Annotated in this window: 60 protein-coding genes and 1 tRNA gene (1 of these 61 running past the window's edge); 10 read left to right on the plus strand and 51 right to left on the minus strand. The window is 40.1% G+C overall.

Annotated elements, in window-relative coordinates; translation table 11 throughout:
• Positions 1-313 precede the first annotated feature (313 nt).
• The 10 genes from eno to MLOOGBEN_RS01615 all read right to left on the minus strand — a co-directional run bounded on the left by eno (position 314) and on the right by MLOOGBEN_RS01615 (position 10,568).
• The gene (gene eno, locus MLOOGBEN_RS01570) at positions 314-1,612 is read right to left on the minus strand and encodes a phosphopyruvate hydratase (protein ID WP_179156498.1); all 1,299 of its coding nucleotides are present in this window, start codon (positions 1,610-1,612) and stop codon (positions 314-316) included.
• Between the two features lie 27 nt (positions 1,613-1,639).
• Positions 1,640-3,172 (minus strand): 2,3-bisphosphoglycerate-independent phosphoglycerate mutase, encoded by a 1,533-nt coding sequence (gene gpmI / locus MLOOGBEN_RS01575; RefSeq protein WP_179156499.1) that lies wholly within the window; start codon positions 3,170-3,172, stop codon positions 1,640-1,642.
• Positions 3,165-3,926, minus strand: a complete 762-nt coding sequence (tpiA, locus tag MLOOGBEN_RS01580; protein ID WP_179156500.1) for a triose-phosphate isomerase — start codon at positions 3,924-3,926, stop codon at positions 3,165-3,167. The genes gpmI and tpiA overlap by 8 nt, the downstream gene beginning before the upstream one ends.
• 53 nt (positions 3,927-3,979) lie before the next feature.
• Positions 3,980-5,164 (minus strand): phosphoglycerate kinase, encoded by a 1,185-nt coding sequence (locus MLOOGBEN_RS01585; RefSeq protein WP_179156501.1) that lies wholly within the window; start codon positions 5,162-5,164, stop codon positions 3,980-3,982.
• A gap of 133 nt (positions 5,165-5,297) precedes the next feature.
• The gene (gap, locus tag MLOOGBEN_RS01590) at positions 5,298-6,305 is read right to left on the minus strand and encodes a type I glyceraldehyde-3-phosphate dehydrogenase (RefSeq protein WP_179156502.1); all 1,008 of its coding nucleotides are present in this window, start codon (positions 6,303-6,305) and stop codon (positions 5,298-5,300) included.
• A 154-nt stretch (positions 6,306-6,459) separates the two neighbouring features.
• Positions 6,460-7,482 (minus strand): sugar-binding transcriptional regulator, encoded by a 1,023-nt coding sequence (locus tag MLOOGBEN_RS01595; RefSeq protein WP_179156503.1) that lies wholly within the window; start codon positions 7,480-7,482, stop codon positions 6,460-6,462.
• Positions 7,483-7,616: 134 nt separating this feature from the next.
• Complete coding sequence (locus MLOOGBEN_RS01600; protein ID WP_179156504.1) at positions 7,617-7,874, minus strand: glutaredoxin family protein; 258 nt, start codon at positions 7,872-7,874, stop codon at positions 7,617-7,619.
• Between the two features lie 13 nt (positions 7,875-7,887).
• Positions 7,888-9,213, minus strand: coding sequence for an RNA polymerase factor sigma-54 (gene rpoN, locus MLOOGBEN_RS01605; protein ID WP_179156505.1), 1,326 nt, complete (start codon positions 9,211-9,213; stop codon positions 7,888-7,890).
• A 146-nt stretch (positions 9,214-9,359) separates the two neighbouring features.
• On the minus strand, positions 9,360-10,361 hold the full coding sequence (locus MLOOGBEN_RS01610) for a DUF3231 family protein (RefSeq protein ID WP_179156506.1): 1,002 nt from the start codon (positions 10,359-10,361) through the stop codon (positions 9,360-9,362).
• Positions 10,362-10,496: 135 nt separating this feature from the next.
• A tRNA-Arg gene (locus MLOOGBEN_RS01615) sits at positions 10,497-10,568 on the minus strand.
• Positions 10,569-10,765: 197 nt separating this feature from the next.
• On the opposite strand from MLOOGBEN_RS01615, the gene clpP reads away from it, so the two are divergent.
• Positions 10,766-11,371: an ATP-dependent Clp endopeptidase proteolytic subunit ClpP gene (clpP, locus tag MLOOGBEN_RS01620; protein ID WP_179156507.1), complete on the plus strand. Its 606-nt coding sequence runs from the start codon at positions 10,766-10,768 to the stop codon at positions 11,369-11,371.
• 40 nt (positions 11,372-11,411) lie between these two features.
• On the opposite strand, the gene MLOOGBEN_RS01625 is transcribed toward clpP, so the two are convergent.
• From MLOOGBEN_RS01625 to hprK, 20 genes are all read right to left on the minus strand, one after another.
• Positions 11,412-11,669 carry an HPr family phosphocarrier protein gene (locus MLOOGBEN_RS01625; RefSeq protein ID WP_179156508.1) on the minus strand — a complete coding sequence of 86 codons (258 nt, stop codon included), beginning with the start codon at positions 11,667-11,669 and terminating at the stop codon, positions 11,412-11,414.
• A gap of 25 nt (positions 11,670-11,694) precedes the next feature.
• On the minus strand, positions 11,695-12,645 hold the full coding sequence (gene whiA, locus MLOOGBEN_RS01630; RefSeq protein ID WP_179156509.1) for a DNA-binding protein WhiA: 951 nt from the start codon (positions 12,643-12,645) through the stop codon (positions 11,695-11,697).
• Between the two features lie 41 nt (positions 12,646-12,686).
• Positions 12,687-13,673 carry a gluconeogenesis factor YvcK family protein gene (locus MLOOGBEN_RS01635; RefSeq protein WP_179156510.1) on the minus strand — a complete coding sequence of 329 codons (987 nt, stop codon included), beginning with the start codon at positions 13,671-13,673 and terminating at the stop codon, positions 12,687-12,689.
• Positions 13,670-14,563 (minus strand): RNase adapter RapZ, encoded by an 894-nt coding sequence (rapZ, locus tag MLOOGBEN_RS01640; protein WP_179156511.1) that lies wholly within the window; start codon positions 14,561-14,563, stop codon positions 13,670-13,672. Before rapZ ends, MLOOGBEN_RS01635 begins: the two co-directional genes overlap by 4 nt.
• Positions 14,564-14,583: 20 nt before the next feature.
• The gene (locus MLOOGBEN_RS01645; RefSeq protein WP_179156512.1) at positions 14,584-15,042 is read right to left on the minus strand and encodes an NUDIX hydrolase; all 459 of its coding nucleotides are present in this window, start codon (positions 15,040-15,042) and stop codon (positions 14,584-14,586) included.
• Between the two features lie 274 nt (positions 15,043-15,316).
• On the minus strand, positions 15,317-16,267 hold the full coding sequence (gene trxB / locus MLOOGBEN_RS01650) for a thioredoxin-disulfide reductase (protein WP_179156513.1): 951 nt from the start codon (positions 16,265-16,267) through the stop codon (positions 15,317-15,319).
• Between the two features lie 95 nt (positions 16,268-16,362).
• Positions 16,363-17,856 carry a tetratricopeptide repeat protein gene (locus MLOOGBEN_RS01655; RefSeq protein WP_179156514.1) on the minus strand — a complete coding sequence of 498 codons (1,494 nt, stop codon included), beginning with the start codon at positions 17,854-17,856 and terminating at the stop codon, positions 16,363-16,365.
• Positions 17,857-18,028: 172 nt separating this feature from the next.
• Complete coding sequence (gene hisIE, locus MLOOGBEN_RS01660) at positions 18,029-18,643, minus strand: bifunctional phosphoribosyl-AMP cyclohydrolase/phosphoribosyl-ATP diphosphatase HisIE (RefSeq protein ID WP_179156515.1); 615 nt, start codon at positions 18,641-18,643, stop codon at positions 18,029-18,031.
• Positions 18,640-19,401, minus strand: a complete 762-nt coding sequence (gene hisF / locus MLOOGBEN_RS01665; protein WP_179156516.1) for an imidazole glycerol phosphate synthase subunit HisF — start codon at positions 19,399-19,401, stop codon at positions 18,640-18,642. The genes hisIE and hisF overlap by 4 nt, the downstream gene beginning before the upstream one ends.
• Positions 19,398-20,126 carry a 1-(5-phosphoribosyl)-5-[(5-phosphoribosylamino)methylideneamino]imidazole-4-carboxamide isomerase gene (gene hisA, locus MLOOGBEN_RS01670; RefSeq protein WP_179156517.1) on the minus strand — a complete coding sequence of 243 codons (729 nt, stop codon included), beginning with the start codon at positions 20,124-20,126 and terminating at the stop codon, positions 19,398-19,400. Before hisA ends, hisF begins: the two co-directional genes overlap by 4 nt.
• Positions 20,123-20,749, minus strand: a complete 627-nt coding sequence (gene hisH, locus MLOOGBEN_RS01675; protein ID WP_179156518.1) for an imidazole glycerol phosphate synthase subunit HisH — start codon at positions 20,747-20,749, stop codon at positions 20,123-20,125. The genes hisA and hisH overlap by 4 nt, the downstream gene beginning before the upstream one ends.
• The gene (hisB, locus tag MLOOGBEN_RS01680; protein WP_179156519.1) at positions 20,750-21,337 is read right to left on the minus strand and encodes an imidazoleglycerol-phosphate dehydratase HisB; all 588 of its coding nucleotides are present in this window, start codon (positions 21,335-21,337) and stop codon (positions 20,750-20,752) included.
• Positions 21,338-21,359: 22 nt separating this feature from the next.
• The gene (gene hisD, locus MLOOGBEN_RS01685; protein WP_179156520.1) at positions 21,360-22,631 is read right to left on the minus strand and encodes a histidinol dehydrogenase; all 1,272 of its coding nucleotides are present in this window, start codon (positions 22,629-22,631) and stop codon (positions 21,360-21,362) included.
• 1 nt (position 22,632) lies between these two features.
• Entirely contained in the window at positions 22,633-23,271 is a 639-nt protein-coding gene (hisG, locus tag MLOOGBEN_RS01690; protein ID WP_179156521.1) for an ATP phosphoribosyltransferase, read from the minus strand.
• 1 nt (position 23,272) lies between these two features.
• Positions 23,273-24,436 (minus strand): ATP phosphoribosyltransferase regulatory subunit, encoded by a 1,164-nt coding sequence (locus MLOOGBEN_RS01695; protein ID WP_179156522.1) that lies wholly within the window; start codon positions 24,434-24,436, stop codon positions 23,273-23,275.
• A 157-nt stretch (positions 24,437-24,593) separates the two neighbouring features.
• Positions 24,594-25,133: an acyltransferase gene (locus MLOOGBEN_RS01700; protein ID WP_179156523.1), complete on the minus strand. Its 540-nt coding sequence runs from the start codon at positions 25,131-25,133 to the stop codon at positions 24,594-24,596.
• Positions 25,134-25,135: 2 nt separating this feature from the next.
• Positions 25,136-25,783: a pyrophosphatase PpaX gene (ppaX, locus tag MLOOGBEN_RS01705; protein ID WP_179156524.1), complete on the minus strand. Its 648-nt coding sequence runs from the start codon at positions 25,781-25,783 to the stop codon at positions 25,136-25,138.
• Positions 25,773-26,726, minus strand: a complete 954-nt coding sequence (locus tag MLOOGBEN_RS01710) for a nucleoside recognition domain-containing protein (protein WP_179156525.1) — start codon at positions 26,724-26,726, stop codon at positions 25,773-25,775. Before MLOOGBEN_RS01710 ends, ppaX begins: the two co-directional genes overlap by 11 nt.
• A gap of 18 nt (positions 26,727-26,744) precedes the next feature.
• A complete protein-coding gene (gene lgt, locus MLOOGBEN_RS01715; protein WP_179156526.1) occupies positions 26,745-27,575 on the minus strand; it encodes a prolipoprotein diacylglyceryl transferase in 831 nt (276 codons plus the stop codon).
• A gap of 20 nt (positions 27,576-27,595) precedes the next feature.
• Positions 27,596-28,528: an HPr(Ser) kinase/phosphatase gene (gene hprK / locus MLOOGBEN_RS01720; RefSeq protein ID WP_179156527.1), complete on the minus strand. Its 933-nt coding sequence runs from the start codon at positions 28,526-28,528 to the stop codon at positions 27,596-27,598.
• Positions 28,529-28,792: 264 nt separating this feature from the next.
• Here hprK and nagA point away from each other — a divergent pair, with 264 nt between their 5' ends.
• The 4 genes from nagA to MLOOGBEN_RS01740 all read left to right on the plus strand — a co-directional run bounded on the left by nagA (position 28,793) and on the right by MLOOGBEN_RS01740 (position 32,763).
• Entirely contained in the window at positions 28,793-29,971 is a 1,179-nt protein-coding gene (nagA, locus tag MLOOGBEN_RS01725) for an N-acetylglucosamine-6-phosphate deacetylase (protein ID WP_256988793.1), read from the plus strand.
• A gap of 4 nt (positions 29,972-29,975) precedes the next feature.
• A complete protein-coding gene (gene nagB / locus MLOOGBEN_RS01730) occupies positions 29,976-30,701 on the plus strand; it encodes a glucosamine-6-phosphate deaminase (protein ID WP_179156528.1) in 726 nt (241 codons plus the stop codon).
• A gap of 27 nt (positions 30,702-30,728) precedes the next feature.
• Positions 30,729-31,451 carry a GntR family transcriptional regulator gene (locus tag MLOOGBEN_RS01735; RefSeq protein WP_179156529.1) on the plus strand — a complete coding sequence of 241 codons (723 nt, stop codon included), beginning with the start codon at positions 30,729-30,731 and terminating at the stop codon, positions 31,449-31,451.
• A gap of 487 nt (positions 31,452-31,938) precedes the next feature.
• Positions 31,939-32,763 carry an N-acetylmuramoyl-L-alanine amidase gene (locus MLOOGBEN_RS01740; protein ID WP_179156530.1) on the plus strand — a complete coding sequence of 275 codons (825 nt, stop codon included), beginning with the start codon at positions 31,939-31,941 and terminating at the stop codon, positions 32,761-32,763.
• 29 nt (positions 32,764-32,792) lie between these two features.
• Here MLOOGBEN_RS01740 and MLOOGBEN_RS01745 read toward each other — a convergent pair whose 3' ends face one another.
• The 9 genes from MLOOGBEN_RS01745 to MLOOGBEN_RS01785 form a co-directional block, all read right to left on the minus strand.
• On the minus strand, positions 32,793-33,152 hold the full coding sequence (locus MLOOGBEN_RS01745) for a phage holin family protein (RefSeq protein ID WP_179156531.1): 360 nt from the start codon (positions 33,150-33,152) through the stop codon (positions 32,793-32,795).
• A 15-nt stretch (positions 33,153-33,167) separates the two neighbouring features.
• Entirely contained in the window at positions 33,168-34,283 is a 1,116-nt protein-coding gene (locus tag MLOOGBEN_RS01750; RefSeq protein ID WP_179156532.1) for a DUF4097 family beta strand repeat-containing protein, read from the minus strand.
• Positions 34,284-34,317: 34 nt separating this feature from the next.
• Entirely contained in the window at positions 34,318-34,635 is a 318-nt protein-coding gene (locus MLOOGBEN_RS01755) for a magnetosome magnetite crystal formation protein family (RefSeq protein ID WP_179156533.1), read from the minus strand.
• A gap of 87 nt (positions 34,636-34,722) precedes the next feature.
• On the minus strand, positions 34,723-37,599 hold the full coding sequence (uvrA, locus tag MLOOGBEN_RS01760; protein WP_179156534.1) for an excinuclease ABC subunit UvrA: 2,877 nt from the start codon (positions 37,597-37,599) through the stop codon (positions 34,723-34,725).
• 7 nt (positions 37,600-37,606) lie between these two features.
• Positions 37,607-39,586 (minus strand): excinuclease ABC subunit UvrB, encoded by a 1,980-nt coding sequence (gene uvrB, locus MLOOGBEN_RS01765; RefSeq protein ID WP_179156535.1) that lies wholly within the window; start codon positions 39,584-39,586, stop codon positions 37,607-37,609.
• Between the two features lie 217 nt (positions 39,587-39,803).
• Positions 39,804-40,037 (minus strand): DUF2198 family protein, encoded by a 234-nt coding sequence (locus MLOOGBEN_RS01770; protein WP_179156858.1) that lies wholly within the window; start codon positions 40,035-40,037, stop codon positions 39,804-39,806.
• Positions 40,038-40,149: 112 nt separating this feature from the next.
• Positions 40,150-40,791, minus strand: a complete 642-nt coding sequence (locus tag MLOOGBEN_RS01775) for a YcnI family copper-binding membrane protein (RefSeq protein ID WP_179156536.1) — start codon at positions 40,789-40,791, stop codon at positions 40,150-40,152.
• Between the two features lie 249 nt (positions 40,792-41,040).
• Positions 41,041-41,190 carry a 50S ribosomal protein L33 gene (gene rpmG, locus MLOOGBEN_RS01780; protein ID WP_117325841.1) on the minus strand — a complete coding sequence of 50 codons (150 nt, stop codon included), beginning with the start codon at positions 41,188-41,190 and terminating at the stop codon, positions 41,041-41,043.
• A gap of 19 nt (positions 41,191-41,209) precedes the next feature.
• Positions 41,210-42,406 (minus strand): GTP-binding protein, encoded by a 1,197-nt coding sequence (locus MLOOGBEN_RS01785; RefSeq protein ID WP_179156537.1) that lies wholly within the window; start codon positions 42,404-42,406, stop codon positions 41,210-41,212.
• A 270-nt stretch (positions 42,407-42,676) separates the two neighbouring features.
• Between MLOOGBEN_RS01785 and MLOOGBEN_RS01790 the strand changes: the two genes are divergently transcribed.
• The 3 genes from MLOOGBEN_RS01790 to MLOOGBEN_RS01800 all read left to right on the plus strand — a co-directional run bounded on the left by MLOOGBEN_RS01790 (position 42,677) and on the right by MLOOGBEN_RS01800 (position 45,788).
• On the plus strand, positions 42,677-43,705 hold the full coding sequence (locus MLOOGBEN_RS01790; RefSeq protein WP_179156538.1) for a metal ABC transporter solute-binding protein, Zn/Mn family: 1,029 nt from the start codon (positions 42,677-42,679) through the stop codon (positions 43,703-43,705).
• 142 nt (positions 43,706-43,847) lie between these two features.
• Entirely contained in the window at positions 43,848-44,846 is a 999-nt protein-coding gene (locus MLOOGBEN_RS01795; RefSeq protein ID WP_179156539.1) for a permease, read from the plus strand.
• A 12-nt stretch (positions 44,847-44,858) separates the two neighbouring features.
• A complete protein-coding gene (locus MLOOGBEN_RS01800; RefSeq protein WP_179156540.1) occupies positions 44,859-45,788 on the plus strand; it encodes a TIGR03943 family putative permease subunit in 930 nt (309 codons plus the stop codon).
• A 41-nt stretch (positions 45,789-45,829) separates the two neighbouring features.
• Here MLOOGBEN_RS01800 and MLOOGBEN_RS01805 read toward each other — a convergent pair whose 3' ends face one another.
• The 7 genes from MLOOGBEN_RS01805 to MLOOGBEN_RS01835 form a co-directional block, all read right to left on the minus strand.
• Positions 45,830-46,771 carry a cation diffusion facilitator family transporter gene (locus MLOOGBEN_RS01805; protein ID WP_179156541.1) on the minus strand — a complete coding sequence of 314 codons (942 nt, stop codon included), beginning with the start codon at positions 46,769-46,771 and terminating at the stop codon, positions 45,830-45,832.
• A gap of 63 nt (positions 46,772-46,834) precedes the next feature.
• Positions 46,835-47,203 (minus strand): ArsR/SmtB family transcription factor, encoded by a 369-nt coding sequence (locus MLOOGBEN_RS01810; protein ID WP_179156542.1) that lies wholly within the window; start codon positions 47,201-47,203, stop codon positions 46,835-46,837.
• 109 nt (positions 47,204-47,312) lie between these two features.
• Positions 47,313-47,639, minus strand: a complete 327-nt coding sequence (locus tag MLOOGBEN_RS01815) for a hypothetical protein (RefSeq protein WP_179156543.1) — start codon at positions 47,637-47,639, stop codon at positions 47,313-47,315.
• Positions 47,640-47,774: 135 nt separating this feature from the next.
• Positions 47,775-49,139: a 4Fe-4S binding protein gene (locus MLOOGBEN_RS01820; RefSeq protein ID WP_179156544.1), complete on the minus strand. Its 1,365-nt coding sequence runs from the start codon at positions 49,137-49,139 to the stop codon at positions 47,775-47,777.
• A complete protein-coding gene (locus tag MLOOGBEN_RS01825; protein WP_179156545.1) occupies positions 49,139-49,690 on the minus strand; it encodes a hypothetical protein in 552 nt (183 codons plus the stop codon). The genes MLOOGBEN_RS01820 and MLOOGBEN_RS01825 overlap by 1 nt, the downstream gene beginning before the upstream one ends.
• A 246-nt stretch (positions 49,691-49,936) precedes the next feature.
• Positions 49,937-50,551, minus strand: a complete 615-nt coding sequence (locus tag MLOOGBEN_RS01830) for a nitrite reductase (protein WP_179156546.1) — start codon at positions 50,549-50,551, stop codon at positions 49,937-49,939.
• Between the two features lie 109 nt (positions 50,552-50,660).
• Entirely contained in the window at positions 50,661-51,194 is a 534-nt protein-coding gene (locus tag MLOOGBEN_RS01835; protein WP_179156547.1) for a YdhK family protein, read from the minus strand.
• 186 nt (positions 51,195-51,380) lie between these two features.
• On the opposite strand from MLOOGBEN_RS01835, the gene MLOOGBEN_RS01840 reads away from it, so the two are divergent.
• Complete coding sequence (locus MLOOGBEN_RS01840; protein ID WP_179156548.1) at positions 51,381-52,076, plus strand: response regulator transcription factor; 696 nt, start codon at positions 51,381-51,383, stop codon at positions 52,074-52,076.
• A gap of 18 nt (positions 52,077-52,094) precedes the next feature.
• A complete protein-coding gene (locus MLOOGBEN_RS01845) occupies positions 52,095-53,480 on the plus strand; it encodes a sensor histidine kinase (RefSeq protein ID WP_256988794.1) in 1,386 nt (461 codons plus the stop codon).
• A gap of 29 nt (positions 53,481-53,509) precedes the next feature.
• Here the strand turns inward: MLOOGBEN_RS01845 and dgoD are convergent, their stop codons facing one another.
• The 5 genes in view from dgoD to MLOOGBEN_RS01870 are tightly spaced (at most 34 nt apart) and all read right to left on the minus strand, a layout consistent with a single transcriptional unit that may run on beyond the window.
• Positions 53,510-54,658 (minus strand): galactonate dehydratase, encoded by a 1,149-nt coding sequence (gene dgoD / locus MLOOGBEN_RS01850; protein ID WP_179156549.1) that lies wholly within the window; start codon positions 54,656-54,658, stop codon positions 53,510-53,512.
• 34 nt (positions 54,659-54,692) lie between these two features.
• Positions 54,693-55,730, minus strand: coding sequence for a 2-dehydro-3-deoxygalactonokinase (locus MLOOGBEN_RS01855; protein WP_218780991.1), 1,038 nt, complete (start codon positions 55,728-55,730; stop codon positions 54,693-54,695).
• A 12-nt stretch (positions 55,731-55,742) separates the two neighbouring features.
• A complete protein-coding gene (locus MLOOGBEN_RS01860; RefSeq protein WP_179156551.1) occupies positions 55,743-56,375 on the minus strand; it encodes a bifunctional 4-hydroxy-2-oxoglutarate aldolase/2-dehydro-3-deoxy-phosphogluconate aldolase in 633 nt (210 codons plus the stop codon).
• A 25-nt stretch (positions 56,376-56,400) separates the two neighbouring features.
• Positions 56,401-57,225, minus strand: coding sequence for a carbohydrate ABC transporter permease (locus MLOOGBEN_RS01865; protein ID WP_179156552.1), 825 nt, complete (start codon positions 57,223-57,225; stop codon positions 56,401-56,403).
• On the minus strand, positions 57,222-57,671 hold the 3' portion of the coding sequence (locus MLOOGBEN_RS01870) for a carbohydrate ABC transporter permease (RefSeq protein WP_179156553.1). It continues 429 nt past the right edge of the window; only the last 450 of its 879 coding nucleotides appear in the window; the start codon falls outside the window, past its right edge — the gene reads right to left on this strand; its stop codon occupies positions 57,222-57,224. Before MLOOGBEN_RS01870 ends, MLOOGBEN_RS01865 begins: the two co-directional genes overlap by 4 nt.

Genomic DNA, 57,671 nt, shown 5'->3' on the forward strand with positions numbered 1-57,671 from the left:
ACTCCAGCCCCTCTGCATTGACCGAAACCTCTAATCTACTCATACTTCGGTCACTCCAGCCCCTCTGCATTGACCGAAACCTCTTTTCTTCTCACGCTTCGGTCACTCCAGCCCCTCTGCATTGACCGAAACCTCTAATCTACTCATACTTCGGTCACTCCAGCCCCTCTGCATTGACCGAAACCTCTTTTCTGCTCATGCTTCGGTCACTCCAGCCCCTCTTCATTGACCGAAACCTCTTTTCTTCCCACGCTTCGGCTACTCCAGACAAAGAAAGGCACTCATTCGTCAATGAGCACCTTCGCTAAGATGATTATTTTCTTAGGTTATAGAAAGATTTTAATCCGTTGTATTGTGCTGTTTCACCTAATTGGTCTTCGATACGAAGCAACTGGTTGTATTTCGCTACACGGTCTGTACGTGAAGGAGCACCTGTTTTGATTTGACCAGCATTTGTTGCAACAGCGATGTCAGCGATTGTATTATCTTCTGTTTCTCCAGAACGGTGGGAAATAACAGCAGTATAGCCTGCACGCTTCGCCATTTCAATTGCATCAAAAGTTTCAGTCAATGTACCGATTTGGTTTACTTTGATTAGGATTGAATTACCGATACCATTTGTGATACCTTCAGAAAGCTTCTTAGTATTTGTAACAAATAAGTCATCACCAACTAATTGAACTCTGTTTCCAATACGTTCAGTTAAAAGCTTGTGACCTTCCCAATCGTTTTCATCTAAACCATCTTCAATAGAGATAATTGGATATTTATTTGAAAGCTCTTCATACCAATCAACCATTTCAGCAGAAGTTTTAACAACGCCTTCACCAGCAAGGTGGTATTTTCCATCTTCTTTGTTATAGAACTCAGAAGACGCAGCGTCCATTGCCAAGAATACTTCTTCACCAGGCTTATAGCCAGCTTTTTCGATTGCTTGTACAATCGTTTGAAGTGCTTCTTCGTTTGATCCTAGGTTTGGAGCAAATCCGCCTTCATCTCCAACTGCTGTGTTAAGTCCTTTTTCTTTAAGAACTGATTTTAAGCTGTGGAAAATTTCAGTACCCATCCGAAGGGCTTCTCTGAAGTTTGGAGCTCCTACAGGCATTACCATGAATTCTTGAATATCAACGTTGTTATCCGCATGCTCTCCGCCGTTTACGATGTTCATCATTGGTACAGGAAGCTGCTTCGCGTTGAAACCGCCAAGGTATTGATATAAAGGAATATCTAAGTAGTTTGCAGCAGCATGAGCTACGGCCATAGATACACCTAGAATTGCATTAGCACCTAATTTACCTTTATTTTCAGTTCCATCAAGCTCGATTAAAGCATGGTCAACAGACACTTGATCTAAAACACTAAATTCTTCGCCAACAAGGTGTGGAGCAATAATTTCATTAACATTAGCTACAGCTTTTAATACACCTTTGCCAAGGTAACGTTCTTTATCGCCATCGCGAAGTTCTACTGCTTCATATTCACCAGTTGAAGCACCGCTTGGTACTAACGCTCGGCCAAAGGCTCCTGATTCTGTAAAAACTTCAACTTCTACTGTTGGGTTACCGCGGGAATCTAATACTTCACGTGCATATACATCTGCTATAAATGGCATTTTATTCTCTCCTTTTTATATAAAAAATTATTTAATTAATGTTTTTCCTGTCATTTCAGCTGGTTGCTGTACTCCCAGAAGATCGAGAATCGTAGGAGCTAAATCACCTAATATACCGCCGTCACGCAGCTCTACACCATTTTTCGTAACAATTACAGGCACAGGACTGGTTGTATGAGCGGTCATTGGATCACCTTCAAGCGTGATTACTTCATCGGCATTACCATGGTCAGCTGTGATAATAGCTGTACCACCTTTTTCAAGAATTAAATCAACAATTTTCCCTAAGCATTCATCAACCGTTTCAATTGCCTTAACCGTTGGTTCAAGCATTCCAGAATGTCCAACCATATCTGGATTTGCAAAATTTAAAAGAATGGCGTCAAACTTATCTGCCTGTATTTCCGCAAGTAGCGCGTCTGTCACTTCATAGGCGCTCATTTCAGGCTGCAGATCATAGGTTGCAACCTTTGGTGAGTTGATTAAAATTCGCTCTTCACCTGGAAACTTATCCTCACGGCCGCCGCTCATAAAGAAAGTAACATGCGGATATTTCTCGGTCTCGGCAATTCTTAATTGCTTCAATCCATTTTGCGCTAAAACCTCTCCTAATGTGTTATCCAGATTAGACGGTTTAAACGCAACATACCCGTTTACCGATTCACTGAAATGGGTTAAACATACAAAAAATAAGTCTCTTGGATGTTTTTCTCCACGGTCAAAAGCTCGGAAATCTTCGTTTGTAAATACGTTAGAAATTTGAATCGCTCGGTCAGGACGGAAATTATAGAAAATGACTGCATCATTTTCCTGAATGGTTGCAACAGGCTCTCCGTCTTCCTTTGTGATTACGGAAGGAATGACGAATTCATCAAAAATACCATGCTGGTAGGAATCCTCTACTACTTCTAACGGATTACTGTAAGTTGGTCCATCACCATAAACCATGGAGCAGTAAGATTTTTCAACACGCTCCCAGCGGTTGTCACGGTCCATTGAATAATAGCGTCCAGAAATGGTAGCAAATTCTCCAACGCCATACTCATTCATTTTATCCAGAGTTTGTTGAATATATGTTGCAGCTGTTTTCTGGCCAACATCACGTCCATCAAGGAAGCCATGAATGTAAACATTCTCTATTCCTTCTTCTTTTGCCAGCTTTAAGAGTGCAAACATATGGTTAATATGGCTGTGTACACCGCCATCCGATAATAAACCGAATAAGTGGAGGTTTGTTCCATTTTTCTTTACATGGTCCATCGCACTGCAGATGGTTTCATTTTTATCAAATTCACCTTCGCGAATCGCAATATTCACACGTGTTAAGCTTTGGTAAACAATACGGCCGGCACCGATATTTAAATGGCCCACTTCGGAGTTACCCATTTGGCCCTCAGGAAGCCCTACTGCCTCGCCCGAAGCCGTTAAATGCGAGTGGGGAAAATGACTCCAATACCGATCGAAGTTTGGTTTTTTTGCATGAAAGACTGCATTCCCTTTTTGTTCATCCCTGCATCCAAATCCATCTAGAATGATGAGGGCAACGGGAGACTTACTCATAGCTTCCTGCCTCCAATAGCTGCAAGAATGAGCGAGCTTCAAGGCTGGCTCCGCCTACAAGTGCACCATCGATATCTGGCTGTCCCATATATTCTTTAATATTTTCTGGTTTCACACTGCCGCCATATTGAATTCTGACAGCATTAGCAACATCTTCACTGAACTGCCCGGCAACTACCTGACGAATATGTGCACATACATCATTCGCATCTTGTGAAGTAGATGATTTACCAGTTCCAATTGCCCAAATAGGTTCATAGGCAATAACAGTTTGTTTCACTTGGTCATCCGTTAAACCGGCCAGCGCTTTTTGAATTTGAGATCCTACAAAATCCATCGTTTCGCCATTTTCACGCTGTTCTAGTGTTTCCCCACAGCAAACAATTGGTGTTAAATCATATTTAAAGGCTGCAAGTGTCTTTAAGTTTACAGACTCATCGGTTTCATTGAACATTTCTCTGCGCTCAGAATGACCAATAATCACATATTGAACGCCAATTTCAGAAAGAGGTTTTGGGCTGATTTCACCGGTAAACGCTCCGCTCTCTTCAAAATGCATATTTTGAGCGCCAATTTTTACTTCTGTGCCTTCCGTAATTTCTACAAGAGTTTGTAAAAATAACGCTGGTGCACAGATGACAGAATCAATTTTGTCCGCTTGAGGTACAAGCCCTTTTACTTCTTCCGTAAAGCTCTTTGCCTCAGCTAGTGTTTTATTCATTTTCCAGTTACCTGCAATAATCGGTTTACGCATAGGGCACTTCCTTTCAATATGTCCAGTTCCAGCGCCTAGGCGCTGGAACTTTTCTACTTATCGTTTAAAGCTACTACTCCTGGAAGCTCTTTGCCTTCCATGAATTCAAGTGAAGCACCGCCGCCTGTTGAAATATGACTCATTTTTTCTGCTAAATCAAATTTCTCAACTGCTGCTGCAGAGTCTCCGCCGCCAATCACTGAATATGTACCTTCTGCTTCTGCAAGGGCTTCAGCAACTGCCTTCGTACCACCAGCAAATTTATCGATTTCAAACACGCCCATTGGTCCGTTCCAAATGACTAATTTTGATTTTTGTATCACATCACGATAAATTTCAGCTGTTTTTGGTCCAATATCAAGAGCTTCCCAGTCTGCAGGAATCTCATTAATAGCAACTTCCTTAGTATTCGCATCTGCAGAGAAATCATCTGCAACGATAGCGTCCACAGGCATATAGAAATTAACACCTTTTTCTTTTGCCTTTTCCATGAACGTTTTGGCTAAATCAATCTTGTCTTCTTCAAGAAGTGATTTTCCAATTTCATGACCGTTTGCTTTTACGAATGTATACGCCAGTCCGCCGCCAATAATTAAGTTATCAACGTTCTCTAATAGGTTTTCAATAACACCAATTTTGTCCCTTACCTTCGCACCGCCAATAATCGCCGTAAATGGACGCTCAGGATTTGATAGAGCTTTTCCAAGAACATCTAGCTCTTTTTCCATTAAAAGACCAGATACAGCAGGAAGATGGTGTGCAATACCTTCTGTAGAAGCATGGGCTCTGTGAGCAGCACCAAATGCGTCATTTACATAAATATCAGCAAGTTCAGCAAAGGATTTCGCGAGCTCTGGATCATTCTTTTCTTCACCAGGATAAAAACGTACGTTTTCAAGAAGAAGAACATCGCCTTCATTCATTGTTTCTATTAAAGATTTAACAGAATCACCGTAAGCTTCATCCGCTTTTTGAACGTTTTTACCAAGTAGTTCAGAAAGTCTAACACCAACTGGGGTTAAGCGCATTTCTTCTACAACTTTACCCTTTGGACGGCCAAAATGGCTTGCCAAAATGACCTTTGCACCTTGATCGATTAAGTTCTGAATGGTTGGTAATGCAGCGCGAATTCTTGTTTCATCCGTAATTTTCCCATCGTGCATCGGTACGTTAAAATCCACACGGCAGAATACGCGTTTTCCTTTAACATCAACATCTTTTAATGTTTTCTTGTTCATGCGAAAAGCCTCCTATGTATTGACTCATTTCCCATAAAAAAAGGGAGGGGGAATGTTCCCCGCTCCCCTTTGAAATACCCTAAATCATTATAGCCTTTTGATGAAAAAATTTCCAACCTCAGCCAACTAAAGATTATAGACCTTTTTGAGCGATATATCCAATAAGGTCAACAACACGGCTTGAGTAACCAACTTCGTTGTCATACCAAGATAATACTTTAACCATATTGCCTTCAAGAACCATTGTTGATAATGAATCGATCGATGAAGAAGCAGGGCTGCCATTATAGTCAGTAGAAACTAATGGAAGTTCGCTATAGTGTAGAATTCCTTTTAATGGACCTTCAGCTGCTGCTTTTAATGCTGCATTCACTTCATCAGCTGTTACATCCTTTTCTAGCTCTGCAACTAAGTCAACGATAGAAACGTTTGGAGTTGGTACACGAACTGCCATACCGTTTAATTTACCTTTAAGTTCTGGTAGAACTAAAGAAACTGCTTTTGCTGCACCAGTTGAAGTAGGAATCATGTTCTCAGCTGCTGCACGTGCACGACGGTAGTCCTTATGTGGTAAATCAAGGATTTGCTGGTCATTTGTATAAGAGTGGATAGTAGTCATCATTCCACGTTTAATTCCGAATTGATCATTTAATACCTTCGCAAAAGGAGCTAGACAGTTAGTTGTACAAGATGCATTTGATAATACATGGTGGTTAGCAGCATCGTATTTGTCTTCGTTAACACCCATTACAATTGTAATATCTTCGTTTGATGCTGGAGCTGAAATAATAACCTTCTTCGCACCTGCTTCAAGGTGTTTCGCAGCATCTTCACGCTTAGTGAAACGTCCTGTTGATTCAACCACTACTTCAACGCCAAGCTCTCCCCAGCCTAATTGAGCAGGATCGCGTTCAGCAAGTACTTTTACCTTTTGGTTGCCAACAACTAGGTATTGACCGTCAACGGTAACATCTTGTTGAAGTGTTCCATGGACTGTATCGTATTTTAAAAGATGCGCAAGCATATTTGCATCAGTTAAATCGTTAATTGCTACGATTTCCATCTCTGAATTATTTAATGCCGCACGGAATACGTTACGGCCGATACGACCAAATCCATTAATACCAACTTTTACTGTCATTGTAAATTCCTCCTAGAAAAGGTTTTATTTAGGCTCTTTTCTTAGAAAAGAGCTAGAAAACTAAATTCTAAAGCCAAAATGACTATTTTCACGTTAAAATCGGCTTTAAGATTTTAACAACTTTCTTACGAAAACAGCCTTATTTAAAAAGGGATTAACCTTTTAATAACTTTCTTGCTGCACCTTCATCTGTGATTAATATCGTCGAAGGTGGTGCTTTTTTCATATATGCCTTTATTGCTTTTGCCTTTGAAGCTCCGCCTGCAACAGCAATCACATTTGGAATCTGTGCGAGGTCTTCTAGTTGAAGTCCAATTGTTAAAACCTTATGGACTATTTCACCTTTTTCATTAAAATAGTAGCCGAATGCTTCCCCGACTGCCGCTTGATTCTCTAGCTTTTGCTTAACCTCAGGTTTTGACTTTCTTCTTTCAGCCATTGTGATAGCGTCCCCTATACCATGAAGAACCATGCTTGCCGATTTAATTAAATTTAACACTTCATGGATTTCTGGCTCTTTAATAAGGGATTCATAAATTTCGTTACTAACTTGGTCAGGTACATAGAATACACGATGTTTTGAACTTGTATTTTTTGACATAATCGAGCTAATTGTATTTGCCTGGTTTTGAACATCCTCACCAATGCCGCCACGAGCAGGAACAAAAAGAAGATCCTTTTTACCAAGCTCTGGTGTAAGTACATTTGCGACAGCTGCCATGGTTGAGCCGCCAGTTACAGCGATAATATTTTTTCCTGTTAAATAGTTTTTCATGCAAATTGCACTGGCCTTACCCAGGTCATCCTTCACCAATAAGGACTCATCACTGTTACCTGGAACAATCACGACCTTACGAATTTTAAGGCGGTGCTTCAACTCCAGTTCCATTACGTCAATACCGATTAATTCGCGTATCATTTCTTCTAAGTCTTCTAGCAAATTTTTCCCTTCAAGGGTCAAACTCATTCCAATATTGTTAATGGAAACGAGATTTTGTTCCTTAAGAAAATCAACTTCACTGCGAAGGACTCGTTCTGTGTAGCCAAGATTGATAGCAAGACTTCGTCTTCCAACGGGCTGCATAAAACCAATATGCCTAAGGATAGAATATCGTTTATGTAGCACCTGAAGGAGGTCAGGTAATAATCTTTTTTGGATATCGATGAGTGATTGCATAACACCTTGCTCCTTACATAATATGTAGTTGGTCGTAAAATGTCCACCATAGACAAATTATGTCCCACTCTACCGAAAAAAAATCACCCCTGCTAACAAATTACATTCTAACAGGAGTGAAAACCTTTTTCAACTTAAAAGTTTTTAGATTTTTCTTGCAAACGGTTACTTATGTCGATTTTGTTAATGATTCCAAAAGCAGCTTCTTCTCCATTAATATGAACCACAGGAATCATTATTCCATACAGCTCCGTTAATTCATCACTTTCATCAATATCCATTTCCTCTAATGTAAAGTTCCATTCTTCCTTTAATTCAAGGATTATTTTTTTTGCTTTCTCACAAAGTGGACAGCCTTGTCTTGTATAGAAGGTAATCACTGTTTGCGTCATTGTTCTATTCCTTTCAATCAAACCTTTTTCTTTTGGATGAGGAATGAATTCCCAATTGATCTCGATACTTAGCGATCGTTCGCCTTGAAACCACGATACCTTGGGTACTTTTTAGTCTTTCCACTATTTCTTGATCGGATAAGGGTTTCTGTTTGTTTTCTTTTTCAACCATAGCAGCTATAGCGTTTTTCACTTGACTAGAGGAAGTATTATCGTTTGAAACCGTTTGAATTGTGCTTGTAAAAAAGGATTTCAACGAAAAGGTTCCAGCTGGGGTCTGAACGAATTTATCCTTAACTGCTCGGCTTACAGTTGATTCATGAATATCCAGCTCTACCGCAATTTCCTTCATGGTCATCGGAACGAGATATTCTCGCCCTTTTTCAAAAAAAAGGGTCTGCTTTTCAACAATTTTCCCAGCCACTCTTGTTAAGGTTTCTTTTCGCTGCTCAATACTTCTCAGTATCCACTGATAATCCTGCAGCTTTTCCTGCAAAAATCGACCTACCTGTGGATCATGGTTTGCATTAAATTTTTGGTAATAGTGATCGTTAAAGCTTAATTTGGGGATAATGTCATCACACAATCGTACGGAAAACTGATCGCCAAACTTTTCAACGATAACATCCGGGATTATATAAGATGCATTTTCCTGCTCTAAAAGTGCTCCAGGTCGTGGATTCAGCTTCTGTATGGTATCAAATACTTCTTGTATCCGTTGCATGGGAATTTCCAGTTCTTTTGCAATTTGCTTCCATTTCTTTTCAGCAAACGGTACGAAGTAGTCCGTTAGAATACTTAGCGCTAAATCATCTTTAAGATTTTCCCGTTCTACCTGAATTAATAAACATTCCTGGAGGTTCCTAGCCCCGATTCCAGCAGGCTCCAAGGCTTGAATCACAATAATGCTCTCTTCAACTAGTTCCAAATCGACCCCAAATTTATCTGCAATTTCCTCTGGTCCGGAGATTAAGTATCCGTTTACATCAAGATTATGAATCAAATGTTTAATTATTTTTAATTGAATACTAGAGTATTTATGAAGATTGAGCTGATTTAGCAATTGGTCTTCCATCGATGATGACTTTGCTGCAATTTGTTCAATCCACTCGTTTTCCGTATTTTTCGTATGTTTCCGCCGATTGCGGTCTATTAATGGGTTAATAGGCTGAATGTTGTTATTCTCAACTTGGAGCAGGGGATTTTCAAGCGCCTTGTTTTCTAAAAAGGAAGAAAGCTCTTGGGCTGAATATTGTAAAAGTGCAATTGCTTGCGTCAATTCCTGCGTCATTGCCAATTTCAAAGATTGTTGCTGCCATAAACCTGCTTTTAAGTCCATTTCCTAACCCCCCTTTTTCTATTCTACAAGATAAAAGAGTATTGGTGAATGGAAAAAATTTGGGTAAATTGACTTTAGCGCATTATTATCATCATTAAGGTCACTAAAATAGAAAAGGCTTTCATGTAGACAAGCCTTTTTTCTTTTCATTTCATATTTTCAAGTTCTTTTCGATTGGGTGCCATCGGAGGCTGCTGAAGCCAGCCGCGATCAACCAATAAATTAAACCCCTTACCAGCATAAATCAATATTTCTGCAATGAATTTTTGATAGTTAGCGACCAAGTCTGTACGCAGCGACACGGACACCGCATGGCCAAGCAACGTTATATCGATGCTATTCAAAGCGTGAAATAAGGTAACAATAAGTTTATTCGAAAAAGGAAGCACAGTTGAATCGGTTACTTCCATAGCGGTTGAGGTATTGCCAAGAAGTTGTTCATTTACTAAAATTTCATGAAATACTCTTATTTGCTTTTCGGAAATTTCTTTTCCTTCTTTAAGAAACTCCTTTATTTCTTTGTCGTCGACTACCTGGAGTAACGCAGTACATAAAAGTATTGAAAAATAATTACGTTCGGTATTAAAAAAGATTTCTGTTATTTCAATTGCATTTAATGGTCTTTTCTTTATTATCCCACTTAAATAGGAAAGTTTCTCAATGTATTCAACCTGCTTTGGATAGGGTATCATTGGCGGCCGATCATATATACCCTTTGACAGCATAAGTTCAGTCGATGCCTTAAATAATAGGGTTGCTTCATTCAAGGTAGTCACGTGAAAATTCAATACATCCTCTCTGGCAACATTTGATGTAAGAAAACCCGCGTTAATCATTCCCAGACGGTTCATCATATAAACAAAGGTAAGACCAAACATATCATAGAACAAGGGCGGCGCTGAATAATTAATATCCTCGTCCGTAAATTGATCTGGTAAGGGGATGTGTTCCTTCGTAAAAATAGCGGATATTTGTTGAATATGGTTTTCAGAATTCTTAAGTGCCTTTTCCAAAAGAGGTTTAATTTCTTCATCCTGATTGTGATATAGAAAGTACTTTAATAAACAAATCGTCATATTATCCTGAATAAAGGTTGCCCATAAACCACCAATCTCCGCACTAGATAACCTTATACTGTGCTTAACCATAAAATGAAAGCCTCCTATATAAGTTCCTATATGAAAGATTCCCTGCAGGAAGGTCCTTTATTCATAGTTCAAGCCAAACGTCTATACGAAAAAAAGCCTCTACACTATTAAAGCGTAGAGGCTTTTTTGATATAACGCGCTCGGAGGGAATCGAACCCCCATTTTAAGAACCGGAATCTTACGTGCTATCCGTTGCACCACGAGCGCAAATATGCGACTTACATATTATATGCCAATTTGCGAAACTTTGCAAGCTAGATAGGTTTAAAAAAGCCCTCAATGGTTATGCTGAAATAGGGAAAGATGTCGAACAAATTAAAGGCGAATTGTTTGACCTTAATTGACCATCAGTGTATCATTAACTATACATATTAAAATCTTTCATACTTAAAGGAGGAAGAAAAATGAACTTGATTCCTACAGTTATTGAACAAACAAACCGCGGAGAGAGAGCGTACGATATCTATTCTCGTCTCTTAAAAGACCGTATTATTATGCTTGGCAGTGGTATCGATGATCACGTAGCGAACAGCATTGTTGCACAATTATTATTCTTAGAAGCGGAAAACCCTGAAAAGGATATATCCATTTACATTAACAGCCCAGGCGGAAGTATTACTGCAGGTATGGCCATTTATGATACGATGCAGTTCATTAAGCCAGATGTTCAAACCATTTGTATCGGTATGGCTGCCTCAATGGGTGCCTTCTTACTTGCTGCTGGTACAAAGGGTAAGCGTTATGCGTTACCAAATGCCGAAGTAATGATTCACCAGCCATTAGGCGGAGCACAAGGTCAAGCCACTGAGATTGAAATTGCAGCTAAGCGTATTCTATTCCTTCGTGAGAAATTGAATGGAATCCTTTCAGAGCGTACTGGCCAGCCTCTTGAAGTAATTCAAAAGGACACTGACCGTGATAACTTCATGACAGCTGAAAGAGCAAAAGAATACGGCCTAGTTGACCACATTATCACAAGAAGCCTTGCAGAAGAAAAGAAAGAAAAGTAATAGAAAAAAGAGTTTGACCAAATTTTGGTCAAACTCTTTTTTAATGTTCATTTTGAACAAAATTAGACAATGCATCCACTGCTCTTTCTTCATCATCGCCATCTGCAACAATATTAACCACCACTCCTGAGCCGACAGCCAAGCTCATTAAGCCCATTATGCTCTTTGCATTTACTTTTTTACCATCTTTCTCTAAAAAGATATCAGCTGAAAAGCGGTTTGCCTCCTGAACAAATAATGCTGCAGGTCGCGCTTGAAGACCCGTTTTCAATTTAACTTCTACTTGTTTCTCTACCATTATAAAATCCTCCTCATGTTTTCCTCTATTTTCTTGTAGCCAATTCACCTATCCGCAATTTATCGGCGATTTCATCTATCTTTCTTAACCGATGATTAATTCCCGATTTACTAATTGTACCTCCGGTAACCATCTCCCCTAGTTCTTTTAGGGTCACATCCGTGTAATGGAGCCGGAGTTCAGCAATTTCTCTTAGCTTATCAGGCAATATATTTAACCCGACGGTTTCATTAATATAGCGAATATTTTCAACCTGACGAATGGAAGCGCCTATCGTCTTATTTAAGTTCGCTGTTTCACAATTAACCAGTCGATTAACCGAATTTCGCATATCCCTTACAATCCGCACATCTTCAAAGCGAAGAAGAGCATTGACTGCACCAACGATATTTAAAAACTCGGTAATTTTTTCTGCTTCTTTTAAGTAAGTAATATAGCCTTTTTTTCGTTCTAGTGTTTTGCTATTGAGCCCAAATCTATTCATTAACTCGCATAAGGAATCGTTATGTTCCTTATATAGCGAAGCAATTTCCAAATGATAAGATGATGTTTCCGGATTATTTACGGAACCTCCAGCAAGGAACGCACCACGTAAATAAGAACGTTTACAACATTTCTTTTTGACAAGTTCACTAGATATATCATGGATGAAGGTAAATCCGTCACCAAGGATTTTCATATCCTCCAGTATTTCCTTAGCCCGTTGCGATAAACGGACAATGTAAACATTGTTCTTTTTTAATCTCATTTTCTTTCGAACAAGCAGTTCAACTGGAACATCATAGCTCTTTTTAATTAATGTATAAATCCTTCTAGCGATCGCTGCATTTTCAGTCTGAATATCCACAATTAACTTACGGTTGGAAAACGACATAGAACCATTCATCCTTATGAGAGCAGAAAGTTCAGCCCGAATACAGCATGGTTTTATCTCCAAATTCGTTAATTCTTTTTTCGTTTCCGAAGCGAAAGACATCCCTTCACCCCCTTTTATCCGGTTTTTTAATCCGGACACTATTAATACGCTTCATACCTCTTTTTGGTTTCACTTATAAGCAAATTATATAATATTTTTGCCACCTTTTTCGGGTCATGTCTAAGTGCTCCATTTTCTTGTATCGCAATGTCTGCATGAACCACTTCAAGTCCAAGCTCGAAAATACGGTCCAAATCATAATTAACAGGATTCGCAAGTTCTTCATTATAACGAAGTTGAATATCTTCAGGAATTTCTTTGTCGTTAATTAGAACGGTATCCATAAATGCACATGCCATATGATCATAAATGGCCTTTACATGATCACTCGCAGTGAATCCGTGTGTTTCGCCCGCTTGTGTCATAAGATTGCAAATATACACCTTTTTAGCATGTGACCTGCAAACCTCTTCACCTAATCTTGGTACAAGTAAATTAGGCAAGATACTCGTATATAAACTGCCTGGTCCGATAATAATTAAATCTGCTTGTCTAATGGCTTGAATCGATTCTGGCAGTGGAGTAATTACCTCGGGTGTTAAAAATACTTTTTTTATTTTTTTGCCAGAATACGGAATTTTTGATTCTCCAGATACAACTGTCCCATCCTCCATTTCAGCATGAAGAACAACACTCTGATTTGCTGCTGGCAGGACCTTGCCTCGAACATTTAATACCTTACTCATTTCTTGAATCGCGTGGACAAAGTTCCCGGTAATTGATGTCATTGCAGCCAAAATCAAATTACCAAGTGAATGTCCCGATAATTCATTGGAGGTCTTAAAGCGGTGTTGAAACATCTCCTCAACAAGCGGTTCAACATCTGATAAAGCAGCTAACACATTTCGGATATCTCCTGGCGGTGGAATTTGCAGGTCATCACGGAGCCTTCCTGAACTTCCGCCATCATCCGCAACCGTCACAATGGCAGTAATATCAACTGGATATTGTTTTAATCCCCGTAATAAAACAGGCAATCCTGTTCCTCCACCAATGATGACGATTCTTGGCTGTCCTAACTCGCTCATGTCGTTTGATCCTTTCTCCTCTCAATGTCACGATGTGAAACTAGTGTCTTATAATCACTTTCAAAATGTTTTGCAAGATACTCAGCCAGCGTAACGGAGCGGTGCTGCCCCCCGGTACAGCCTATTGCGATTACAAGCTGGGCTTTTCCTTCCCGTTTATAGTGGGGAAGCATAAAGCTGAGTAAATCTGTAACCTTCTCTAAGAATTTATGCGTTTCATTCCATTTTAAAACGTAACTAGAAACTTCTTCGTCTAAGCCTGTTTTCGGTCTCATGTGATCGATATAATGAGGATTAGGAAGGAAGCGTACATCAAAAACAAGATCGGCATCGATTGGAATTCCATGCTTAAATCCAAATGACATGACATTGACAGTAAAAATTGATTGATTATTCGAAGTAAATTCAGTAATAATCTTTTCCCGTAATTCACGTGGTTTCATTTGCGATGTGTTATAAATAAGCTGGGCCCTGCCCTTTAATTCATCAAGAAGCTCCCTCTCCAATTTGATTCCTTCTAATGGTAAACCAGATTGTGCCAGCGGATGAAATCTTCTTGTTTCCTTATATCTTCGAACCAAAGTAGCATCATCTGCATCCAAGAATAAGATTAGTGGACTCACCCATGAGGTCTCTGCAAGTTCATCCAGCGCTTTAAATAAATGATCAAAGAACTCTCTTCCTCTTAAATCCATAACTAATGCCACTTTATTCATTTTATTCCCAGATTCCTTCATAAGTTCAAGGAATTTTGGAAGCAGCGTTGGAGGTAAATTATCTACACAGAAAAAACCTAAATCCTCCAAACTTTGGATAGCAACTGTTTTTCCAGCTCCAGACATCCCCGTAATGATGACCATTTGCGTTTCATTTGCAGCTCCGGTACTCATTCACTATTCCCCCCTCAAGTTTAACTTGGATCTAATCGATAACTGATTAGTTGAAAATCTTTTGTATAAGTAAAAGTACCGTAAATAATTCCATTTCCATGAATCATGTAATCGATAATATGATAGTCTCCCGCCGCCATTGGCAGGTTTTTTAGTTGATCGAGAGGCTGCCATTCAAGCTTCCCTTCATCAGATTCATCCACCTGCATTCCATCAGAATCAGTTGAAAAAAAAGTAAACATCATCCATTCCGATAGCACTTGATCATTTTCTTTCATTATGAACGTAAAAATACCCTTCAATTGTGGGCTTTTTAAGTAAATTCCAGTTTCTTCCCGGTACTCACGAATACAGGAGTCACGAACAGATTCACCAGGTTCCATTTTGCCGCCTGGTGCCACCCACCAGCCCCGGCGCGGTTTTTTTAACATCAATACTTGCTTATCTCTAATTAACACACAATTGGTGACTCGCTGCACAACACTCACCCTTTATATAGTACATGCTCAGTTATATCGTAAAATGCGCATATTTATTCCTCTTATTATACTCCTTTTGGTATGAGGTCACAATGAAATCAGATTTCTTAATTTTGTTAAAAATATGTAAAAAAATAGCACAGGCTTTAAAAGCCTGTGCACCAAGTGAATATTTTAAAGGGGGTCAATTCTTATTTACATTCTACCTTATTAATATTTCATCACTGTTACAACAGAATTAAAACAGGATTACGTTTATGAAGAATTTGTAAATTTACTGTTTGATTTTTAATTCTTCTTTAAGTTCCTCTACATAGTGCTGTGCACTTTGTGCGGCAATACTGCCATCACCTGTAGCAGTAACAATTTGTCTCAAAGTTTTCTCACGAATATCTCCTGCAGCAAAAATCCCCGGTACTTTTGTTTCCATTAGCTCATTTGTTTCAATATAGCCATTTTCATTGGTAATACCTAAGTTCGAAAATGGCTTAGATAGTGGGATCATTCCGATATAGATAAACACACCATCTGCAGGAAGCTCCTGCTCCTCACCATTTTGAGTGGAAACAAGGGTTACACTGCCCACTTTTCCATCCTTATCATTAATCGACTTAATGGTATGATTCCAAATGAAGTCAATTTTTTCATTTGCAAAGGCACGGTCTTGAAGAATCTTCTGAGCACGAAGTTCATCTCGGCGATGGACAATGGTTACTTTCGAAGCGAATCGTGTTAAATAAACACCTTCTTCAACCGCAGAGTCCCCGCCGCCAATGACATACAATTCCTTTTGTTTGAAAAATGCTCCATCACAAACAGCACAATAGGATACACCCCGGCCGCTAAGTTCTTTCTCCCCAGGTACTCCAACCTTCTTGTATTCCGCACCTGCAGAAATAATCACAGAATAGGCTTTATATTGCTTCGAACCTGCAACAACCGTTTTGGTGTCACCATTGTCGATAATTTCTTTAATATCGCCATATGCATATTCTGCACCAAACTTTTTCGCATGCTCAAACATTTTTGTAGATAAGTCTGGACCCAGGATACTTTCAAAACCAGGGTAGTTTTCAACATCCTCCGTGTTGGCCATTTGACCACCAGGCATTCCGCGTTCAATCATAAGTGTAGAAAGATTCGCACGAGATGTATAAACAGCAGCTGTCATTCCAGCAGGACCAGCACCAGCGATAATCACATCATAAATTTTTTCCTCAGACATTTGAGTTTCACTCCTTATATATAAAAAAATACGATTAAGTATAGTATTACCTACTTAATCGTATTAAACAATCGTATCGAAGTCCATTTATCTGCTTAATTTAGATGTTTTGACACTAACTTTACATATTTTCCAATGGTTGCTGGTGAGATATCATAGCGTTTGGCAATTTCTTGCTGTGACACCTTTTCATTGCTTTTTTTATACCAGACATATTCCATTGCTCCAGCCCAAGCACGTTTGTTATTTAAGTTAATCTGTGACTTAGAAATTTCTACAAACACAGAAAACCACATTAAATATAATCCTGACTCAATCGTTCCGATTGGCTGATGTTTCTCATATAAGACCTCAGCAATTTCCTGTGCAGCTTTTATAGAGGAAGGAGTTCCTGACCTTACTAAAGAAACATAATTTTTTTCCATTGGTGTAAGCTTTTGATTTTGATAAAAACGTTTAGAAGTGAAAATTTCTTCTGTTTTTCCCGAAACCGAAGCTAAGAATATGGCAAATAATCGTTCTTCAATATAATCACTTTCTAACTTTTGGAAAATTGAACCTGAATGATCCTCAAATCCATTTGCAACCGGTTTTTCCAAATTCCAAGGCTCGAACCCTTCTTTATCGGGGTTATGTTCAAGCGCTACTTTCCAAATACTTCGCGCAAAGTTCTCGTGGTTAGTAAAATAAGACGAGTAGGAAAGCCAATAATAGAATGGACCGTCACCATCAAAACCATTTTTATAAAGCTTTTTCAGCCAAAAGTACGCAGACTCATATTCACCAATTAAAGCAAAGGTTGTTCCCAATTTATATTGATGGTCAATGAGCATCGGCTGAATTTTCTTTAAGGAATCCATTAAACGTGTTACAGCTTTTGTCTTTCCTTGGTAATGGGCAAAAACAAGCCGATTACACAAGGCATGAAGATTTCCTGGATTTCTTTCTAATACATCGTCGAGAATAGATTCTGCTTTTTTGGCTTTCCCTAAATAAAAATAGGCGAGAGCTAAGTTATTATACGCAGACCAATATTCTGGGTAAGCTTCAACGACATCCTTTAAGAGCTCAATCGCTTTTGGAAAATATCCAGATTCCAGTAAATCACGAGCCTGCTCCTGCTTAATAATCAGATCATCTTGTTCATAAAGTTCATCTTCTAAGCCCTCCGCCTCGAAGGAAAGAAGCTCGAGAAGGTCTTCTGTATCTTCGCTAAAATCACCATTAGGATCTAATTCCAAATACATATTTGCATGATGATACGCATCTTTAAAGAAACCCATATGGGCATAATTATTTGCTAAAAAATAATGACATTCAGCCATTTCTTCATCAAGATCTTCAAGGATTAAATGCAAGAGTCGATTAGAATTTTCAAACTCACCAAGTTCGGTTGATACTATGGCAAGCTGACAGGTTATCATCGGTTCACCCGGCTCCAGCTGCATCGCCCGTTGAAGATATTTTTTTGCTTTCTTAAAATCACGGCGATGGTATGCTTTAATACCCTTCGTGAAATAATATTCCCCAGTCGGAACAAATGACAGGATCTTTCCCTTTTGAATTCTTGCTTTCGAGTCTTTAACCATGGAGACCTCCATCTATACAATAAACTAACTTATGTAGTATACCACAATACCAGCTAGTACGAGAAGGAATTGAATTGTTTGGAGCATATTGGAAGATTCCCCAAATATACAAAAACACGCTGCATAACAGCGTGTTTTTGTATATTTGGTGCCTGTCACCGCATTATCATTGTTATCTCTTATGTCTTTCCTCTAGCGTTTTCAATACTTCTGTAAACGGCAGTCCTTGTTCAACCAATAATACTTGTAAGTGATAGAGGAGGTCGGCGGCTTCCCATTTTAGTTCTTCTTTGTCGCGGTTTTTGGCCGCGATGATGACTTCTGAGGCCTCTTCTCCGACTTTTTTCAAGATTTTATCGACGCCTTTTTCGAAGAGGTATGTGGTATACGCCCCTTCTGGACGATCTTTCTCTCGTTCGATAATCAGCTTCTCTAATGTTTGTAAGATTTGATAGTCCGCTAGGCTAGAAGTCCTTTCTGTAACAACTCCCTCTGTGAAGCAGCTAACGGCACCTGTATGACAGGCCGGTCCCTTCGGCTCTACAAGCACTAGAACAGCATCCTGGTCGCAATCATATTTCACACTTACTACCGATTGAGTATTCCCACTCGTTGCTCCTTTATGCCACAGCTCCTGACGGGAGCGGCTGAAGAACCATGTTTCCCCTGTTTCTAACGTTTTTGTCAGTGATTCCTGATTCATATAAGCTAATGTCAATACTTCTTTCGTATCGGCGTCCTGTACAATCGCAGGTACTAATCCTTTTTCATCAAAACGAATATTCACCGGACACTCACTCCCTTCTCTAGCAAATAGCTTTTCACTTCATGAACTGAGGTTTCTTTATAATGAAAAATTGAAGCTGCAAGGGCTGCGTCTGCTTTCCCATTCACAAAAGCCTCTTCAAAATGACTGGCATTCCCAGCACCGCCTGAAGCAATCACTGGAATCGTCACTGCCTCACTCACCGCTTTTGTCAGATTTAGATCAAAGCCATTTTTCTCACCATCACTATCCATACTGGTTAGTAATATTTCACCTGCACCTAATTCAGCAGCTTCTTTCGCCCAATCGATTACTGTGCGGCCAGTTGGCGTCCTCCCGCCATGTGTATAAACACGCCATGTTCCAAGCTCTTCATCATACTTCGCATCAATTGCAACCACAATACACTGTGTTCCAAAAAAGCCTGCTCCTTCAGCAATTAATTTAGGATTCAAAACAGCTGCCGTATTTAATGACACCTTATCAGCACCGGCACGAAGAATTCTTTTCATGTCTTCTAAAGAATTAATCCCGCCGCCAACTGTAAAAGGAATGGCAAGCTCTGAAGCAACAGCCTTTACCACTTCCACCATTGTTTTTCGGCCTTCAACGGATGCGGAAATATCAAGAAAGACTAGCTCGTCAGCACCCTGCTCATCATAAAACCTAGCTAATTCAACAGGATCACCAGCGTCCCGCAGCTGAACAAATTGAATGCCTTTGACAACTCTTCCTTCTTTTACATCAAGGCAGGGGATAATTCGTTTCGTCAGTGTCATTTTCTCACCCCGCCAATTGCAAGTGCTTCCTTCAATGTAAATCGGTTTTCATAAAGGGCCTTCCCAACAATTGCCCCTTTCACGCCCTCCGCATGAAGCGCACTCAAATCAGTTAAACTGCTCACTCCGCCAGAGGCTATCACCATTTTTCCCGTGACCTCTGCCATTTCACAAACAGCAGCAATATTAGGACCCGAAAGCGTGCCATCCGTTGCAATGTCGGTAAAAATAAACGTCTCAGCACCAGCATCAGCAAAGCGTTTGCTTAAGTCTACAGCTTTCACTTCCGAAGTAGTCAGCCATCCATGTGTTGCCACATAACCATTCTTAGCATCTATACCAACAACAATCTGTTCACCGTACTTCTTAATCATTTCAATCGCAAACTCGGGATTTGAAACAGCGATGCTCCCGATAATCACGCGTGTAATGCCATTTTCCAAATAATGAAGGATGTCCGCCTCAGTACGAATACCCCCGCCAATTTGGACTTTTACCTTTAACTGCTTGGCTGCTTCAATGACAAAGCGATCATTAATCCTTTTGCCATCCTTTGCACCGTCAAGGTCAACCATATGTATCCATTCAGCCCCATCTGCTGCAAACGCCTTAGCCATATCAAAAGGTGAATCACCATAAATCGTTTCTTTATCATAATCGCCTTGGAGAAGGCGTACGCAATTCCCGCCGCGCATATCAATCGCTGGATAAATAGTGAGTGTCATCGTACCGCCTTCCTTTCCTCAACTAAATTCAAAAAGTTGTTCAGCAGGGCCATTCCAAGCTTACTGCTTTTTTCAGGGTGAAATTGCATTCCGAATATATTATCCTTACCAACAACCGCAGATACTTTTTCATGATAATTGGCTTTTGCCAGCAGAACCTCTGAATTTTCCGCACTCACATAGTAAGAATGAACAAAATACACATAATCCTCTTCTAAACCTTCCAAAAGTGGTGAAGATTTAACGAATTCAAGTTTGTTCCAGCCCATATGCGGGACCTTGTATGTTTCTCCAGCAGGGGTTTTTCCAGGAAAACGACGTACACTTCCAGGCAATAATCCAAGTCCCTTTGTTAAACCATTTTCGTCGCTATCTTCAAACAAAAGCTGCATACCAAGGCATATCCCAAGTAAAGGTTTCCCCGTTGCCGCGAATTCCTTAATCGTATCAACCTGCAGGACTGACATTGCATCCCGGAAAGACCCTACACCAGGCAGCAATAAGGCGTCTGCACGAAGGAGCTCCTCTTTGTCCCCTGATATAAAATATTCGGCATTCAACCGCTCAAGAGCCTTGCTGACACTAAAGAGATTGCCCATACCATAATCGACTATTCCAATCATTTACAACATCCCTTTCGTTGACGGAACTCCTTTGATGCGAGGGTCAATGGTTGTTGCTTCGTCAAGTGCTCGGCCAAGGGCTTTAAAAACAGCCTCAATCATATGATGCGTATTTTGTCCGTAATGAACGATTACATGAAGATTCATGCGTGCCTCAAGGGCAAGCTTCCATAAAAATTCATGAACAAGCTCAGTATCAAAGGTGCCCACCTTTGCACTTGGGAACTCCGCACGCATTTCAAGGTGCGGGCGATTACTAAGATCGACCACAACTTGGGCAAGTGCTTCATCCATTGGTACAAAGGCATTTCCATAGCGTTTAATTCCTTTTTTATCACCGAGGGCTTCCCGCAATGCCTTTCCTATACAAATCCCGATATCCTCTGTTGTGTGATGGTCGTCTACCTCGGTATCCCCTTTTGCGTCAACGGAGAGGTTAAATTGCCCGTGTTTCGTGAATAAATCAAGCATATGGCTAAGGAATGGAACTCCTGTTTCAAGTTCAGACTTTCCTTCGCCATCAATGTTTAATGATAAGCTGATTTGGGTTTCATTTGTATTTCGTTCAATGCTTGCGTATCTTTCCATGGAAGGGCCCCCTAGCAAATAATTATTGATTTTTTAGTCTTAACTCCACTGCACGTGCATGGGCCTCAAGACCCTCCATGCGCGCAAATTTCGCAATTTTTTCTCCATTATCTTTTAACGCCTTTTCACTGTATATTATGACACTTGATTTCTTTTGAAAATCATCCACATTCAAAGGACTTGAAAATCTTGCCGTACCATTGGTCGGCAGTACATGGTTAGGTCCTGCAAAATAGTCGCCAACTGGCTCTGAACTATAGCGGCCAATAAAAATAGCACCTGCATGTCGAATTTTTCCAAGCAGCTCCATTCCATTCTCGGTCAAGATTTCAAGATGTTCCGGGGCTAGCTGATTCACCGTTTCAACGGCTTCCTCTATGGAGGAAGTCACATAGATTACACCAAAATCAGCAATCGATTTTGAGGCTATGTCCTTACGCGGCAATAAAGCAAGTTGTTTCTCCACCTCGACTGCCACCGCTTCCGCTAACACAATAGAAGGAGTGACAAGGACACTGCATGCACGTGGATCATGCTCTGCCTGTGATAACAAATCGGCGGCAACTTCATCTGCGCGTGCAGTATCATCTGCGATAATCGCGATTTCACTTGGTCCGGCAATCATATCGATATCAACATCACCGAAAACCTCTCGCTTCGCCAATGCAACGTAGATATTACCTGGACCTGTAATTTTATCAACAGAGACAATGGACTCTGTTCCATAAGCCAATGCACCGATCGCCTGAGCCCCGCCGACCTTATAAATTTCTTCCACTCCTGCTTCCTTCGCTGCAACCAGCACAGCTGCTGGAAGCTTTCCATCGCTATTAGGAGGTGAGACCATCACGATCCTTTTCACTCCTGCTACTTTTGCGGGAATGACATTCATTAGTACCGAGGAAGGATAGGCTGCCGTTCCCCCTGGGACATATACACCTACTGAGTCAAGAGGGGTAATTTTTTGACCAAGTATACTGCCGTTCTCTTCGGTCGTCATCCATGAAGGTCGCAATTGTTTTTCATGAAAGCTTCTGATATTATCTGCAGCTTCTCGAACAATGGAGACAAATTCAGAATCTACTTTTCTGTAGGCTTCATTTATTTCACTTTCAGTAACCACAAAGGAATCTAACCTTACTCGGTCAAATTTTTCTGTATAATCACGTAAGGATTTGTCACCTGAGAATCGGATGTCCGAAATGATATTTTTAACTACGGCTAACTGTTCCGCTGTTCCTGATTCAATGGACCTTTTAATTGATACAAGTTCATTCACTTTAACTATTTTCATTTTACTTTACCTCCAAGGAGACAACGCCGCTTAATCTAGTAACTAATTCGTTAATTCGTTCGTCTTTGATCCGATAACTTACTGGGTTAACAATCAGCCTAGATGTCACATCTTTAATTCTTTCAAATTCTACCAGACCATTTTCGACAAGTGTCCTGCCTGTTGAAACAATATCAACAATGCGGTCTGCTAATCCGATTAAGGGCGCAAGTTCGATTGAACCATTTAGTTTGATAATTTCCACCTGTTCACCCTGTTCCCGAAAATAGGCCGCGGCAACATTCGGGTATTTGGTTGCAACTTTAGGAGCGACATCATTCATCTGTGTTCCAGGGAGGCCGGCAACAGCCAAATAGCATGCACTGATTCTTAAATCTAACAATTCGTATACATCTCGTTCTTCTTCAAGTAAAACGTCCTTGCCGGCAATACCGACATCCGCAACGCCGTGCTCGACGTATGTAGCCACATCCATTGGCTTTGCGAGAATAAAGCGCATGTTCTCAGCTTCAACATCAAGGATTAATTTTCGCGAATCATCGAATTCAGGAGGCAGGTTGTAGCCTGCTTTCCGGAGTAATTCTAAAGCTTCTTCAAAAATTCGCCCCTTTGGCATCGCAATCGTTAATTTCGTATTCATCTTAAGCCCCCCCGATTAAAAAGGTGGTATTGGCAAACTTCTTTGTAAAAGCATCGAGATTCTTCACACCATTAATGTCCTGTAAGACGGTTTTCTTTCCTTCCGCCTTCATGGTTTCAGCCAATTGGAAAGCTTCCTTTCGTCGTTCCTGGCTGAAAAAAATACACTCTACATTATTATTGACCTCTTGTGGGCCCATAGCCTCCAAAAGTTTATCGAGTCTAACGGCAAAACCAGTTGCACTCGCCTTTTTTCCGAATTTCTCGATCAAGCCGTACCGGCCGCCATTTCCAATCGGAAATCCAACATTTCCAGCATAGGCTTCAAATAAAATTCCGGAATAATAACTCATATGGCTGACAATCGTAAAATCAAATTTTACGTAGTCCTCAAGACCATAATCCGAGATAACCTCCCACAATTCCTTTAGCTGTAAAAGCGATTCTTTTCCAAAGCCATCTTCAACGATATCAAGTGCTTTTCCAATTATCTCATCGCCGCCTCTTAATTCCAGCAGCTGTAGCAGCCTTTTTTTATCAATGGAGGATAGTGAATAAGAGTTTACTTGTTCACGATAACCTACAAAGTTCTTTTCATATAAAAACCGTCTTAGTGCGTTGGCACGTCCATTGGTTCCTAGGATTTGCTTAAATAATTCTTGTGCAAAGCCAATATGTCCTACAGATACTTGAAATCGACTCAGCCCTGCTTTTTTTAACGAAGAGACGAGGAGCGCAATTACCTCTCCATCGCTTGAAACGGTATCGTCATTAATATATTCCACACCAATCTGCTCAAACTCTGCGGGTCTGCCGCCTTCTCGCTGCTGTGCACGGTATACATTTCCTGCATAGGCCAAGCGAAGCGGAAAATCATTTTCTAACAGGCGTGAAGCTGCTACCCTGGCAATCGGTGAAGTCATATCTGGCCGAAGTACGAGGGTATGCCCATCTTTATCAAGTAATTTGAAAAGCTCCGAATCAAGTATCGCGGAGGCTGTTCCAACGGTTTCATAGTATTCTAAGGTAGGTGTGTCAATAAATTGATATCCCCACTGTTTAATTGAGTCTTCCATAAGGGTACGAACACGGTGCTTTTTTTCATATAATTCTGGAAGCGTATCTCTCATGCCTAAAGGCTTTTCAAACATAAATAAACGGCTCATCCAAATCATCCTTTATTTTCAGAATCCTTTAGTTCGCTAATGTGCTAATAAATTAAAGTTTACCTTTTTGCTTAATGTTCGTCAACTGAAAACTATAATCCCGCACAAAACCATTATTATGTATTAAAAAAGCCAGGTTCAAAAACCCAGCTTCTGCTTATTCGTTATTTTCCTTTCCATATATAGGGTCTTCGGCCCAGCGTTTATCCATTTCTTCTTTTGAATAGATGACCCTCATCGGGTTGCCACCGACGAATGCACCTGCTGGGACATCTTTATGAACGAGTGTTCCAGCGGAAACGATGGCCCCGTCACCAATCGTTATCCCGGGGAGAATGGTTGAATTGGCACCAATCATTACTTCACTGCCAATTTCAACAGGACCTAGACGATATTCTTTTATCAAATATTCATGGGCGAGAATGGTTGTATTGTATCCAATCACCGTGTTGCGTCCGACACTGATTTTCTCAGGAAACATTACATCAAGCATAACCATTAAGGCAAAGGAAGTTTGCTCGCCGACCTTCAGTCCTAAAAATGTACGATAAAGCCAATTCTTCATTCCAAGAAAGGGGGTATATCGTGCAAGCTGGATCACAATGAAATTTTTCACAACTTTCCAGAATGGAACGGTTTTATAAACATGCCACAAGGAGTTTGCCCCTTCAACCGGGTAGCGGGTGGTCTTCCTCATTCTTATTCCTCTCCGAGAATACTTAATAAATCCGTCATGTTCTCTAACATGAAATCCGGTTCATATTTAGCCAAATACTCTCTGCCCTTTATGGACCAAGCGACACCAGCTGTTTTCGTACCAGCATTTTTGCCGGCCAGCACATCGTGAAAATTATCTCCTACCATTAAGGCTTCCTCTGGCTTTGAACCTAACTTTTCAAGTGCTAAATAGATCGGTTCTGGATCTGGTTTCACTTTTTTCACATGATCGTAAGCAATCATAACATCAAAATATGAATCGAGTTTCATCAAGCGAAGTCCTTTAAAAGCAACATCCTCACGTTTCGTCGTTACAATTGCAAGCTTATAACCCTTTTTCTTTAAAGTCTCAATGGTTTCCATAACTCCCACAAATTCTCTCACCAGCGCATCGTGATTCGCTAGATTGTAGGTGCGATATTCTAACACCATTTCCTCCACTCGGTCGGGGTCCATTTCCCCAAAAACTTCATGAAGGGTTGGTCCTAGAAACGGTAAGACATCTTCCCGTGTATATTTGCCTGGAAAGTACTTTTCAAGTGTGTGTAAATAAGTAGAAATGATAAGTTCATTTGTATCGATTAATGTTCCATCTAAATCAAATAAAAGTGTATTAATATTATTTTTCATAAGTTGGTTCTGCTCCCTTTCTGCTCATGATGCCTGACCGTTTCCAAATGAACCCGACGATCAAAGTTAAGGTAATGGCTACACCCAGCCGTATTAAAAAGAGCGGCCAGACCGGGATACCCAGCGGGATAAAGATAAGTGTATCTTCGACAACTGCATGGCAGGCCATTAGAAAAATAAAAGCGAGCGTTAAATCCTTTTTACTCACTCCATCTTCCTCCACTGCCTGGATTACAACCCCTGCACCAAAGGCGAGCCCAAATAACAAACCAGCAGCCATTGTCGTAGAAGTATTTTCATTCATTCCTAGACTCCTAGTGATGGGAGACATCCCACGTGAAAACTTCTTAAGCCATTGAAAGTCTTTTAAAATTTGAATAACAATCATCAACGGGATGACAATCATCGCTAACTGCAGGATTCCTAGTCCCGCCTTTTCAATCGCTGCGAGTACAATGGAACCAATTCCGGAGATTGTTTCATCACTTTGTGCTTGAATCATTCCATATTGGGCAGTCTCGCTGCCTCCCTGCCAAACTAAATTGATCACGATAGCAGAAGTAAAAGCAAGTCCCAGCCTAGTAACTAGTACAAGCCAAAGCTTTACGCCAACTTTCATAGCAACGCCCGATTCTACAATTAAATTATGAGAAAACGAGAGCATAACAGCTAAAATAAATACTTCCTTTACTGTAAAATCAAGGGTTAGGATAGCGCCAATTGCCGCATATAGATTGAGAAAGTTCCCTAAGACAAGAGGTATAGCCGCATCTCCTGACAAGCCAAGCAATTTCATCAATGGTGCAATTGCCTCAATTACCCACGGTAATACGGGGGTATACTGGAGCAAAGCCACAATGAGGGTTACTGGAAAAATAATTTTCCCCAAGGTCCATGTTGTTTTGATCCCCACCTGAAAACCCTTTTTAATCGAGTTAATCATTTCTCCGATTTCTCCTTTTTAGTGCGTAAAAGCTTGATTGTTTTTGTCTAAGTATCTGTCTTTCGCTAGATTCTTCTTTCGACGGTAAATTAGGATTAACACAGCACCAATAATTAAAACGATTGAGATGGATTGTGCCATCCTGAGGCCGCCCAGCATTAAACTATCTGTTCTTAAGCCTTCTATGAAGAAACGACCGACAGAATACCAAATCACATAAGATAGGAATAGCTCCCCGCGGCGCAGGTTCACCCTTCTAAGCATAATTAATAGAGCAAAGCCGACGATATTCCAAATAGACTCATATAAGAAGGTCGGATGATAGTAGGCACCATTAATATACATTTGATTAATGATAAACTCAGGCAGCTGGAGGTTTTCAAGGAAAGTTCTAGTGACTTCTCCTCCGTGTGCTTCCTGATTCATGAAATTTCCCCACCGGCCAATGGCCTGACCTAATATAATACTTGGTGCGGCAATATCGGCAATTTTCCAAAACGAAATCCCGCGTTTTTTAGCGAAAATATAGGTTGTTACAACGGAACCAATTAGTGCACCATGGATGGCAATGCCGCCATTCCAAATCTGAATGATTTGACTTGGATGCTGCGAATAATAGCCCCATTCAAAAATAACGTAATATAATCGTGCAGAGAGGATGGCAATGGGGATTGCCCAAAGCATTAAGTCTGCAAAGGTATCCTTTGGAAGCCCCCTCTTATCTCCTTCTCTAATGGCAAGAAAAAGTGCCAATGCTAAACCAGAACCGATAATGAGACCATACCAGTGGACTTGTATGGGTCCTAAGGCAAAAGCAATTGGGTCAAGCGGCTGTATAGTTGAATTCATACCATTTCTCCTTTTTTAAATTATTCCTCGTGTTCTCCATCCTCAATAACATCAGATAGGCGTTCTGTAAATTGTTGTGCAGCATTGACCCCCATTCTTTTTAGACGATAGTTCATTGCAGCTACTTCAATAATAACAGCTAGGTTTCGGCCGGGACGGACTGGAACGGTGATTTTTGTAATCTCCGTATCAATGATTTTCATTTTCTCTTCATCTAATCCAAGACGGTCGTATTGCTTCGTGGCATCCCAAATTTCCAGGTTTATCACCATGGTAATTCGTTTATTGCTGCGAACAGCCCCCGCTCCAAAAAGAGTCATGACATTAATAATCCCTAGCCCGCGAATTTCTAATAAATGCTCAATTAAGTCTGGCGATGCTCCAACGAGCGTGTCCTGGTCTTCCTGACGAATTTCTACACAGTCATCAGCCACAAGCCTGTGCCCGCGTTTAACCAGCTCTAATGCTGTTTCACTTTTACCTACACCACTTTTCCCTGTAATTAATACCCCGATTCCATAGATATCAACTAAAACACCATGGACGGCTGTCGTTGGGGCAAGCTTACTTTCTAAAAAGTTCGTTAACCTGCTTGAAAAACGTGTTGTTTTCATGTTTGAACGCAGTACGGGAACGGATTCTCGCTCAGAAGCTTCAATCAGTTCTTCAGGAATCTCTAATCCTCTTGTAAGAATGATGGCAGGAGTGATGTCTGTGCATAATCGTTCCATTCTTGAAATGCGTTCCTTTTTGGACAATCCCTCAAAGAAAGAAAGCTCCGTTTTACCTAATAGCTGAATTCGTTCTGCCGGATAATATTCAAAATATCCAGCGAGCTCAATTCCCGGTCTTGAAATATCACTCGTAGTAATGGGACGATCAATTCCTTCTTCACCGCTAATTAATTCTAGTTGGAATCTTTCATAAATATCCTTCGTGCGTACCTTTGGCAAAAGTTTTCCTCCTTAATAGAAAAGCGAAAGCGCACTCAGCGCTGCAGCTAGATAGTCTCATGGCTTAACTCAATTAATTTCTTCTTATTTTAGCACTATTTAATTAAATTTCATAACCAAATGGAAGTTATTCGGTTTTTAATACAATCCTCAATTAATGGGAAAATAAATAGGAATGAAATACACAACTGGTATAGACAACTATTCCACTTGGAGCTATAATAAACTCATAAAGGTACTATTTTTGAAATGGAGATGAAGATTTTGAGCCTACTTTTAATGGTTCATGGCAAGGCAGTTCTAGAAAATGAAGTAGCGGAATCTATCTATATTTATATGGAACATGGAAAAATCAAAGAGATTGGTCCTATTGAAACTCTTCCTTCCCATTTAAAAGATGTTGAGAAAATAGAAATCTCAAAGAAACAACATGTTGTTCCCGGTTTTATTGATGTCCACATACATGGAGCTGCAGGTGCAGATACCATGGATGCGACAATAGAAGCGTTAGAAACAATGGCAAAAGCTCTGCCTGCTGAAGGAACTACAAGCTTTTTAGCCACAACCATTACCCAAAAACACAAAAATATCGAAAATGCTCTGAGTAATGCGGCATCTTACCTAAAAGGACACAATGACTCTGGTAAATCAGACATTCTCGGTGTTCATTTAGAAGGACCGTTTATAAATGCAAAACGAGCTGGTGCACAGCCGAAGGAATACATTATCGATCCTGATATTGAATTATTTAAGCATTGGCAGGAGCTTGCTGAAGGAAGCATTAAATTAGTAACCGTAGCCCCTGAACTTGAGAACGGGACAAACTTTGTTGCCTATTTGCATGAAAATGATGTGATTGCTTCTATTGGTCACTCGGACGCGATTTACGAAGAGATGGAAAAGGCCGTTGAGGCAGGAGCTAAACAGGTAACACATTTATTTAATGGCATGAGAGGAATTCATCATCGTGAACCTGGGGTTGCCGGTTCCGCTCTTCTTTTTAAAGAATTAATGGTGGAATTAATTGCCGATGGGATTCATGTTCGTCCCGAGGTAATGAAGCTTGTCATTAATGCTAAAGGAACAGAGGGCATGATTTTAATAACAGATGCAATGAGGGCAAAATGCCTAAAAAATGGAGTTTATGATCTTGGCGGGCAAGATGTATCCGTTAGTGATGGAAAAGCTCTACTTGCCGACGGAACACTTGCTGGCAGTATTTTAAAAATGAACGACTCTATTAAAAACATCCTAGAAGCTGCAGACATTTCTCTATCAGAAGCTGTTCAAATGGCAAGCGTGAATCCTGCCAAACAATTAAAAGTCTATGACACTAAAGGAAGCATTTCGCCAGGAAAAGATGCAGATATAACGATTTTATCAAATGAATATCAAGTTGAAATGACATTCTGCCGTGGAGAAATTGCATATAAAAAGGGGTAATACCATGAAACTAATTCGTACAGAAAATTATGCAGAGATGAGCTTAGAGGCTGGAAAAATCATCGTTGACAAAATACGCTCTAACCCAAGCCTAACGCTGGGATTGGCTACAGGAAGCACGCCAAAAGGTGTTTATGATTATTTAATCCAGGATTATGAGGCAAATAGAACATCGTATACGAAGGTGAAATCTGTCAATTTAGATGAATATATTGGACTTCCTGCAAAGGACCCGAATAGCTACCATTATTTCATGAACCAAAATTTATTTAGCCATTTGGATATTAGCGAAAATCATACTCATATTCCAAATGGAGCGGCCGGGGATTTAGAACAGGAATGTCTTCGATACGAACAGCTCATTAAAGAGCTTGGAGGGATTGACCTTCAACTTCTCGGTATCGGAGAAAACGGACATATAGGTTTTAATGAACCAGGAACCGCCTTTAACAGCAGGACTCACATCGTCACGTTAGCCCACAATACAAGGGAAGCAAACTCACGATTTTTTAACTCTCTTGACGAAGTGCCTGCACATGCGATCACAATGGGAATTGCCTCCATCCTTGAAAGCAAGGAAATTCTCCTGCTGGTTTCAGGAGAAAGAAAAGCCGAGGCATTAGCCAAGTTTGTAAATGGAGAAATAAGCGAGGATTTCCCTGCCTCTGCACTAAAGTATCATGAAAATGTAACTGTCATTGCTGATAGAGATGCATTAAAATATATCTAGTACTTTTCTCTCGGAGGAGGTGTTTACATGATAAACAAAAATTCACCGGTTCCCATTTATCATCAACTAGAAGAGTACATTAAACAACAAATAGAGAATGGCATTTTAGCGGAAGAAAGTGTTATTCCCTCAGAACGGGAATTTGCAGAGCGCTTTCAAATAAGCCGAATGACAGTCAGACAGGCCATTAATAATTTGGTTTCTGAAGGCTTTTTAAAAAGACAAAAAGGCAGAGGCACATTTGTTACTAAGAAAAAGGTCGAACAAGAACTACAAGGAATGACGAGTTTTACGGAGGACATGCTCTCGAGGGGGATGAAACCAAGCAGCATCTTGTTATCCTTTCAAATTATCCCAGCTGGCAAAAAAACAGCTCTTGCTCTTAGGATAGAAGAAGCTGATTCTGTTTATAAAATTAAACGGATCCGTTTAGCAGATGGTGCCCCAATGGCACTTGAAACGGCGTATATCCCAGTCGAAATTGTCCCAGGGCTGACTGAGGAAAACAGTAACCTTTCACTTTACCAATACATCGAGGAAAATCTTGCTCTGTCGATAAGTGAGGCGACTCAAGAAATTGAAGCATCTACAGCTGATACTTTAGACGCGGAAACCTTGGAAATCAATATCGGCGACCCCATCCTCTTGATAGAGCGGATTTCTTATTTACAAGAGGATATACCCTTTGAATTGGTAAAATCAACCTTTCGTGCAGACCGATATCGCTTTATTCATACCATGAAACGGTAAGAAAAGCGGAATCGTCAGAACTTTAGGTATACAAATAAAGAAAACCCGCCAATCATTGATTGGCGGATTTTCTTTATAATGTTGTGGGATTCTTTATTTAATTAAGGACCTGATAGTGATACAGGGTTATCTTCTACGGATATCATTTACTCCGAATGATTCCCGACAAAGATCTTTTTACTTTCACACGGGAATCATTCCTCTCGAATGGTTACAGGCAAAGCTCTTTTTCCTCTCTCACGGGAATCATTCCTCTCGAATGATTCCCGTTAAAGGTCTTTTTCCTCATCCACGGGCATTATTCTTTTGAATGGTTACCGCTCTAACCTTATTTCCTCTTTTACAACCATCATTTCCAATGCTCTTAATCCTACAATAGGTCAATTGCTTTATTTTTCACAAATTACCCATATTCAATGTCCACTTTTGCCTTTTCCCATATGATAATAGTGAGCAAAATATTCATGACATAAGGAGAGTGATAAAAATGAAATTCATGCTCGATGCCGGCCACGGCTATAACACAGCTGGAAAAAGAACAATCGATGGAATGCGCGAATACGAATTCACCAGAAAGGTAGCAGCTTTCGCGAGAGATTTGCTAACCTCCTATCAAAATGTCACCGTCTATTTCGCCCATTCCGATGAACGAGACGTTCCTTTGCAAGAGCGGACTAATACCGCCAACCGCCTAAATGTCGATGCGTATGTGTCCATTCACGCTAACGCCTATGGGTCAACCTGGAATGACGCTAATGGAATTGAGACCTACGTATATACGACGAATCACCAGGAGACCTATCAATTAGCACAAAAGGTTCAAAACAATATGGTCTCGTTAACCGGTCTTAGAAGCCGCGGCGTTAAAACAGCAAGTTTCCACGTTCTTCGTGAAACGAATATGCCAGCCATTCTTGTTGAATGTGGCTTTATGACCAATAGAAATGAAGCAGGTTTAATGCGTACAGAAGATTTCCAAAGAAAATGTGCCCTAGCCATTGTCAATGCACTTGCTGCCCAATATAATTTAACCAAGAAAGCAGCACCGCCACCTTCTACACCTAAACCTCCAAGTAATCCTGCCCCATCTGTTCGATCAGATTTGTTTAAAGTTCAAGCTGGTGCTTTTTCCGAAAAAAGCAATGCAGATGCGCACGTTAAGAAGCTTAAATCCGATGGATTTGAAGCATTTGTTTCTACTGATGGCTTATACAAAGTACAAGCTGGTGCTTTCTCCGAACGAAAAAATGCAGAAGCTCTCGTGGCACGCTTAAAGGCCAAAGGCTACCAAGCGTTTATTTTCACTGATTAACAAAAAAAAACTAGCGCCAGATGGTTGCGCTAGTTTTTTTTAGACGATTTAAGAAGTGTTTTATCCAAAACCAGTGTGAATAGTGACATGATAACAGAGGCTAATAATGCCATTCCGAAACCTGCAATTTCAAACGCGTCACCCATCAAATAATCGGTTATCTCAAGAGTTATCGCATTAATAACAAATAAGAAGAGACCTAATGTTAAGATGGTAGCAGGCAAGGTTAAAATTACTAGAATCGGGCGAACGATGATGTTTATTATCGATAATAAAAAGCTCGCCGAAAGGGCAGCCGCAAATCCATCCAGCGCAAAGCTTTCAGAAAAATAGCCTGCAATCGCCATGAACAAAACACCATTGATTAAGATTCCAAGCAACCATTTCATTTATCAAATCTCCTATTATTTGCTTACCTCATCCGATTTATGAAGTGTAATCGATCCTGTTTTCGTATCGACAAAGATCTTTAACATGCGGTCAGGATGATTAACCGATTGAAAGCGAAGCATTTTTTGAATCATTTCACTTTTTTCCTCAAGGACTTGAATTCCATCCAGCTTTATATTAAAACCACCAAGATTTGTTTTTAATTCGCCACTAGCAGCCACTCCATCAGGGATATACAAATCAATACCGCCTGTCGTCGCTTTAGCTGCGATTAATTCACAGCGATTTCCTGTCAGGTTATAGGTGGTATTTCCATTTAAGGTTTGCGTTTCAACCTTTCTAAAGTCACCATCTAGCTTGATGGCGCCATTAATGGTTTCAACCTCAAGGGCATCGATGGCACTCGTTTGAAGGGTAACATGACCATTTGCTGTTTCGATTTCTGCTCTTTTCCCGTTTAAACGGGCGAGTTCTATTTTCCCATTGGCTGTTTTCATACGCAAATCACCAATCGTTAATTCTTCACCTGATATAGGACCATTGAACATTCTTACACGAACGGCTTCATATTCAGCCTGAGGAACATAGACCACCGCATCAACCTTCATCCATTTTTGCTGAGTCATGAACCTCAGTTTTTGTCCATCAATCGCAAAGAGGACATCTTTTAAAAAGTTTTCCCGGGCTTGTTCCGAGTTCTCTACACGATAAACCTTTGCCTGGCATTCAATCCGAACATCGTTTTGATCCCAAGGTACCAGCTTAAGGGAGCCATTGGCAAGATCGATATCCATATCACGTAAGTATACATCGCCCTGATGAAAAATATGTGAGATTTCCACCGATTGGCCGAAATTCAAATCAAAGTCAAGGTCTTTAATCTTTTTCAATGCACTGTCGACAAAATCAAAGATTTTATCCTTTGCTGAATGAACTTTACCTTGTGTTGACTCTTCTTTCTTTGCTTCTTCAAACTTTAAGGCAGTTGAAATTTCTTGTGCAATTTGTTCCTGCTTTTGTTCCATCGTTTGGCTAGCTACCTCAAGCTCTTCTAGTAAGGTTAATGCCTCATCAACGCTAAGCTTTCCATCTTCAACCATTTTTAAAATTCTTTTACGTTCATCCTTCATCATTATCCACTCCAATAAATGTATTCAATCAATCCTATTCCGTCATTAAAGCTTTTACGCCTTTTATGACATTCCAGATGGTGACAATTAAACTAACTAAGACCATAATACCGGCCGAAACCAGTGTGAAAACGGGAATGGCACCATTGTTTATAGCATTAATATCATTAAAAATAGCGAATATTAGCAGCGGAACAGGTATAAGTGGGATTAAATGCGATAAGAATGCTTTTTTTGCATGGCTTTTCGTTACGTCGTCTCCAGATGCAAGCATGACAACAAGCGGAAACAGTATTCCTGCAAAGAAAATACTAAAGTAACATAATCCTGAAAGAACCTTCCGAGTATCCATTAGTAATCACTCCCCCTTATTGGATATTTACGTATGGGGAATATGAAAGTTTCATCCTATTGATAAAAAAAGCTAAAACACAAGGTTTTAGCTTTTTCCAATCGTTTCTTTTTCATGTATTTGTTCTTTCATTCGTAACCGGTCTCGCTCGAGGATTGGTTTTAAGTATTTGCCTGTATAAGACCCTGGCGCTTCAGCTACCTTTTCAGGTGTTCCTGTTGCCACAATCGTACCGCCCTTGTCTCCACCCTCAGGACCGAGGTCAATAATATAATCAGTTGCTTTAATGACATCTAAATTGTGCTCAATAACGAGTACCGTGTCGCCATTTTCAACAAGTCGCTGAAGGACGACTAATAATCTAGAAATATCGTCGACATGAAGGCCTGTTGTCGGTTCATCTAAAATGTAGAAAGATTTACCGTTTGAACGTTTATGAAGCTCAGACGCTAGCTTTACACGCTGTGCTTCTCCTCCGGAAAGGGTGGTTGCTGGCTGACCAAGTGTAATATAGCCTAAACCAACATCATTGATGGTTTGCAGCTTTCGGCTGATTTTAGGAACATTCTCAAAAAATTCAACTGCGGTTTCAACGGTCATATCGAGAATTTCAGAAATGCTCCTCCCTTTGTATTTCACTTCAAGTGTTTCACGGTTATAGCGTTTCCCATGACAAACCTCACATGGAACATAGACGTCCGGCAGGAAATGCATTTCAATTTTGATAATTCCATCGCCACGGCAGGCTTCACAGCGGCCGCCCTTAACATTAAAGCTAAAACGTCCTTTTTTATAGCCACGGACCTTCGCTTCGTTCGTTGTCGAAAACAAATCACGGATATCATCAAATACTCCCGTGTACGTTGCCGGATTAGAGCGAGGTGTTCTGCCAATTGGAGATTGGTCGATGTCGATAATCTTATCTAAATTCTCAATACCTATGATATCCTTATGTTCACCAGGCTTTGTTTTCGCGCGGTTAAGCTTCTGTGATAGTGTTTTAAGAAGGATTTCATTGATTAATGTACTTTTCCCAGATCCAGAAACACCCGTCACAGCGACAAACATGCCTAGTGGTATTTTCACATTTACATTTCGCAAATTGTTCTCAGCTGCACCTTTTATTTCGATATACCTTCCATCTGGCTTACGACGTTCTATCGGAAGTGGAATAAACCTTTTACCAGATAAATACTGGCCAGTCAAAGAATCCGGATGTGCCATTACTTCGGCGGGTGTTCCTGCTGCAATAACTTGTCCGCCGTGAATTCCTGCTCCAGGACCAATATCGATGAGATAATCCGCAGCAATCATTGTATCTTCATCATGTTCAACGACAATCAAGGTGTTTCCGATATCACGCATATTTTGCAGCGTTCCTATTAATCGGTCGTTATCACGTTGATGAAGTCCAATCGATGGCTCGTCTAATATGTAGAGAACCCCAGTTAACTTAGAACCAATTTGTGTAGCCAAACGGATTCGCTGTGCTTCTCCTCCTGAAAGAGTACCTGCCGCACGTCCTAAGCTCAAGTAATCGAGTCCAACATTCATTAGGAATCCAAGGCGCTCACGAATCTCTTGAAAAATTAATTTACCGATTTGCATTTCTTTGTCCGTTAATATTAATTCATTAAAGAACTGATTGGATTCTTCAATCGATAACTCTGTTAATTGAGAGATATGGCGTCCCGAAATGAGCACGGCTAAGGTTTCCTTCTTTAAACGATGACCTTTACATACATGGCATGGCTGCTGGCCCATGTATTTCTCCATTTGCTCCCGAATCCAATCAGAGCTGGTCTCTTTATAGCGGCGTTCTACATTATGTATGACACCCTCAAATTCAATATGACCTTCACGGATCTGTCCAAAATCATTTTCATAGCGGAAATAAATTTTATCACCTTTGGAACCATAGAGAACCTTTTCGATAAGGTGTGGCGGGATGTCCTTGAATGGCATGTCCATATCTACCCCATAATGATTGCATACCGCTTCAAGCAATTGCGGATAATATTGCGAGCTAGTTGGTTCCCAAGGTGCAATCGCATGCTGTTTTAATGATAATTCCTTATTCGGTATCACAAGATCCACATCTACCTCGAGCTTAGAACCAAGTCCATCACACTCAGGACAGGCACCAAAGGGGCTATTGAAGGAAAACATGCGCGGTTCTAATTCACCGATTGAAAAACCGCAATGTGGACAGGCGTGGTTTTCACTGAAAAGAAGCTCCTCTTCTCCGATCACATCGACAATAACCTTTCCTTCACCTAGACGTAAGGCCGTTTCAAGCGAGTCTGCAATTCTTGCGGAAATCCCTTCCTTTACGACTATACGGTCAATCACCACTTCAATGGAATGCTTTTTATTCTTGTCTAAAACAATTTCTTCGCCAAGGTCAAGCATTTCTCCGTTGACACGAATGCGTACGAAACCTTGTTTCTTTATATCTTCTAATACTTTCACATGCATTCCTTTTCGCCCGGAAACAACCGGAGCAAGGATTTGCATTTTGGTTCGCTCTGGGTATTCCATGATTCTGTCTACCATTTGTTCAATCGTTTGTGAGGAGATTTCAATATTGTGGATGGGACATGTTGGTCTGCCAACACGGGCAAAAAGTAATCGCAAGTAATCATAAATTTCCGTCACCGTCCCCACAGTTGAACGGGGGTTTTTGCTTGTTGTTTTTTGATCAATTGAAATCGCAGGTGATAATCCCTCAATGGAATCAACATCAGGTTTATCCATCTGCCCTAAGAATTGTCGTGCGTATGCAGATAGTGATTCCACATAGCGGCGCTGCCCTTCTGCATAAATCGTATCAAAAGCAAGGGAGGACTTTCCTGAACCAGAAAGTCCTGTGATCACAACAAGCTTATCTCTCGGAATGGTGACATCTATATTTTTTAAATTATGGGCTCTGGCGCCTTTTACAATCAATTTATCCATCGCCATGGTTACGTCATCCTTCCGCTTTTAACTCTAATAATAAATCACGAAGCTCAGCTGCACGTTCAAAATTAAGCGCCTTTGCTTCTGCCTTCATTTCTTTTTCCATCGTAGCAATCAACTTATCTCTTTCCTTCTTCGACATCTTACCGAAGGATGCTGCTGGTTTGTAATCTTCCTGCTCCTCAGCAGCATGGGTGGCACGAATAGCCTCGCGAATTCCCTTTTGAATCGTCATCGGCGTAATGCCATGCTTTATATTATATTCTTCCTGGATTTTGCGACGCTCTCTTGTTACATTAATCGCAATTTCCATCGAATTTGTTATTTTGTCTGCATACAAAATAACATGACCATTGGCATTACGCGCTGCCCGGCCGATAGTTTGGATCAATGAACGTTCCGAACGAAGGAAGCCTTCCTTATCGGCATCGAGAATCGTAATCAGCGAAACCTCAGGAATATCAAGACCTTCTCTTAGCAGGTTGATTCCGACGAGGACATCATACTTGCCGAGCCGGAGCTCACGAATAATCTCAATCCGTTCAAGTGTCTTCACTTCTGAATGCAAATATTGGACTTTAATGCCTATTTCTTTTAAATAGTCCGTTAAGTCCTCCGACATTTTCTTTGTCAGCGTCGTAATAAGGACTCGTTCATTTTTCTTGATTCGCTCCTGTATTTCACCAATGATGTCGTCGATTTGACCCTCAATTGGACGGATCTCTATTGTTGGATCCAACAATCCAGTTGGTCGAATGATTTGCTGAATCATTTCCGGAGTATGCTCTAGCTCAAAAGGACCTGGCGTTGCTGATACAAAGATCGCATTATGAATATGCTTTTCAAATTCATCATAGGTCAACGGCCGGTTATCTAGCGCTGATGGCAGACGGAAACCGTGGTCCACAAGCACCTGCTTCCGGGCTCGATCACCATTGAACATCCCTCTAACCTGCGGCAGGGTAACATGTGACTCATCGACAATCAAAAGAAAATCTTCTGGAAAATAATCAAGCAGCGTATAGGGTGTAGAACCAGCAGGTCTTAGTGTCAGATGACGTGAGTAGTTTTCAATTCCTGAACAAAAACCCATTTCCCGCATCATTTCAAGATCATAGCGAGTACGCTGTTCAATCCGCTGCGCTTCAAGCAATTTATTTTCCTCACGGAGGTCTTCTAGGCGTTCTTCGAGTTCTTTCTCGATATTCTCGATGGCTACTCTCATTTTTTCTTCTCTGGTTACGAAGTGGGAAGCTGGAAAAATGGCTATATGATCACGTTCACCGATAATTTCCCCCGTTAGGGCGTCGACCTCACGAATGCGATCTACTTCATCGCCAAAAAATTCTACGCGCACACAATGTTCATCACGGGACACAGGGAAAATTTCCACCACATCGCCGCGAACTCGGAACGTACCACGTTTGAAATCAATATCATTTCTTTCATACTGAATATCGACCAAACGGTGCAGCAGCTGGTTGCGTTCAATCTCCATACCTGTCCTTAGTGACAGCACCATTTCTCGGTATTCTTCAGGTGAACCGAGACCGTAAATACACGATACACTGGCAATGATAATAACATCCTTCCTCTCAAATAAGGAGGATGTTGCGGAGTGCCGAAGTTTATCAATTTCATCATTAATACTGGCGTCTTTTTCAATAAATGTATCTGTCGAAGGAACATAGGCTTCCGGCTGAAAATAATCGTAGTAACTGACGAAATACTCAACAGCATTATTTGGGAAAAATTCCTTAAATTCACTGTATAGCTGACCAGCTAAGGTTTTATTGTGAGCGATGACAAGTGTCGGCTTGTTTACTTCTTTTATCACGTTTGAAACAGTAAACGTCTTACCTGTTCCAGTGGCACCAAGCAAGGTTTGGTAGCGCTTATTCTCATTAATCCCCTGAACTAACTGTCGAATCGCTTCCGGCTGATCGCCTTGCGGTGAATATTTCGAAACTAATTCAAATTGATCCTTCACTGATCTTCCTCCCGTACGATAAAATCACTTTCTAGCAAAGAACTTGCACATGTACCGGGATGGTGCTGGAAAGTGTATCCTGAAACTCTAATAGTATCATTCTAACACAATTCCCCAAAAACAAACCACTAATATGCGAACGAACATTCGATTTTTTGATATAAAAAGCAAAAAAGCCTGCCATTTAATTGACAGACTTAACATCTACGGTGGGTGATTACGTTTTTTTGAAAACTCTTTGTTTCATTTTTGCGGCAAGCCAGAAGCCAACTGTAAGCGAAAAGGCATCTACAACGATAAGTGGAAAAGTATTGGTATACCCTTTAAAAGCAGAGGCAGCAATGAGCCCGACGGTCAATGCAAGACCGATAAGCCGATTGTATGTGACTCTGGTAAATAGCAGCACGAGTAAGCCCGGCAAAATCAGTGCAGACAAATATCTAATAACCATCTCCAAAATGGGTCCACCTCATTTATTTCATTTCTGTTTATTCATTTTAGAAATTTATTCACAAAATTGCAAGAAAAAAGACAAGAGATCGACACTCTTGTCTTCGAAACAATTATCCTCTCTTTTTAAGAGATATTAATAAAGCTAATAATCCTGCTACTAATGCTGCGATTGAAAGATAAAGCGGTGTGTTTGAGAAATTAGTTTCTTTGACTTCTTCTGTTACTTTTTCTTCTGATGGAGCATCTTTATCAGTCGTTTTTTCTCCATGGCCGTGTGCAGAAGCATCAGCTGGATTTACAACTGTTACAGAAGCAGGGTAATTTGCCTCTTCTGCTTCTACCCATTCTACAACACTTCCATCCGAGTAGGTTTGGATCGCTTTCCAAACGATTTCGGTTGCTTCGTCGCCTACTTTTCCGTTCATGTTAAACTGACCAAATTCAGTAGCAGATAGGCCTTCACCTTCCGTTGTCCAGGTCACTGATGTAATTTTACCAGTGTCATCTTTCTGAATTTCATAATTCCATCCTGACTTTGGTTCAAAACGTGTAATATTAACATTTTCAGGAATTAATACTTGAATTTTTGTTGTCAAAACATCTTCTTTTTCAGACGGTACTTTTACCGTAAACATTTGATATGCCCCTTGTGACGTTTCATTTGGCCCAACGGTAACATGAGCACTTGCTACCCCGGCAAAAAGAGAAAAAGCAACAATTATTGTTACTAGTGAAGTAAATAATTTTTTCATTTTAATATCTCCATTCTTAAAAAATATTTTATAACATTAATAAGTTCCTTACCTATAAAAATAAAGATTTTTACTCTTTCTTTATATGACCCTTATGGGCTATTTTTTTAAACAATGGACTAAAATGTTCATAGAAATGTCACAGTGATGGAGCTTGAAAACCATATTCAACTCGCTATATATGCCATTAAAAACATTATAGTAAAAAATAGAACCCTAAGGCAGCTGCCTAGGGGTTCTATTTGCTGTTTATTTTGTTTCCCGGTGCAGAGTGCGTTTTTTTAGGCGTGGGCTATACTTCATTAGCTCAATACGGTCTGGGTTGTTTCGCTTATTTTTTGTGGTAATGTAATTGCGATCTCCTGTTTCGGTACATGCTAATGTGATTTTTACTCTCATTCTATATTCCTCCCAATCGTTAATATTCTAATGTAGAAACCGTAAATGCCGGAAGCGGATCGTTAAACCCACTCCAATCCATTGTCATTTCTTCATCAGATAATAAGCATTTGTCTAATGAAGCCTCAATTTTTTCTCGATTCATATCCACACCGATGAAAACAAGCTCTATCATCCGATCTCCAAACTCTTCGTCCCATTTTTCCAGGAGTTCTGGTTCTTCCAAAAGGATTTGGGCTCTTTCCTGTTCAGGATATGCCGCCAGCCATTCGCCAGCACCTTCAAGGATAATAGAGGGTCCTGCTTGTGATAACAAACCTGTCATATCATTTCGCGTTGCCAGCCACAAGAAGCCTTTTGCCCGAACAACATCTACTGGCCAGTCCTCTAACCACTGCATCAATCTTTCAGGATGAAAAGGTCTATTTTTACGATACACAAAGGAAGAAATCCCATATTCTTCTGTTTCTGGAGTGTGTTCTTCCAGCAGCTCTTTAATCCAGCCGGCACCTTGACTTGCCTCTTCAAAATCAAATAACCCGGTATCCATAATTTCACTTAATGCTACTTTTGCATGCACACTTTCAATGATTCTCGCCTCAGGATTTAACTTTTGAAGGACTTTTTTCAGTTCAAGAACACTCTCGCCGTCCACTAAATCTATCTTGTTTAATATCAACACATTGGCAAATTCAATCTGATCAATCAATAAGTCAACCACTTCACGAGTATCAAATTCATCGTTTCCTTGCTTACGATCAAGTAAGCTTTCACCAGAGGCAAAATCATGCCAAAAACGATTGGCGTCTACCACAGTCACCATTGTGTCAAGCGTGCAGTATTCTGAAAGGTTGATTCCAAGATCCTCATCGATATATGTAAATGTTTGGGCAACAGGAACAGGCTCAGAAATTCCAGATGATTCAATTAAGATATAATCAATATCTCCTGCTTGAACAAGCCTTTCCACTTCAATCATTAAATCCTCTCTTAATGTGCAGCAAATACAGCCGTTTTGTAGCTCAACTAGTTTCTCATCTGTTCGAGAAAATGCACCTTGTTTTATTATCGAAGCATCAATGTTTACCTCACTCATATCATTTACAATGACAGCAATCTTTTTCTGCTCACGATTGGCTAAGACAAAATTTAATAAAGTTGTTTTCCCTGACCCTAAGTAACCACTTAGTACAGTAACAGGTATTCTTTTTGTCATTTCCATCACCCCTAATTCAAAATCATTACGATTTACAAAACACAAAACGTAATAGTTACGATTTACATCTTACAAAACTATCTTCAGTAAAGCAAGTTTTTTTTAGGTGTACTCCATAAACTTTCTTGTCTTCTTCAAGAGGTATTGTTAGTTGATCCAGTCTATTAAATTAAAAGATTCATATTTTCATTTACAAATGAATAATCATGTTTTAAAATGTAAAACGAAACAATTACGATTTATAACCAAAATAGAATGGAGTTAAAAAAAATGAAGATTTCTCAATTCGTTACCACTTCTGTACTCGTGTTAAGTCTTATTTTAGCCGGATGTGGAAAAACCGAAACGGTAAATAAAAGCGACGATAAAAAGAATCAAGATACAGTAACAGTCTATACGACTATCTATCCGCTTGAGGATTTTACGAAAAAAATTGGCGGTGAATTTGTTGATGTTCAGAGTATCTATCCTCCAAACGTGGACGCCCATACATTTGAGCCCTCTCAAAAGGATATGGTCTCCCTTGCTAATTCCGATTTATTTATCTATACAGGAGTTGGACTTGAAGGATTTGCGGATAAAGCTGCGGAAGCTTTGAAAAAAGAGGACGTACAAATCGTCAAAGCTGCGGATGGCATTGAACTCCTCGAAACGGAAGATGAGCATCATCATGGAGAGGGTGAGTCTGAAAGTGAACAACATGAGGATGAAAATGGGCATTCTGAGGAAGATACGCACAAAGATTCCGAGGCACATGAAGATCATGCCGATGGTGACCTAGACCCCCATGTATGGTTAGATCCGGTTCTATCTATTGATTTAGCAAAAAACATCAAAAATGCTTTAAGTAAGCAAATGCCAGAACGCACAGCCGAGTTTGAATCCAATTTTAATCAGCTAAAAGATGAGCTAGAAAAACTGGATCAAGAATTTAAAACTACGATTGAGAGTTCAAAGACGAGGAACATTCTAGTTGCACATGCGGCCTACGGTTATTGGGAAAAGCGGTATGGCATTGAAGAAATTGCTATATCAGGTTTATCACCTACACAAGAACCATCTCAAAAAGAACTGCAAGCAATCATTGAAGAGTCTGCCGAACATAATATTCATTATGTGATTTTCGAGCAGAATGTTTCACCTAAAATAGCAAAAATCATCCAAGAGGAAATAGGAGCTAAGTCTCTTACTCTCCATAATTTAGAAGCTATAACAGAAGAAAACATTAAACAAAAAGATGATTATTTCAGCATCATGCGTAAGAATTTAGAAACCATCAAGACCGTTTTAAATAACTAACAACAATATGCGGCTTATCTATCCCTGCCATTTATTGCGGCAGGGGTTTCCCTTACATATGTGGAACGATAGGTATATATTAAATTTTTTATTCATACTCTAGTAAATGTACCAAACTATTTAATAGAATCAGGGGGTATTTATGTATCGCATTGTTCGAAATAATATCATAGAATTCACGGGTATTATGCTCATTGTTTTAGCGTTATTACTGCTTTCGTTTAGTACTAGCTTAAAACTCTCATTTGATATACCTCCGTCACTATTAAATCTAAATACAATATTTCTAAGTATTTTAATAGAGGCACTGCCCTTTGTTTTAATCGGAGTCCTCATTGCCGGTGTAATCCAAATATTTGTGACCGAAGAACATATTCAACGCTGGATTCCAAAAAATAAAGTTTTAGCTATCATCATGAGTTGTATCATTGGAGCCCTCTTTCCTGCATGTGAATGTGGAATTGTTCCCATCGTCCGCCGTCTTGTCGGAAAAGGTGTACCCATCCATGCAGCCATCGGCTTTATGCTGACAGGTCCGCTTATAAATCCGATTGTGATAGCCTCCACGTATATGGCATTTGGGAATGATTTTAAGATTGCTGGATTAAGGATGGTGTTAGGTTTTTTCATTGCTGTTTTGGTCGCTTTTGCTGTCAGTATCCTTTTTAAAGGAAATCAATTAAAGAACCCTGTCCTTACAAGTACTTCTCAAATACTCTCAAAGAAAGAAGCTCTTACAACAAGATTTTGGTCGATGTTAACCCATTCGATTGATGAGTTTTTTGATATGGGGAAATACCTTGTAATGGGAGCCTTTTTGGCTGCATTTGTACAAACCTATCTGCCGGCAAAGGCTCTCTTGGAAGCTGGCAGCGGAACGGTATCGTCTCTAGCAGTCATGATGGGATTGGCTTATGTTTTATCCCTTTGTTCTGAAGCAGATGCCTTTATCGGTGCTTCCTTCAGCAGTATTTTCCCGACTTCAGCCATTTTAGGTTTTTTAATCTTTGGTCCAATGATGGATTTAAAAAACACCCTTATGATGCTGAGCGTATTCCGATTGAAGTTTGTTATCGGTGTGCTGGCTTTAATCATTTCGGTCATCTTTATTACAATCATGTCTGTGCAAAGCTTTATTTAAGGGGGGAAAGTCGTGAGATTCCATTTTCAGCAGGCCGTCAGAGCGTTTATTCTGCTAGCTTTTTCAGTCCTGCTTTTTAAGCTTCATTTTACTGGCGAAATAACAAAGTTTATTAATCCAAAATATGAGGGTTTAAGCCAATCCGCTTCTGTATTATTTTTAATATTGTTTATGATCCAAACAACAAGAATATGGACGATTAGGGCAAACAACCAGCATCACCATTGTCATCACGACGCTCACGACCATAACTGCAGTCACGATCATGGAGAAACACCTTTTACTACTAAAAAATTAATCGCTTATCTTGTGATTGTTTTTCCGTTGGTCACGGGGTTCCTGCTTCCGGCCAAGGTGCTAGACGCATCGATTGCGGATAAAAAAGGCGGCTTAGCCGTATTATCTGAACAGCAGGCCGATCAGAAACAAGTGGACGAGGGTGGACCTAACACTGACCAACAGGAAGATCCAGTTATTAATGAGGATTTAGTAGACCTTTCACGTATTAAAGACAACGCTTATACAAACGAAGAATACGAACAGTTAATACAGCAATTAGAACAAAGTTCAACGATTGATATGAACGATACTGTTTTTTCAACTTATTATGAAGAAATGCATATGGACCTCGATAAATTTAAAGGCAGAGAAATTACTTTAAAAGGATTTGTTTACAAAGAAGAAGGACTTGAACAAAACCAGCTAGTGCTGGCAAGATTTTTGATTACCCATTGTGTAGCAGATGCTGGCATTATCGGATTTATTTCAGAGTTACCTGAAGCCACTTTACTAGAAGAAAACACCTGGATTGAAGCGAAAGGCGTTTTAGATACCACAAGCTATAATGGTGCAAAATTTCCAATCATCAAAATCACCAACTGGAAAGAAATCGATGAGCCTAAAGAACCGTATCTCTATCCAATTACCGTGAAAATCCTTTAGAAAAACCAGAGGGTGTCCCAAAAGTATGGGACACCCTCTAGTTAATTACATGTTCCATGCGGGCTAGGACAGCCAATTTCAGCTTTTTCGACCTGGATGGTGCTATGTTCAATATGAAACTCATCGTGAAGAATTTTTTGCGAACATGCCAAAATTTCGTCATGGCTGGCTTCGTCTAAAATGGTAATATGACAGCTTAAAACCGGGTATCCAGATGTAATCGTCCAGACGTGCAAATCATGAACTTCTTTTACTAACGGAATTTTACTCAATGAGTCTTTAACTTGATGGAGATCCATTTGGGTTGGTGCACCTTCCATTAATATATGGAAAGAGTCCTTTGTAACTCGGTATCCGCTAATAATGATTAACACAGCGACAATGACACTGGCAATCGGATCGGCAATCGTCCAGCCGAAGAACATAATCAACAAGGCTGCAATGATGGCACCAACAGATCCAAGCATGTCACCAAGTACATGCAAAAATGCACTTCGGACATTGAGGTTATCATCCTTGTCACCGCTCATCAGAATCCAGGCAGCGATAATGTTTACCACCAATCCCGTTACAGAAATCATCAGCATGCCCGTACTCTGCACCTCCTGCGGCGCAAAGAAACGCTGAAACGCTTCATAAAAGATATATAAGGAAATGATGATTAACGTAAGTCCGTTCAAGGCAGCAGCAATGATTTCAAAGCGCTTATATCCATACGTTTTTTCCTGCGAAACCTGTTTCTCCCCGAGCTTAATGGCGTAAAAGCTTAGACCAAGTGCAGCTGCATCGCTGAGCATATGTCCAGCGTCAGACAATAAGGCTAAGCTGTTTGTTAAAATTCCGCCAATCACCTCGACGACCATAAACGCAGCAATCAAAATAAATGAGCCCAGCAGTGCTTTTTTATTACTTGTATGCGAATGTCCATGCCCGTGACCATGTGAATGCCCGTGAGAGTGGCCATGGTGGTGGTGATGTCCCATAAATTTTCCTCCCCCAAAGAGTTAGTTCTTAGTTTTTTCTTATCTCTGTTTCGTGATACCTATCTACTTTCTGCTCGAAACCTCATGCTGGTGCTCAAAGGCAATGTGAATGAGTTGTTTGACATGATCATCATCGAGGGAATAGTAGGCTAATTTCCCCTCTTTACGGTATTTTGCAAGTCCTTGGCTCTTTAAATGGCGCAAATGATGGGAAGCAGTTGCCGTTGTCGCACCGACAATATTTGCCACATCACATACACATAGCTCCTCCTCAAGTGTGAGAGCATAGGCAATTTTCATTCGGGTTTCATCGGATAAGGCCTTAAAGAGCTTTGTAACCTCAACAATATTACTTTTTTCAACTAATGGCTGTACTCGTGTGGTTTTGTGGCTATCAACACAGTTGACTTCGCAAACATCACGTTCTTTCATTCCATCACCTCATACATTCAAATATCTATTTGATTATATGATATTCAAAGCAATGTTTGAATGTCAATTGTTTTTATTTTATAAGCCTATGTTAAACTGGCCTGTTGATTTATACAAAGTACTTCATTAATCCAAACATAAAACCGCCAAAGAGGACAATGATCCCTGAGAAAATAGCCATTACATTTAAGGTGTCTTGTTTTTGGAGTTTTTTGTACTCTTTGAAGGTAATTTCACCCCTGGCAAATTTTACACCGAAGGGATTTGGTTCTATTGAATATACCGTCCCGTCTTTATCTTCTAATACTACCTTGGTAATGTACCCAGCTTCACTTTCGGAGTATTCTACCCGAATAAATTTGTATAATGAATCTTTCCTAATCTTTTCACTCATTTCAGATGCCTGCTGCTCGATAAAGCTATTTGGCGAACACACATTTATCACCTCATCCGGATAGAGTTTCCTTTAATCCACTATTTTTCCCTAAACCAACTTTTATTATATTGTATGACTACCCTTTAGGTTTGACAACTAAAAAGAGGAACCAATGGCCCCTCTAAGTTAAATAAGTTACACCCTGTGACTCATAGGTAGTGAGAATAAGTAAATATTCGTAACTGCAAGTGCAATCATCAGGATATAGTAAGGCAGCATGGCTTTGAATGACGATTTCTTACCCATCCTGTACGTTACATAAACTGTCCCAATTAATCCAATCACAATAATCGCATATTGTATCATCTGAACGGTAGGAGTAGATGCCAAACTCAAACTTTCTGGATTTGATTCTACTCCAAATAAACCGATACTGTTATACCATATTGCTTTACCTTCCGTAAAAATATGGAATAGATTATGCCCTAAGTGGCCAGCAAGGTCCAACGGAATGATTGCATAACCAAATCGGGTAAAGTTCTTTTTCACTGTGCCTTCCATGCCGAAGAAAGATGCAAGCTTAGCAGTACCTAATAGTAAAAGAATCGGTAATGCCATGGCAATGATAAAGGCAACTGTAAAGTTTACAACATAACTTGATGTACCTGTCACTGTGCCAATTGCTTTTAAAATACCCTGCCACGGTTCAAGCATGGTAATGTTCTGGACAAACACAATTCCCATAATAACAGCTGCTAAGGAAGCATGCTCAAGCTTTGGATTCTTTAAGCCCCATAATTCCTTTGTCGGAATTCTTGTTTCTATTTTGATGGAATCATTGGGACAGTTTTTCACACAATTTCCGCAAATATTACATTCCGCACTGGATTCCATTGTTCTAGGAAATTGGAACATTGGACAGCCTTCAACCTTCTCGGTTCCTTTGTAGCAGGATTGAACTTTACAGGTTTTACAAATATCAGGGGTTGCCTGCACTTTAACTGCACCAGATCGAGCATAGTTACCTGCAAGACCACCTAGGAAGCAAAGTGTCTTACAAAATGTTCTTCTTTCATAAAAAACGGAAGTAACTACAACCATTGTTACGAGCAGTAACAACAGGTATCCTGATCCGCGCGGCGACTCCACAATTCCCCAGACATGGTCACTATAGGTAATCGCAATAAAAAATAAATCGATTAGCCAGATTCCATATTTTTTTAGGAACTTGGGCATTGGCCGCTTGCTGCCAACAAAATTCCGAACAATATCACTTAGCTTGCCAAAGGGGCAAATCGCACACCAGAAACGGCCGGCGACTAAAAATAAAATTGGAATGATTGGCCACCATAATACCCATGTCATCGTTGTTCCAAAGTTCTTACTTGGATTTACCGTTCCCATTACCAATTCAAATACGATTACTGAAAAGACAAAGATGACCATCCATTGAAAAATTCCAGGATACCATTTACTTTTTACAAAACTCTTAACCCATGGAATCGATAAAAGATTAAAAGGTTCCTTCTCAGATTTTAAGTTTCTCTCAGGCATTCCCATTATTTAATCCCCTTCCTTCTAAACCATTTATTCCAGACACCGATTAAGATAAATGATAGATTCACTGCTCCAAATGATCCTAACACTTTATAGTTAGGTGGTGTTTCCACTACAGGTCCATGGTGATCATCAACCTCGCCTTCCTCTTCATGAGCTTCTTCCTCATCTGAATGAGTTTCTGCTTCTTCACCATGTGTATCTTCCTCTTCACCATGAGCGTCAGCCGCATCGGAATGGGCATCTGCTGCATCGGAATGGGCTTCTTCCGCTTCAGTATGCACTTCTGCTTCATCTGGATGAGCCTCAGCCTCTTTTGAATGAGTATCCGCTTCTTTCGAATGAGCATCAGCTTCCTCAGAATGCGAATCTTCATCCTCAGAGTGAGTATCCGCTTCTTCTGAATGCGTATCTGCACTTTCACTCTTTTCGTTTTGTTCATTACCTTCTTGATTTGTTGATTGTTTGTCGTCATGACCTCCCTCTGCCATAACAGATAGGTTAAAAGAGAAAATAAATAATAATACAAATAAAGCTATAAATCTCTTTTTCACTTTTTACACCTCCACAAAGTTTTTTACGAATTAAACATTTCATTTGTTTATAACTATAATTTAGTGGGTATATTTGCAGTTTTTATGCATTTTTAATGGAGATAATATGGCTGATACTTTTATTTGAGATTTGTTCATCGTTTTGTAATAAACAAAATTTTATAAGCTACTAAATTACATGCCTTTTGATTTTTTAGGCAAAAAAAACTCTGACCACAGTCTCCAATGGTCAGAGTTTTAACCCTCCTAAGTTAACAAACGATTATCAATCCGTTTTAAAAATTTGTTGAAAGCTTCCCGTTTTTTCCCCTCTTTTGCATAGATGTCGATGATATTCTCAACCATCGAATACAATTCCTCAGGGGTTAAATTTTCTGCGATTAGGGTACCTACTTGTGCGTCGTTTCCCTTCGCTTTACCACCTGCATATACGTTATAATGGTCCCTTACTTTCATCACACCGATATCACTTAACATCGGTTCCCCACAGCCAACAGGACAGCCTGTATAGGCAACTTTCAGGGTAAAAGGTACGGCTTTCCCAGCTATGCGTCGGTTTAATTCCTTAGCGACCGGCATTCCTTCCTCTTCTTCTCCCTTACAAAAATTGCAGGTTCTCAGACTCTTCACAAAATTTCCGACCGGATAACAAGCCAAGCCCACGCGGTTGAATTCCTCCATTATTTCAACTTTGTTTTCTTCAGGTATTTCTATATAAAGTTGTTGAAAGGTTGTCAGCTCTATTTCTTCATCTTCATTTAAATACTTTGCAATGGTTACTAATTGTTTCGGATTTAACTTAGCTCCAAATCCGATACCGCCATTAACGGCAACCTTTATTTTCTTGCCTTCCGCAGTCATATTTTTTTCCTATCCCCCAGCATTTCTCTATACATGATTATTTTAACATGGCTTTTTTTATCACTCAGAAAAAAAGAGCTTAATCCCTAAAAGGATAAGCTCTTCAATATTATTTAGCTGGAGATAGTTCACTCTCCGTTACCCATTTATGATTTGTTACTTTTTCTCCATCCGTAGTGGTGAAATCAACCATATACACAGTTGTTGCTTCAACTGAATCAATTTCAGCTGTCACTCCATCCATGCCTTCCATGTGTTCAGCATTGATGGTAACTTCTGATCCAGGTTTAAATGGTTCGTCACCCGCATCCTGAATTTCCTCATGAATGACCCATTTATGGTTTTCTATTTTTTCTCCACCATCTGTCGGAGTGTAAGAAATGGTATAAACCGTGGTATCATACGCTCCTACAATCGTTGCTTCAGCACCCTTCATACCTTCCATGTGATCGGACTCAATAATCACTTTACTGCCTGTTTTGTATTTCGGATTTTCAGCTTCCTTTAACCCTTCAGGGACTTCAGACGATCCTGAGTGGTCCATATTAGAGTGACCGCCGTCATTTGAGCAAGCTCCTAGAATAACGAACAGGGCTGCTAACACAAGTAAAATAACTGATTTTTTCATTCCTTTTTTGATCATTTAAATAACTACCCCTTTTCCCTTTATTTAAACAAGTAAGATGTTAGCACAAATTTGTGCAGAAAATATGAATTTAACTGTTGGCATTCCCATAGCAAACAATTTATAAATAAGCCATTAAATCTGCAAACATTCTTCATATTTTTCATTTATTATAATGATATATTGTGTAAATGGCGGTGGAGTATGAAAACGATATTACTTGTAGATGATGAAACCCGGATGCTAGACCTTTTAGACTTATACTTAAATCCCCATGGTTATAAATGTATCAAGACACCTTCTAGTAAAGATGCCATATTCATTTTAGAAGAGGAGAAAATTGACCTTGTAATTCTTGATGTGATGATGCCGGAAATGGATGGCTGGACGACCTGCAAAAAAATTAGAGAGTTTTCAAATGTTCCTGTCATTATGCTTACTGCAAGAACGGAAACGGTCGATATCATTAAAGGGCTAAAATTTGGTGCAGATGATTATGTGACGAAACCATTCAGCGAAGAGGAATTATTAGCTAGAATTGAAGCATTGTTAAGAAGAACAAATGATGTAAAAGAAAAAAGACTGATTTTTAAAGGGTTAGAGTGGAAGGAAGAATCTGTTGAATTGAAATATCAAAGTACTGCCATTCAAGTAACACCCAAAGAATTTGCCTTAGTGGGTTTGTTTTTAAAAAATCCTCACAAAGTCTTTTCCCGCGACCATTTATTGTCTACCATATGGGGATTAAACTCACATATAGATGATCGGACCGTAGATTCCCATATTCGGAATCTGCGAGAAAAATTGCGAAATGCCGGCTTTCCTGTTGATAACCACCTATTTACGGTTTGGGGAGTCGGATATAAATGGACAGTTGATGATACAGAAACATCTATTTAGACTACGAGGTGTTTACCCTTGAAGATTTCCATAAAACTAGGATTATGGTTCTCCCTTTGTATATTAATTATTGAAGTAGTTTCGATGACTTTCTTGCATAACAATTTAGTACATACACGGGTCCACCAGGAATTTGAATCCCTTCTCTCAAAGGGAAATAGTCACCGTGCTGTATTAGAAGCGAAGGCAGACGCGCACACACTTAGTCATGTAAAATTAATGGCAGCACAATCCGATTCCCCGGTGGTGGTGACGAACCTTGATGGTGAGATTTTGGTTTCTTCTAACAAGATTAACAGTAGCATAGAGGACATATTGAATTTACCTGTTGCAGACATTGACCTTCCGAAAAGAGGAAAAATCCTCCAAGAGGACTGGAAAAAGAAAGAATATATCGCCACAGTTACGCCGATAAATAAAGATGGTAAGAAATTCGGTTATGTGTATATGTTCAAAAAAACAGATGATGTCCAAAAGCTGATCTCCCAATTAAATAGACATATTTTTATTGCATCTGTGCTTATCCTGTTCACGGTTCTAATTTTCATTTTCTTTTTATCAAAAGCTGTAACAAAGCCTTTGATCACCATGAAAGAGGCAACAAAAAAGTTAAGCACAGGGGATTTTTCTGTTACTCTTCCAAAACTGTCCAATGATGAAATAGGAGAGCTTTCACTTTCCATCCAAACGCTTGCCAATGACTTAAATTATTTAAAACAAGAACGAAACGAGTTTTTGGCTAGTATTTCTCACGAACTTCGCACTCCCTTGACCTATATTAATGGGTATGCTGACATCGCCAGGCGAAAGAATCTTGAAGAAAAGGACCGAGCACACTACCTTGAAATTATCCAAGAAGAATCCCAGCGTGTAAGCAGCTTACTAAAAGAGTTATTTGACCTTGCCAAATTGGACCAAAATACGTTTTCAATAAAGAAAGAACAGGTAAATTTGAGCAGCTTTCTTCACTCCATTTATGAGAGGGTTTTGCCGGCGTTTAAAAATAAACGAATACACCTGCAATTAGACTGTCCAACGAACTTATTTATTGATATTGACCCTACTAGATTTGAACAGGTGTTAATCAACCTGTTAGATAATAGTCTCAAATACTCGAATGAAACCAGCACTACGAATGTAAGGGCAGTAGAAGAGAATGGAAAAGTTCAAATTACGATTCAAGACCAGGGAATTGGAATTCCCGAAGAAGACCTGCCGCATATCTTTGACCGTCTTTATAGAGTGGATAAATCTCGCTCAAGGGCTACAGGTGGATTCGGTTTGGGTCTTGCCATTGTCCAACAGCTAGTCGAAGCTCACGGTGGAGAAATTAATATTGAAAGTCAAGTAGGCGTAGGAACTCGCTTTATGATTATTTTGACTCAACAAAAAAGCTCCTTCTAAACTGCTGCTAGAAGGAGTTTTTAATGTAATTACCATTCTGCAATGCTTCCATCCTTGTGGCGCCAAACTGGGTTTTTCCAGTTATGACTGATTTCTGCTTGTTTTCTTACAAATTCTTCATTGATTTCAATTCCTAATCCGGGACCTTGCGGGATGCTGACATAACCATCTTTATATTCAAATACAGATTTATCAACAATGTAATCCATCAAGTCACTGCCTTGGTTGTAATGGATACCCAAGCTTTGCTCTTGAATAAAGGCATTATGTGCTGTTGCATCCACTTGCAGACAAGCTGCAAGGGCAATTGGTCCTAATGGACAATGTGGGGCAAGTGCGACATCATACGCTTCCGCCATCGAGGCAATCTTTTTACATTCCGTTATACCGCCTGCATGGGATAAGTCAGGCTGAATGATATCGACATATCCATCGGACAGCAATGATTTAAAATCCCAGCGCGAAAACATCCTCTCTCCCGTTGCAATCGGGATCGATGTATGTTGGGCAATTTCCTTTAAGGCTTCATTATTTTCGCTCAAAACCGGCTCTTCAATAAACATCGGTCTGAACTGTTCTAGTTCTTTTGCTAGAATCTTGGCCATTGGTTTATGTACCCTGCCGTGAAAATCAATCCCAATTCCTACGTACTGTCCGACAGCTTCACGAACCGCAGCAATTCGTTCCAGCACCTGATCAATTTTCTCATAGGAATCAACATACTGTAATTCTTCGGTTCCATTCATTTTGACAGCCGTAAAGCCAACATCGACAACTTTCTTGGCCGCTGCTCCAACATCAGATGGACGATCGCCGCCAATCCAGGAATACACCTTAATCGAATCTCGGCAGGCACCGCCTAACAGCTGATAGACTGGAGCATTAAAGTACTTTCCTTTAATATCCCAAAGGGCCTGGTCAATTCCCGCAATTGCACTCATGATAATGGGACCTCCCCGATAAAATCCGGAACGATACATCATGTTCCAATGATCTTCAATTCGGAGCGGATCCTTGCCGATTAAGGATTCCATCAATTCCTCAACACAAGCCTTAACCGTGGCCGCTTTTCCTTCAATGACCGGTTCACCCCAGCCAACAATTCCTTCATCGGTTTCTATTTTTAAAAATAACCAGCGTGGCGGAACTTGAAAAAGCTCGTAACTGCGAATTCTCATCTGCAAACACTCCCCATATTTAGTAAAAGTCACCTTATTCTGAGATGCCTAAATCACAATCTAAAATCTCAGTTGCTCCATAAACAAGCGAATATTCTACCTGCTGGTCACTAGCCTCAATGATTGTCCATTTAGGATTCGTATACCTTAATAAATGGGTAAAAGCCTTTCGTAATGGGTTTGAACCTCCGACAATTACCCAATCTATCTCGTCCATTGCTTCCATCGTTTGAGAAAGTGCCTGAAGATCATTATAGATGACAGCTCCAGCAAAATAATTTGCCCGCTGATTTTCTTCCAAATCAGAAAATAAATCAAGTAAACGAATATGATAAAAACTCCGTGTCAGGCCATGCATTTTCGCCGCTTCATACCCGGATTCAAGCATTTTCTCATCGATGCTTCCAATAAGATTTGAATTCAAGGAATCAGAAAGAATTGTTTCCTTCTGAACAGCCTGGAGGATTTCCCCTCCTAATGTTGATACACAGTACAACAAATCCTTATTTTCACCAACAGCCACAAATTTTGTATGAGAGCCAGGAAGAATAATCATCCCTTTTCCCTGTACGGCAAACTGTTTTAGCAGTCCAAAGGATTCTACTTCCTCCCCGCGCATCACATCAAAATCATTAATACGGGATACCAAATCCTCAGTCCCCGAAAGGCTGGTTTTATTTTTCATCCCCGGAATAAAAACACAAGGGATATACAGGAACTCTTCAAGCTTGGTTACTTTTGAGTACTTGGCAAAGTCGGAAACTCCTGCGGGACTAGCCACATGAGGAATCTCATAGATTCCTAAATTGGAGGTAATCATCCCTGATGCTGCAATATACTTTATATCAGAGGGGGTAAACTGATTTCTAGTTAATAATCGCTGGATTCCTTTTTTCAATTGGACCTTCAGGTTATGATTACTACCTGAAATGGCTGTGTCCCTAACACCAATTCGGATTTTTTCAGAATCAATGACTTTGTTTGTTGTTCGATCATATAGTCTAAGTCTGGAGTTGGTTGTTCCAGAATCAATCAGAATTACCTTCACATTCGCCACCGCTTTTCTCGTCATTCAATTTGGTGATTATTGTTGACTGACAATTTCTACGAAGCTTGCTGCCCGTCTTTCAATTTCTGTAAAATCACCTTGTTGTACTAGCTTTTCATCCACGAGCGCACTGCCAATTCCCAAGGCACTTGCACCTGACTTTAAATATAAACCTGCATTCTCTAGGGAGATTCCCCCGACAGCCATCGTTTCAACAAACGGTAACGGACCCTTTAAGTCAGTCAAATACTTATGACCAAGCTGTCGAATCGGGAAGATTTTAACCATTTTTGCCCCGTATTCATATGCCGTTAACACCTCAGTAGGAGTCATGACTCCCGGGATAATCGGCACATGATAGCGATTGGAGATTTCAATGGTTTCCTTTTTCAAAGTGGGGGTTAGGAGGAAGCCTGCCCCAGACATAATCGCTAGTCTAGCAGTCTCTGAATCTAATACCGTCCCTGCCCCAATCAGCAGCTCAGGAAAGTTTTCTTTTAACCGTTCAATTCCACTTAAAGCACCAGGGGTATTCATCGTGATTTCAATAGCACGAATTCCCCCCTTATAGAGACTTCTAACTGTATTTTCTAATCCCTCTAACGAGTGGCTGCGAATAATGGCCACCAGTTTTGCTCTTCTAATCTCCTCTAATGACGAGGTGCTCATTCCACTTCAACTCCTTAGATGAAAGTTACCCTTTTACACTTCCTCCCGTCAGCCCAGCAATAATATACTTTTGGGCAAACAGCGCCAAAATAAGAACCGGTGCTGTGATGATCACGGAAGCCGCCATCAGCCCACCCCAGTTTATCTCTGAATAGGAGATAAAATTAAACACTGCTATCGGTAATGTCTTCGTATTGTCACCTGCAAGAATCAAGGAAAACATAAAGTTATTCCATGAAAAAATAAACGCTAAGATCGATGATGTCACAATTCCCGGTCCTGAGATTGGGAGCATAACTCTTACAAATGCACCAGGGATGGAACATCCGTCAACACGAGCAGACTCCTCAAGTTCAAGCGGCAATCCTTCAAAGAACGGAATCATAACCCAAATAATAAACGGCATTGTCACAAGCATATGACTGAGAATAAGGGAAGTATAAGTATCAATTAATTGCAATTTCGAGAAAATGATAAACCAAGGGATAAGGAAAGAGATACCAGGAACAATTCTGGCTACCAGTATCAAAAGTCCAAGCCCTTCCTGTTTATATTTTGCAATGGAATAAGCAGCCGGCAATCCTAGAATTAGGCCAAAAATCGTCGCACCTATTCCAACAATAAAGCTGTTCCAAATAAATGAAAGAAAAGAATATTCGTTAAATACGCTAATGTAATTACTGAAATTAGCGGTAATTTCAAATAGTTTTGATGTATCTAATATCTGTACTTGCGTTTTAAATGACGCAAGGAGCATCCAAAGGAAAGGTAGTAAAAACAAAAACAGGGATAAGTAGACACCCACATGAGTTAGGATTGATTTTATTGTTATCGGTTTTTTTCTACTCATAGGTTAACCCCCGCACTCTTCCGTAAAAGGATCGTGAAAATACTGATGCTAAGGACAATAATGAAGAAGATCATTAGCAAGGCTGATGCCTGGCCAATTTTAAAGTATTGAAATCCTAAAACGTAACCATAGATATTGATTGTCTGGGATGACGTTCCTGGACCACCCTGGGTTGTAGCATATATAATATCGAACGTTTTTAATGCATCAATCATTCTTAGCAAGACGGCCGAATAAAGTGTCGGCTTCAATAAAGGAAGTGTAATTTTTGTAAACGATTGCCATGTATTCGCTCCATCAATCATAGCAGCCTCATATGGATCCTTTGGCAGCGAAACGAGACCTGCTAATACGATTAATGCAATCATTGGTGTCCATTCCCAAATGTCAATAAAGATTAACGATGGCATAACAAGACTCTGAGAGGTTAACCATTCCTGACCTGG

Origin of the sequence: Bacillus sp. EB106-08-02-XG196 (assembly GCF_013396335.1) — a bacterium.
Lineage (GTDB): Bacteria > Bacillota > Bacilli > Bacillales > Cytobacillaceae > Neobacillus.

Bases quoted from the DNA above. Each gene is read 5' to 3' on its own strand.
- eno (WP_179156498.1), bottom strand. From the start codon at position 1,612: ATGCCATTTATAGCAGATGTATATGCACGTGAAGTATTAGATTCCCGC.
- gpmI (WP_179156499.1), bottom strand. From the start codon at position 3,172: ATGAGTAAGTCTCCCGTTGCCCTCATCATTCTAGATGGATTTGGATGC.
- tpiA (WP_179156500.1), bottom strand. From the start codon at position 3,926: ATGCGTAAACCGATTATTGCAGGTAACTGGAAAATGAATAAAACACTA.
- MLOOGBEN_RS01585 (WP_179156501.1), bottom strand. From the start codon at position 5,164: ATGAACAAGAAAACATTAAAAGATGTTGATGTTAAAGGAAAACGCGTA.
- gap (WP_179156502.1), bottom strand. From the start codon at position 6,305: ATGACAGTAAAAGTTGGTATTAATGGATTTGGTCGTATCGGCCGTAAC.
- MLOOGBEN_RS01595 (WP_179156503.1), bottom strand. From the start codon at position 7,482: ATGCAATCACTCATCGATATCCAAAAAAGATTATTACCTGACCTCCTT.
- MLOOGBEN_RS01600 (WP_179156504.1), bottom strand. From the start codon at position 7,874: ATGACGCAAACAGTGATTACCTTCTATACAAGACAAGGCTGTCCACTT.
- rpoN (WP_179156505.1), bottom strand. From the start codon at position 9,213: ATGGACTTAAAAGCAGGTTTATGGCAGCAACAATCTTTGAAATTGGCA.
- MLOOGBEN_RS01610 (WP_179156506.1), bottom strand. From the start codon at position 10,361: ATGGTTAAGCACAGTATAAGGTTATCTAGTGCGGAGATTGGTGGTTTA.
- clpP (WP_179156507.1), top strand. From the start codon at position 10,766: ATGAACTTGATTCCTACAGTTATTGAACAAACAAACCGCGGAGAGAGA.
- MLOOGBEN_RS01625 (WP_179156508.1), bottom strand. From the start codon at position 11,669: ATGGTAGAGAAACAAGTAGAAGTTAAATTGAAAACGGGTCTTCAAGCG.
- whiA (WP_179156509.1), bottom strand. From the start codon at position 12,645: ATGTCTTTCGCTTCGGAAACGAAAAAAGAATTAACGAATTTGGAGATA.
- MLOOGBEN_RS01635 (WP_179156510.1), bottom strand. From the start codon at position 13,673: ATGAGCGAGTTAGGACAGCCAAGAATCGTCATCATTGGTGGAGGAACA.
- rapZ (WP_179156511.1), bottom strand. From the start codon at position 14,563: ATGAGTACCGGAGCTGCAAATGAAACGCAAATGGTCATCATTACGGGG.
- trxB (WP_179156513.1), bottom strand. From the start codon at position 16,267: ATGTCTGAGGAAAAAATTTATGATGTGATTATCGCTGGTGCTGGTCCT.
- MLOOGBEN_RS01655 (WP_179156514.1), bottom strand. From the start codon at position 17,856: ATGGTTAAAGACTCGAAAGCAAGAATTCAAAAGGGAAAGATCCTGTCA.
- hisF (WP_179156516.1), bottom strand. From the start codon at position 19,401: ATGACACTGACGAAACGAATTATCCCCTGCCTTGATGTAAAAGAAGGA.
- hisA (WP_179156517.1), bottom strand. From the start codon at position 20,126: ATGACACTCACTATTTATCCAGCGATTGATATGCGCGGCGGGAATTGC.
- hisH (WP_179156518.1), bottom strand. From the start codon at position 20,749: ATGATTGGAATAGTCGATTATGGTATGGGCAATCTCTTTAGTGTCAGC.
- hisB (WP_179156519.1), bottom strand. From the start codon at position 21,337: ATGGAAAGATACGCAAGCATTGAACGAAATACAAATGAAACCCAAATC.
- hisD (WP_179156520.1), bottom strand. From the start codon at position 22,631: ATGAAAATAGTTAAAGTGAATGAACTTGTATCAATTAAAAGGTCCATT.
- hisG (WP_179156521.1), bottom strand. From the start codon at position 23,271: ATGAATACGAAATTAACGATTGCGATGCCAAAGGGGCGAATTTTTGAA.
- MLOOGBEN_RS01695 (WP_179156522.1), bottom strand. From the start codon at position 24,436: ATGAGCCGTTTATTTATGTTTGAAAAGCCTTTAGGCATGAGAGATACG.
- MLOOGBEN_RS01700 (WP_179156523.1), bottom strand. From the start codon at position 25,133: ATGAGGAAGACCACCCGCTACCCGGTTGAAGGGGCAAACTCCTTGTGG.
- ppaX (WP_179156524.1), bottom strand. From the start codon at position 25,783: ATGAAAAATAATATTAATACACTTTTATTTGATTTAGATGGAACATTA.
- MLOOGBEN_RS01710 (WP_179156525.1), bottom strand. From the start codon at position 26,726: ATGATTAACTCGATTAAAAAGGGTTTTCAGGTGGGGATCAAAACAACA.
- lgt (WP_179156526.1), bottom strand. From the start codon at position 27,575: ATGAATTCAACTATACAGCCGCTTGACCCAATTGCTTTTGCCTTAGGA.
- nagB (WP_179156528.1), top strand. From the start codon at position 29,976: ATGAAACTAATTCGTACAGAAAATTATGCAGAGATGAGCTTAGAGGCT.
- MLOOGBEN_RS01735 (WP_179156529.1), top strand. From the start codon at position 30,729: ATGATAAACAAAAATTCACCGGTTCCCATTTATCATCAACTAGAAGAG.
- MLOOGBEN_RS01740 (WP_179156530.1), top strand. From the start codon at position 31,939: ATGAAATTCATGCTCGATGCCGGCCACGGCTATAACACAGCTGGAAAA.
- MLOOGBEN_RS01745 (WP_179156531.1), bottom strand. From the start codon at position 33,152: ATGAAATGGTTGCTTGGAATCTTAATCAATGGTGTTTTGTTCATGGCG.
- MLOOGBEN_RS01750 (WP_179156532.1), bottom strand. From the start codon at position 34,283: ATGAAGGATGAACGTAAAAGAATTTTAAAAATGGTTGAAGATGGAAAG.
- MLOOGBEN_RS01755 (WP_179156533.1), bottom strand. From the start codon at position 34,635: ATGGATACTCGGAAGGTTCTTTCAGGATTATGTTACTTTAGTATTTTC.
- uvrA (WP_179156534.1), bottom strand. From the start codon at position 37,599: ATGGCGATGGATAAATTGATTGTAAAAGGCGCCAGAGCCCATAATTTA.
- MLOOGBEN_RS01770 (WP_179156858.1), bottom strand. From the start codon at position 40,037: ATGGTTATTAGATATTTGTCTGCACTGATTTTGCCGGGCTTACTCGTG.
- MLOOGBEN_RS01775 (WP_179156536.1), bottom strand. From the start codon at position 40,791: ATGAAAAAATTATTTACTTCACTAGTAACAATAATTGTTGCTTTTTCT.
- rpmG (WP_117325841.1), bottom strand. From the start codon at position 41,190: ATGAGAGTAAAAATCACATTAGCATGTACCGAAACAGGAGATCGCAAT.
- MLOOGBEN_RS01785 (WP_179156537.1), bottom strand. From the start codon at position 42,406: ATGACAAAAAGAATACCTGTTACTGTACTAAGTGGTTACTTAGGGTCA.
- MLOOGBEN_RS01790 (WP_179156538.1), top strand. From the start codon at position 42,677: ATGAAGATTTCTCAATTCGTTACCACTTCTGTACTCGTGTTAAGTCTT.
- MLOOGBEN_RS01795 (WP_179156539.1), top strand. From the start codon at position 43,848: ATGTATCGCATTGTTCGAAATAATATCATAGAATTCACGGGTATTATG.
- MLOOGBEN_RS01805 (WP_179156541.1), bottom strand. From the start codon at position 46,771: ATGGGACATCACCACCACCATGGCCACTCTCACGGGCATTCACATGGT.
- MLOOGBEN_RS01810 (WP_179156542.1), bottom strand. From the start codon at position 47,203: ATGAAAGAACGTGATGTTTGCGAAGTCAACTGTGTTGATAGCCACAAA.
- MLOOGBEN_RS01820 (WP_179156544.1), bottom strand. From the start codon at position 49,139: ATGGGAATGCCTGAGAGAAACTTAAAATCTGAGAAGGAACCTTTTAAT.
- MLOOGBEN_RS01830 (WP_179156546.1), bottom strand. From the start codon at position 50,551: ATGACTGCGGAAGGCAAGAAAATAAAGGTTGCCGTTAATGGCGGTATC.
- MLOOGBEN_RS01835 (WP_179156547.1), bottom strand. From the start codon at position 51,194: ATGATCAAAAAAGGAATGAAAAAATCAGTTATTTTACTTGTGTTAGCA.
- MLOOGBEN_RS01840 (WP_179156548.1), top strand. From the start codon at position 51,381: ATGAAAACGATATTACTTGTAGATGATGAAACCCGGATGCTAGACCTT.
- dgoD (WP_179156549.1), bottom strand. From the start codon at position 54,658: ATGAGAATTCGCAGTTACGAGCTTTTTCAAGTTCCGCCACGCTGGTTA.
- MLOOGBEN_RS01855 (WP_218780991.1), bottom strand. From the start codon at position 55,730: ATGACGAGAAAAGCGGTGGCGAATGTGAAGGTAATTCTGATTGATTCT.
- MLOOGBEN_RS01860 (WP_179156551.1), bottom strand. From the start codon at position 56,375: ATGAGCACCTCGTCATTAGAGGAGATTAGAAGAGCAAAACTGGTGGCC.
- MLOOGBEN_RS01865 (WP_179156552.1), bottom strand. From the start codon at position 57,225: ATGAGTAGAAAAAAACCGATAACAATAAAATCAATCCTAACTCATGTG.